The 56683-nt window shown below is 62.0% G+C and carries 52 protein-coding genes (2 of these 52 only partly in view); 37 read left to right on the forward strand and 15 right to left on the reverse strand.

Going from position 1 to position 56683, the window contains the following annotated elements; translation table 11 throughout:
- From R2E40_RS10800 to R2E40_RS10825, 6 genes are all read left to right on the forward strand, one after another.
- A protein-coding gene (locus R2E40_RS10800; protein ID WP_318165457.1) for a methyltransferase crosses the window boundary here: on the forward strand, positions 1-448 show its 3' portion. It extends 782 nt beyond the left edge of the window; the window shows 448 of its 1230 coding nt (coding positions 783-1230); its start codon lies beyond the left edge, outside the window; its stop codon occupies positions 446-448.
- A 316-nt stretch (positions 449-764) separates the two neighbouring features.
- The gene (locus tag R2E40_RS10805; protein WP_318165458.1) at positions 765-2213 is read left to right on the forward strand and encodes a chitinase; all 1449 of its coding nucleotides are present in this window, start codon (positions 765-767) and stop codon (positions 2211-2213) included.
- A 454-nt stretch (positions 2214-2667) separates the two neighbouring features.
- Entirely contained in the window at positions 2668-3048 is a 381-nt protein-coding gene (locus R2E40_RS10810) for a VOC family protein (protein ID WP_318165459.1), read from the forward strand.
- Positions 3049-3106: 58 nt separating this feature from the next.
- The gene (locus tag R2E40_RS10815) at positions 3107-3562 is read left to right on the forward strand and encodes a GNAT family N-acetyltransferase (RefSeq protein ID WP_318165460.1); all 456 of its coding nucleotides are present in this window, start codon (positions 3107-3109) and stop codon (positions 3560-3562) included.
- Positions 3563-3716: 154 nt separating this feature from the next.
- A complete protein-coding gene (locus R2E40_RS10820; RefSeq protein WP_318165461.1) occupies positions 3717-4115 on the forward strand; it encodes a GFA family protein in 399 nt (132 codons plus the stop codon).
- Between the two features lie 43 nt (positions 4116-4158).
- Entirely contained in the window at positions 4159-4788 is a 630-nt protein-coding gene (locus tag R2E40_RS10825) for a histidine phosphatase family protein (RefSeq protein WP_318165462.1), read from the forward strand.
- A 50-nt stretch (positions 4789-4838) separates the two neighbouring features.
- On the opposite strand, the gene R2E40_RS10830 is transcribed toward R2E40_RS10825, so the two are convergent.
- Positions 4839-6134 (reverse strand): diguanylate cyclase, encoded by a 1296-nt coding sequence (locus R2E40_RS10830; RefSeq protein WP_318165463.1) that lies wholly within the window; start codon positions 6132-6134, stop codon positions 4839-4841.
- Between the two features lie 245 nt (positions 6135-6379).
- Here R2E40_RS10830 and R2E40_RS10835 point away from each other — a divergent pair, with 245 nt between their 5' ends.
- Complete coding sequence (locus tag R2E40_RS10835; RefSeq protein ID WP_318165464.1) at positions 6380-6790, forward strand: SRPBCC family protein; 411 nt, start codon at positions 6380-6382, stop codon at positions 6788-6790.
- Between the two features lie 93 nt (positions 6791-6883).
- Here the strand turns inward: R2E40_RS10835 and smrB are convergent, their stop codons facing one another.
- Positions 6884-7408 (reverse strand): endonuclease SmrB, encoded by a 525-nt coding sequence (gene smrB / locus R2E40_RS10840; RefSeq protein ID WP_318165465.1) that lies wholly within the window; start codon positions 7406-7408, stop codon positions 6884-6886.
- 65 nt (positions 7409-7473) lie between these two features.
- Here smrB and prmB point away from each other — a divergent pair, with 65 nt between their 5' ends.
- Positions 7474-8409, forward strand: coding sequence for a 50S ribosomal protein L3 N(5)-glutamine methyltransferase (gene prmB / locus R2E40_RS10845; protein ID WP_024945276.1), 936 nt, complete (start codon positions 7474-7476; stop codon positions 8407-8409).
- 12 nt (positions 8410-8421) lie between these two features.
- Positions 8422-9510 carry a chorismate synthase gene (gene aroC / locus R2E40_RS10850; RefSeq protein WP_016350634.1) on the forward strand — a complete coding sequence of 363 codons (1089 nt, stop codon included), beginning with the start codon at positions 8422-8424 and terminating at the stop codon, positions 9508-9510.
- A gap of 100 nt (positions 9511-9610) precedes the next feature.
- Here aroC and R2E40_RS10855 read toward each other — a convergent pair whose 3' ends face one another.
- A complete protein-coding gene (locus R2E40_RS10855) occupies positions 9611-10426 on the reverse strand; it encodes a substrate-binding periplasmic protein (protein ID WP_318165466.1) in 816 nt (271 codons plus the stop codon).
- Positions 10427-10749: 323 nt separating this feature from the next.
- Between R2E40_RS10855 and R2E40_RS10860 the strand changes: the two genes are divergently transcribed.
- Positions 10750-12150, forward strand: coding sequence for a DEAD/DEAH box helicase (locus tag R2E40_RS10860; RefSeq protein ID WP_318165467.1), 1401 nt, complete (start codon positions 10750-10752; stop codon positions 12148-12150).
- 106 nt (positions 12151-12256) lie between these two features.
- Here R2E40_RS10860 and R2E40_RS10865 read toward each other — a convergent pair whose 3' ends face one another.
- The 4 genes from R2E40_RS10865 to cra all read right to left on the reverse strand — a co-directional run bounded on the left by R2E40_RS10865 (position 12257) and on the right by cra (position 16097).
- Complete coding sequence (locus R2E40_RS10865; RefSeq protein ID WP_318165468.1) at positions 12257-12946, reverse strand: RES family NAD+ phosphorylase; 690 nt, start codon at positions 12944-12946, stop codon at positions 12257-12259.
- Positions 12946-13350, reverse strand: a complete 405-nt coding sequence (locus R2E40_RS10870; RefSeq protein ID WP_103826848.1) for an antitoxin Xre-like helix-turn-helix domain-containing protein — start codon at positions 13348-13350, stop codon at positions 12946-12948. Before R2E40_RS10870 ends, R2E40_RS10865 begins: the two co-directional genes overlap by 1 nt.
- 260 nt (positions 13351-13610) lie before the next feature.
- On the reverse strand, positions 13611-14804 hold the full coding sequence (locus tag R2E40_RS10875; RefSeq protein WP_101616943.1) for an aromatic amino acid transport family protein: 1194 nt from the start codon (positions 14802-14804) through the stop codon (positions 13611-13613).
- Between the two features lie 306 nt (positions 14805-15110).
- Positions 15111-16097 carry a catabolite repressor/activator gene (gene cra, locus R2E40_RS10880; protein ID WP_017410145.1) on the reverse strand — a complete coding sequence of 329 codons (987 nt, stop codon included), beginning with the start codon at positions 16095-16097 and terminating at the stop codon, positions 15111-15113.
- A 305-nt stretch (positions 16098-16402) separates the two neighbouring features.
- Between cra and fruB the strand changes: the two genes are divergently transcribed.
- The 4 genes from fruB to R2E40_RS10900 all read left to right on the forward strand — a co-directional run bounded on the left by fruB (position 16403) and on the right by R2E40_RS10900 (position 20971).
- A complete protein-coding gene (gene fruB / locus R2E40_RS10885) occupies positions 16403-17503 on the forward strand; it encodes a fused PTS fructose transporter subunit IIA/HPr protein (protein WP_318165469.1) in 1101 nt (366 codons plus the stop codon).
- On the forward strand, positions 17503-18492 hold the full coding sequence (gene pfkB, locus R2E40_RS10890; RefSeq protein ID WP_318165470.1) for a 1-phosphofructokinase: 990 nt from the start codon (positions 17503-17505) through the stop codon (positions 18490-18492). The genes fruB and pfkB overlap by 1 nt, the downstream gene beginning before the upstream one ends.
- Positions 18489-20213: a PTS fructose transporter subunit IIBC gene (gene fruA, locus R2E40_RS10895; protein WP_318165471.1), complete on the forward strand. Its 1725-nt coding sequence runs from the start codon at positions 18489-18491 to the stop codon at positions 20211-20213. Before pfkB ends, fruA begins: the two co-directional genes overlap by 4 nt.
- A gap of 197 nt (positions 20214-20410) precedes the next feature.
- Positions 20411-20971: a glucose-6-phosphate isomerase family protein gene (locus R2E40_RS10900; protein WP_318165472.1), complete on the forward strand. Its 561-nt coding sequence runs from the start codon at positions 20411-20413 to the stop codon at positions 20969-20971.
- Positions 20972-20992: 21 nt separating this feature from the next.
- Here R2E40_RS10900 and R2E40_RS10905 read toward each other — a convergent pair whose 3' ends face one another.
- Positions 20993-22000, reverse strand: coding sequence for a LacI family DNA-binding transcriptional regulator (locus R2E40_RS10905; protein ID WP_318165473.1), 1008 nt, complete (start codon positions 21998-22000; stop codon positions 20993-20995).
- Positions 22001-22211: 211 nt separating this feature from the next.
- Between R2E40_RS10905 and R2E40_RS10910 the strand changes: the two genes are divergently transcribed.
- The 6 genes from R2E40_RS10910 (at position 22212) to R2E40_RS10935 (ending at position 27836) form a co-directional block, all read left to right on the forward strand.
- Positions 22212-23978: a class I mannose-6-phosphate isomerase gene (locus tag R2E40_RS10910; protein WP_318165474.1), complete on the forward strand. Its 1767-nt coding sequence runs from the start codon at positions 22212-22214 to the stop codon at positions 23976-23978.
- Between the two features lie 5 nt (positions 23979-23983).
- On the forward strand, positions 23984-24415 hold the full coding sequence (locus R2E40_RS10915) for a PTS fructose transporter subunit IIA (protein ID WP_318165475.1): 432 nt from the start codon (positions 23984-23986) through the stop codon (positions 24413-24415).
- Positions 24416-24424: 9 nt separating this feature from the next.
- Positions 24425-24919 carry a PTS sugar transporter subunit IIB gene (locus R2E40_RS10920; RefSeq protein ID WP_318165476.1) on the forward strand — a complete coding sequence of 165 codons (495 nt, stop codon included), beginning with the start codon at positions 24425-24427 and terminating at the stop codon, positions 24917-24919.
- 12 nt (positions 24920-24931) lie between these two features.
- The gene (locus R2E40_RS10925) at positions 24932-25735 is read left to right on the forward strand and encodes a PTS mannose/fructose/sorbose/N-acetylgalactosamine transporter subunit IIC (RefSeq protein ID WP_011706182.1); all 804 of its coding nucleotides are present in this window, start codon (positions 24932-24934) and stop codon (positions 25733-25735) included.
- The gene (locus R2E40_RS10930) at positions 25735-26583 is read left to right on the forward strand and encodes a PTS system mannose/fructose/sorbose family transporter subunit IID (RefSeq protein WP_318165477.1); all 849 of its coding nucleotides are present in this window, start codon (positions 25735-25737) and stop codon (positions 26581-26583) included. The genes R2E40_RS10925 and R2E40_RS10930 overlap by 1 nt, the downstream gene beginning before the upstream one ends.
- A gap of 86 nt (positions 26584-26669) precedes the next feature.
- Positions 26670-27836: an AGE family epimerase/isomerase gene (locus R2E40_RS10935; RefSeq protein ID WP_318165478.1), complete on the forward strand. Its 1167-nt coding sequence runs from the start codon at positions 26670-26672 to the stop codon at positions 27834-27836.
- Positions 27837-27850: 14 nt separating this feature from the next.
- On the opposite strand, the gene R2E40_RS10940 is transcribed toward R2E40_RS10935, so the two are convergent.
- Positions 27851-28102, reverse strand: a complete 252-nt coding sequence (locus R2E40_RS10940) for a DUF1289 domain-containing protein (RefSeq protein ID WP_318165479.1) — start codon at positions 28100-28102, stop codon at positions 27851-27853.
- Between the two features lie 150 nt (positions 28103-28252).
- Between R2E40_RS10940 and mltA the strand changes: the two genes are divergently transcribed.
- Positions 28253-29404: a murein transglycosylase A gene (gene mltA / locus R2E40_RS10945; protein ID WP_011706178.1), complete on the forward strand. Its 1152-nt coding sequence runs from the start codon at positions 28253-28255 to the stop codon at positions 29402-29404.
- Between the two features lie 120 nt (positions 29405-29524).
- On the opposite strand, the gene yfaE is transcribed toward mltA, so the two are convergent.
- The 5 genes from yfaE to ubiG form a co-directional block, all read right to left on the reverse strand.
- A complete protein-coding gene (yfaE, locus tag R2E40_RS10950; RefSeq protein WP_318165480.1) occupies positions 29525-29845 on the reverse strand; it encodes a class I ribonucleotide reductase maintenance protein YfaE in 321 nt (106 codons plus the stop codon).
- A 67-nt stretch (positions 29846-29912) separates the two neighbouring features.
- Positions 29913-31046: a class Ia ribonucleoside-diphosphate reductase subunit beta gene (nrdB, locus tag R2E40_RS10955; protein WP_318165481.1), complete on the reverse strand. Its 1134-nt coding sequence runs from the start codon at positions 31044-31046 to the stop codon at positions 29913-29915.
- Between the two features lie 66 nt (positions 31047-31112).
- Positions 31113-33380 (reverse strand): class 1a ribonucleoside-diphosphate reductase subunit alpha, encoded by a 2268-nt coding sequence (nrdA, locus tag R2E40_RS10960; RefSeq protein ID WP_029300959.1) that lies wholly within the window; start codon positions 33378-33380, stop codon positions 31113-31115.
- Positions 33381-33958: 578 nt separating this feature from the next.
- Entirely contained in the window at positions 33959-34645 is a 687-nt protein-coding gene (locus tag R2E40_RS10965; protein WP_318165482.1) for an HAD-IA family hydrolase, read from the reverse strand.
- The gene (gene ubiG, locus R2E40_RS10970; RefSeq protein ID WP_016350657.1) at positions 34645-35361 is read right to left on the reverse strand and encodes a bifunctional 2-polyprenyl-6-hydroxyphenol methylase/3-demethylubiquinol 3-O-methyltransferase UbiG; all 717 of its coding nucleotides are present in this window, start codon (positions 35359-35361) and stop codon (positions 34645-34647) included. The genes R2E40_RS10965 and ubiG overlap by 1 nt, the downstream gene beginning before the upstream one ends.
- 201 nt (positions 35362-35562) lie before the next feature.
- On the opposite strand from ubiG, the gene gyrA reads away from it, so the two are divergent.
- Entirely contained in the window at positions 35563-38310 is a 2748-nt protein-coding gene (gene gyrA, locus R2E40_RS10975; protein ID WP_318165483.1) for a DNA topoisomerase (ATP-hydrolyzing) subunit A, read from the forward strand.
- Between the two features lie 298 nt (positions 38311-38608).
- A complete protein-coding gene (locus tag R2E40_RS10980) occupies positions 38609-38779 on the forward strand; it encodes a hypothetical protein (protein WP_168967571.1) in 171 nt (56 codons plus the stop codon).
- A gap of 30 nt (positions 38780-38809) precedes the next feature.
- Here R2E40_RS10980 and R2E40_RS10985 read toward each other — a convergent pair whose 3' ends face one another.
- A complete protein-coding gene (locus R2E40_RS10985) occupies positions 38810-39865 on the reverse strand; it encodes a PA0069 family radical SAM protein (RefSeq protein ID WP_318165484.1) in 1056 nt (351 codons plus the stop codon).
- 174 nt (positions 39866-40039) lie between these two features.
- On the opposite strand from R2E40_RS10985, the gene R2E40_RS10990 reads away from it, so the two are divergent.
- The 14 genes from R2E40_RS10990 to R2E40_RS11055 all read left to right on the forward strand — a co-directional run.
- On the forward strand, positions 40040-40627 hold the full coding sequence (locus R2E40_RS10990; RefSeq protein WP_318165485.1) for a tetratricopeptide repeat protein: 588 nt from the start codon (positions 40040-40042) through the stop codon (positions 40625-40627).
- 236 nt (positions 40628-40863) lie between these two features.
- A complete protein-coding gene (gene thrS / locus R2E40_RS10995; protein ID WP_011706169.1) occupies positions 40864-42792 on the forward strand; it encodes a threonine--tRNA ligase in 1929 nt (642 codons plus the stop codon).
- A gap of 21 nt (positions 42793-42813) precedes the next feature.
- On the forward strand, positions 42814-43344 hold the full coding sequence (infC, locus tag R2E40_RS11000) for a translation initiation factor IF-3 (protein ID WP_208021905.1): 531 nt from the start codon (positions 42814-42816) through the stop codon (positions 43342-43344).
- Between the two features lie 86 nt (positions 43345-43430).
- Complete coding sequence (rpmI, locus tag R2E40_RS11005; protein WP_005300673.1) at positions 43431-43628, forward strand: 50S ribosomal protein L35; 198 nt, start codon at positions 43431-43433, stop codon at positions 43626-43628.
- Positions 43629-43643: 15 nt separating this feature from the next.
- The gene (gene rplT / locus R2E40_RS11010; RefSeq protein ID WP_005300683.1) at positions 43644-44000 is read left to right on the forward strand and encodes a 50S ribosomal protein L20; all 357 of its coding nucleotides are present in this window, start codon (positions 43644-43646) and stop codon (positions 43998-44000) included.
- A gap of 316 nt (positions 44001-44316) precedes the next feature.
- On the forward strand, positions 44317-45300 hold the full coding sequence (gene pheS, locus R2E40_RS11015; protein ID WP_016350663.1) for a phenylalanine--tRNA ligase subunit alpha: 984 nt from the start codon (positions 44317-44319) through the stop codon (positions 45298-45300).
- Between the two features lie 12 nt (positions 45301-45312).
- Positions 45313-47712, forward strand: a complete 2400-nt coding sequence (gene pheT, locus R2E40_RS11020) for a phenylalanine--tRNA ligase subunit beta (protein ID WP_318165486.1) — start codon at positions 45313-45315, stop codon at positions 47710-47712.
- Between the two features lie 3 nt (positions 47713-47715).
- A complete protein-coding gene (ihfA, locus tag R2E40_RS11025; protein ID WP_005300715.1) occupies positions 47716-48012 on the forward strand; it encodes an integration host factor subunit alpha in 297 nt (98 codons plus the stop codon).
- A 54-nt stretch (positions 48013-48066) separates the two neighbouring features.
- Positions 48067-52026 carry an ATP-binding protein gene (locus tag R2E40_RS11030; RefSeq protein ID WP_318165550.1) on the forward strand — a complete coding sequence of 1320 codons (3960 nt, stop codon included), beginning with the start codon at positions 48067-48069 and terminating at the stop codon, positions 52024-52026.
- Position 52027: 1 nt separating this feature from the next.
- Positions 52028-53275: a response regulator gene (locus R2E40_RS11035; RefSeq protein ID WP_011706164.1), complete on the forward strand. Its 1248-nt coding sequence runs from the start codon at positions 52028-52030 to the stop codon at positions 53273-53275.
- Positions 53276-53278: 3 nt separating this feature from the next.
- Positions 53279-53878, forward strand: coding sequence for a GNAT family N-acetyltransferase (locus R2E40_RS11040; protein ID WP_029300930.1), 600 nt, complete (start codon positions 53279-53281; stop codon positions 53876-53878).
- An 84-nt stretch (positions 53879-53962) separates the two neighbouring features.
- On the forward strand, positions 53963-54736 hold the full coding sequence (cobB, locus tag R2E40_RS11045) for a Sir2 family NAD+-dependent deacetylase (RefSeq protein ID WP_011706162.1): 774 nt from the start codon (positions 53963-53965) through the stop codon (positions 54734-54736).
- 89 nt (positions 54737-54825) lie between these two features.
- The gene (locus R2E40_RS11050; protein ID WP_318165487.1) at positions 54826-55302 is read left to right on the forward strand and encodes a hypothetical protein; all 477 of its coding nucleotides are present in this window, start codon (positions 54826-54828) and stop codon (positions 55300-55302) included.
- Positions 55302-56683: the 5' portion of a sensor domain-containing diguanylate cyclase gene (locus R2E40_RS11055; protein WP_318165488.1), read on the forward strand. 268 nt of this gene lie beyond the right edge of the window; the window shows 1382 of its 1650 coding nt (coding positions 1-1382); it begins with the start codon at positions 55302-55304; the stop codon falls past the right edge of the window. Before R2E40_RS11050 ends, R2E40_RS11055 begins: the two co-directional genes overlap by 1 nt.

The following is a 56683-nucleotide window of genomic DNA, read 5'->3' on the forward strand; positions in this document are numbered from 1 at the left end:
GTTGCCGCTGCAGGAGACGGTCACCGGCGGCGCCCGCATCGCCCGCCTGCGTGAGCAGGAGGTGGCCTGGCGGCTGGCCTTTGACTGCCTGCAGCGCCAGGTGCGCGGGGTGGACGAGTATCTGCCGGTGCCCAACATGCAAAAGAGCCTGCTGACTGGCACCTTCGAGGATTTCTGTGGCTGGGCCGCCGAACGAAAGGGGCTGGTGTTGCCGGCCGGCCTCGACTACGCCGGGTTTCTGGCAAAAGGGGAGGCGCGCTATGGCGATGTCGCCCGCATGGAGCTGGTGCGTCACCTGTTTCGTCGTCCGCTGGAACTCTGGCTGGTGCTGGATCGCGCCCTCTTCCTGCAAGAGCAGGGCTACCGGGTGGAGGTGGGCGAGTTTTGCGACAAGCCCATGACCCCCCGCAATATTCTGATCCGCGCGGTGCGAGCACGGCACGGATAAGTGGCGGGCCTCGTCGCGGCGGGGCCTGTTGCAGCGCTGTGCGGTTTGTCCTTTGATGCTTCCCGTTGAGGCGATCGTGTCGTTGAAAGAGCGGTGTGACCGCTCTTTTCTCATTTTTCTTCGGTTTATTTTCATATAGCCGAAAGGCTCGTCATCACATCGCGTCACAATGCATTTTATGCTTGCCAACCGGCAGAGTGAATTGGCTCACAGTTCCGGCAATATTCTTAATTCTCATCGTGAATTTAGTGGCCTGTAGGATTATTATCGAGGCGACTCTTATCCCGACGTTATTCTGACATAAGGACTGTCTGTTATGTTCAAGCCTACACATTGTGCCTGGCTGGTTGCGGCTGCCTGTGCATTGCCAAGTTATGCCATGAATATTCAACCCGACCCGCAAAATGCCGGTGGATATGTCATTGCCGCCCCGGATCTGGCAGCGGTTGAAAAAACCAAGACGGCCAATCCCATGTACGGGATTTGGGCAAAGGCGTTGGTGACACGTTCCAATACCATTGTCGATGCCATCAAGCCAAGGGCGGCCAGCAATCCGGATAACGTCAAACGGGTCGAGCGGGTATTCACCGAATCGGATTGGGATTATTTAACCCAGATGGCGGCGCCGGAATATACCTATGAGCGCTTCTTGCGGGCGGTCGGGAAATTCCCGGCTTTTTGCGGCGAATATACCGATGGCCGCGATGCCGATGCCATCTGCAAAAAATCCATCATCACCGCCTTTGCCCATTTCGCCCAGGAAACCGGCGGTCACATCGCCAAGGAGAATATCTCCGACAACCCGCTGGCGCTGGAGGAGTGGCAGCAGGCGCTGGTGCACGTGCGCGAGATGGGCTGGTCGGAGGGGCAGACCGGCTACACCACCGGCTGTGGCCAGAACGACTGGCAGAACAAGAAGTGGCCCTGCAGCACAGGCCAGGGTTATTTCGGCCGCGGCGCCAAGCAGCTCTCCTATCACTTCAACTACGGCGCCTTCTCCGAGGCGATGTTTGACGGCGATGCGTCCGTGTTGCTGAACAACCCCGGGTTGGTGGCGGACTCCTGGCTCAACCTCGCCTCCGCCATCTGGTTCTTCCTGACCCCGCAGGCACCCAAACCCGCCATGCTGCACGTGATTGATCGCACCTGGGTGCCCTCCCAGCGCGAGATCGCCGCCGGCATCGGCTACGGCTTTGGTACCACCATCAACGTCATCAATGGCGGCATCGAGTGCGGCGAGCAGAACAAGAACAAGGGCCAGCCGGTCAACCGCATCCGCTACTGGGAAGGGCTCGCCGAGCACTATCAGATCCCCGTCAAGGCCGACGAGAAGAACACCTGCTGGCAGCAGACCCCCTATGGCAGCCTCAACCTCAACGGTGCCACCGACGTGCTCTACACCAACTGGGACGGCAACTGGAAATACTATCCGGATCGGCCCGGCGGCTACTCGTTCGAATGTGAACTGGTGGGGTTCCAGACCGCCTACTCGGCACTGGTGCCGGGGGATTACGAGAAGTGCGCGACTAACTTCTACGGCTCCCACGCCAACTGGCCCAAGGTGCGGGTAGTGGCCAAGCTGGATCCCGCGCCGGTTGACCCGACCGAGCCCCCTGTGGGTGATGTGGCTGCTTGGAGTGCCAGCAAGGTCTATACGGCGGGCAACAAGGTGAGCTATAAGGGCGCCATCTATCAGGCCAAGTGGTGGACCCAGGGCAATGAACCGGGCAAGGGTGATCCCTGGGTGCTGGTGCCGGCGCAATAGCATAAAACGGCTGATGTCAATAAATTCGGCAATGGATAACACCTCTCTTGCCAAGTCGGGGGACATATTGTCCCCCTTTTCGATATCCTGCCTTGTTAAATAAAACCAGTGTCTAATTTTGCAGGATAGAGTGCGGTGCTGGATCTCTATCAGCGTATATGCGTACTCGGTGATAAAAATATCTTGCAACAATGGGTGAGGGTGGGCATGGTCAGTCGGTAATATCGAGTTGGCCCTGTTTTTAATCTGGGGAGTGTGCCATCAGACAGTATTTGTGAGGGCCGGAATTGGTGACTGCCAGGAGTTATTTCGCGGCCTCCTTTTTTTCATCAGGCACCCATCGCTAGAATATTCATTTTTATCGAAGCAGGCATATCCAGCGGTTAAAAAGCATTGGCCGTCACCCCGCAATGGGGTATCACTGTGCCGATGAGTGAAAATCAGAGGAGACTTCATGTTCAATATCGCCGTCCATTTTGAAATCCCGGTGACGGATATGGCGCGTGCCACGGCGTTTTACCGCCAGGTGTTTGGCATCGAGTTTGAACTAACGGAGATAGATGGCAACGAGATGGCGCTGTTCCCGCTCACTAAAGGGGGGGAGGGTTGCTCCGGCGCCTTGGCCAAAGGGGAGAGCTATGTGCCGAGTCTTGACGGCACGCGTATCTATCTCGCGATCAGCGAGATTGAGCGGGTGATGGCGACGGCCCTGCAGGCCGGAGCCGGCGAGCTCTATCCGGTGACCCGGGTGGGCGATGGCATCAAGGTAGCCGAATTTCAGGACCTGGAAGGCAACCGGATTGCGCTGCAGGAAACACGGCCACCTCAGGTCTGAAAACCGGCCGGACCGTGAGACCTGGTCACGAGCCGATCAACTATCAACGGGTGTGATGATGATTCGTATTGCGACCCCGGCAGATGTGCCGGGCATGTTTGAGGTTCGCACCAGTGTGCGGGAAAACCACCTTTCCCTGCAGGAACTTGCCGAGTATGGGATCACGCCCATGGCACTGCCCTCCATGCTCAGTGGCAGTGGGCGCGGCTGGGTCGCCTGTGCGGCGCAGAAGGTGGTGGCATTTGCCATGGTCGATGCAGATGAAGCCACGCTGTTTGCCCTGTTTGTGCATCCGGAGTACGAAGGGCTGGGCCTGGGTCGTCGCCTGATGGCGGTGGCGGAGGAGTGGTTGACCAGCCGGGGCTGCTGCGAGATCTGGTTGCTGACCGATGCGGACCCCAAGGTCAGAGCCAACGGTTTTTATCGTTATCTTGGCTGGCAGGCAGTGGGTATAGAGGAAGACGGGCAGATGCGGTTCGTCAAATGCCTGGGGGAGGGGACGCCCACACCCTGACAGGATGTGGTGGATTGCCGGAGAACGAACATATCGAGCCCGCTTTATGTAAGCCGCTCGATGGCAGCCCCGGGGCAAGACGGTGTTCGCCTTATATGAATATGGCTGTGGGGTGCCGTGGTAGGCCATCGACAACAAGACACAAGGAGGCGTGATGAAGGGACATTGTCTGTGCGGCGGGATTGAGGTCTCGGCCGGCGATCATAAGGAGGTGGGGCTGTGTCACTGCAGCACCTGTCGGCGCTGGTCAGGCGGCCCCCTGTTTGCGGTGCACTGTGGCAAGGAGGTGCGCTTTCACGGGCTCACTCCGGTGGCCTATCGCTCCTCGGAGTGGGCGGAGCGAGGATTTTGCCCCACCTGCGGTACCCACCTTTTCTATCACCTGTTGCCGACGGATGAGTACATAGTGCCGGCCGGCCTGTTTCAGAGCGAACCCTTCCAGCTGGCGAGCCAGATCTTCATCGACGAGAAGCCCGATTTCTACGAGCTGAAAAACGAGACACCGACCCTGACCGGTCAGCAGGTGTTCGAGCAGTTTGCCCCCAAGCCGTGAGAACGGGCAGCACGATCATCGGCCGCAATCAAAGGAACAGACAATGCAACTGGTGGTGATGCGCCACGGGCAAACTCCGGCCAATGCCGAGGATCGCTATCAGGGGGCGCTGGATATCGGTCTGAGCGAAACCGGTGTGGCCCAGATCAGAGCCCAGGCAAGGGCACTGGCCTTGGCGCAGGCCCCGTTTCAGCGGTTGCTGAGTTCCCCCTTGCTGCGGGCACGGCAAAGCGCGGCCCTGGTAGCGGACGAGCTGGCGCTGCCGGTGACGCTCGTCCCCGCTTTTCGTGAGCGCCATGTCGGGGTGTTCGAGGGACTGACCCAGCAAGAGGCGAGGGAGCGTTACCCTGCGCTGTGGGCACGCAACATCACCCGGCGCTGGGCCGAGGCCCCACCTAGGGGCGAGTCGCTGGACGAAGTCATTGCCCGGGTGGGGCAGGGACTGGCAGAACTGGCGCAGAGCGGCCGCCAGGAACGGGTCCTGCTGGTGGCGCACGGCGTGGTGGCCAAGGTGATCCGGGCGCTGACCGTGGCGGGATTTGACGACTTCTTCGAGTGGCAGCTGGCCAACGGGGCCGTGCTGGAGGTGTCGCTGGCATGTGGCGACGCTGGCAGGCCACTGGGTTTCTTTGCCCGGCCGGGCAGTGAACATGGCGTCGCAGCCTTGAATTGAGCCAAGCGCCAGGCCTGCTGAGCGTTTTCAGGCCTGACGTGTATTGCCTGTCAGGGGGTATCTGGCAGTGCTTTTCTTGAGCAGTTGCGCCCCTGTTTCTTGGCCAGATAGAGGGCGGTATCGGCCCGGCGCACCATGCGTTCCACCGTATCCTGCGGGCCCAGGCTGGCACTGATACCGAGGCTGATGGTGAGCGGCACCTCGGTGCCTGCGCCGAGTTGATGTAGCTGCGACTCGACGGCGAGGTGGATCCGCTCCGCACTGGCCCAGGCCAGCTCCAGCGAGGTTTCCGGCAGCAGCACGATGAACTCCTCGCCGCCCCAGCGGCCCAGCATGTCCACCTCCCGCAGCTGTTTGGCGACCCGTCTGACCAGGCTGAGAATGGCCTGATCCCCTTGCTGATGGCCATAGGTGTCGTTGATCTGCTTGAAGTGATCGATGTCGATCAACAGCAGGCTCATGGTGTGACCGAAGCGCTGACAGCGCTGCATCTCCAGCTTGACCAGCTCGTCGAAGCGGCGCCGGTTGGCGATCCCGGTGAGGGGATCCGTGGTGGCCGCCACCTTGAGCTCCTCCACCAGCCGGGCCCGCTCCGAGATATCCCGCAGGATGGCGGTCATCTCGGTGGTCTGGCCCAGGTTGATCTTGGCGATGGTCACCTCCAGCGGAAATTCGCTGCCGTCGCGGCGCAGCCCCATCACAGAGGCGCGGGCATGCATGGGGCGCGAGTTGATGGGGGAGTTGCTGAAGGCCTTGAAGTAGCCGTCGTGGTTGGCCCGAAAGCGCTGGGGCAGCAGGGTCTCCAGCCGTTTGCCGAGGTAGCTTTCGTCCACCCCGAACATCTCGCAGGCGGCGGTGTTGATAAGTTCGATGCGCGACTCGCTGCTGACGCTGATGATGCCGTCGTAGGCGGAGTTGACCACCGCCTCAAAGCGCTTGCGGCTCATCTTGAGCGCCTCCTCCAGCTGCTTTTTGGCGGTGATGTCGATGGCGGTGACCATGATGCGGGTGATGCGGGACTGCTCGGGAATGATGGGGGAGATGACAAAGCGCCACCAGCTGGTGCGCGACAGAGTGTCGATGGGCAGCTCGCTCTCGAGCCCCGTCTGCTGGCTCACGCACTCGTGCATCGGCTGCTCGATGCTGCCGGTGATGTAGCGGGGAAACATTTCGTTCAGGCGCTTGCCGATGCTGCCAAGCACGTCCAGCTCGAAGGCCTGGGCAAAGGTGTCGTTGGCGGAGACCAGGGTAAAGCGATCGTCATCGTCGAGGGAAAACACTGCAACGGCGGCACCGATGGCATCGAGAGACGACTTGATGTCGGCATGGGAACCCTGAGTGAACATGCAACCTCCACGGCAAATAACATATTGATATTCAGTATAGTGCGGCCGTTTTTCCCACCTGACATGCCATGCGTCAAGATCCGGCATGGCTGGATAAAGGCGGTGGTGGGGTGACTGGCTCAGGGGATTGTGCTGAGCTTTACTCTGTTGACCCAGCTGCTGCAAGCAGTGCTATTTGTACCCGGATACGACAGTCTCTGGTCGAGACCTGTATCTGGCAAGGGATGTCAATTAAGGAGGGGGTCATGAAGATCAGCATCGAGGCACATATCGAACAGGAGATAGAGGCCGTCTGGTGGGCCTGGAACGATCCGGACTGCATTGCCAGCTGGAATGCGGCCTCCAGCGACTGGCACACCACCGGCAGCCGGGTCGACTTGGTGGTGGGCGGGCGTTTCTGCCATCACATGGCCGCCAAGGATGGCAGCGCCGGTTTTGATTTCACCGGCACCTTTACCCGGGTGGAGGCGCCGACTCGTCTCTCGTTCATGATGGACGACGGGCGCGAGGTGGATGTGCAGTTTGCGAGCGAACCGGGCGGCACCTGGGTGCAGGAAACCTTCGATGCCGAGACGAGCCACCCCCCGGCCCAGCAGCAGGCGGGTTGGCAGGGGATCCTCGACAACTTCAAGCGTTATGTGGAAGCGGCAGGCTAGGGAGGCGCCTGCACCCATAAAAAAACCACTGCCAGGTCGCGGTGGTTTTTTTATGCTGCTCTGCTCGTCAGAGCATGTCAGAAGGCGGGAGCGTTACTCCTCGATATCCAGCAGCACCAGGATGGCGCTGTCGCCGCCCCACTCGCGGGGGGCTTGATGGAACGCCTGCACGTTGGGGTGCTGGGCCAGCCAGCTTGGAATGCGCTGCTTGAGGATGTGTTTGCCGATGCCATGCATCACGGAGGCGACGTGAATGTTCTCTTTTTGGCAGAGGGTCAGCAGGGCCGCCAGCTCCTGTTTGGCCTGCTGCTGGTTCATGCCGTGCAGGTCCAGGTAGATCTCCGGCGGATAGCTGCCGCGCTTGAGCTTTTTCAGCTCGAATTTTGACACATCTTCGCGCACGTAACGGGTCGGTCCATCGGCCTCGAGATGGGGCTGATACTCATCGCTGAAATAGTGGTCAACCCCAAGCTTTTCGCGGCTCTCACGCAGTTCGCGTTTCTGCTTGACCGGGCGCAGGTCGGCCCTTATGGTATCTTGCTTGATTTTCCGGGTACCTTTTATCGCATCGCGGAACAGCTTGGTTTCCTCGTCTGTCGGTGAGGGCGTTTTTTTCATCAGGTACTCGTCTTGCTCGCTGTATAGAATTCTCGGGCCGGATATTACTCGACTTGGAGGTGGATTTGGACAAGATATTTATCGATGAGGTGGTTGCCGAGATGCACACCATCCAGGACATGTTGCGCTGGGCCATGAGTCGTTTCAACGACGCCGGGATCTTCTACGGACATGGTACCGACAACGCCTGGGATGAAGCCGTGCAGCTGGTACTGCCCGCGCTACATCTGCCGCCGGACGTGGATCCGGGCATGCGCCACTCCCGTCTGACCACCAGCGAACGGCACCGCATCGCCGAGCTCATCATCCGCCGCGTGCAGGAGCGGGTTCCGGCCGCCTACCTGACCAACAAGGCCTGGTATGCCGGTTGGGAGTTTTACGTGGACGAACGGGTGCTCATTCCCCGTTCCCCCATCGCCGAGATGGTGGCCAACCGCTTCGCTCCCTTCCTCAAGCATGAACCGACCCGGATCATGGACTTGTGCACCGGCTCCGGCTGCATCGCCATCATCATGGCCCACGAGTTCCCACAAGCCGAAGTGGATGCCATCGACATCAGCGTCGATGCCCTCAACGTGGCTGAGCGCAACATCAACGATCACGGGCTGGAGCAGCAGGTCATTCCGATCCGCTCCGATCTGTTCCGCGATCTGCCGGTTGGCGACAAGTACGATCTTATCGTCTCCAACCCGCCTTACGTGGATTCCGAAGACATGTCGGATCTGCCGGACGAGTTTCGTCACGAACCCGAGCTGGCGCTGGCCTCCGGCTCCGATGGTCTCAAGCTCACCAAGCGCCTGCTGGCCAATGCCGCCGACTTCCTCAAAGAGGATGGCGTGCTGGTGGTCGAGGTGGGCAACAGCATGATCCATCTGGAAGCCCAGTTCCCGGACGTGCCCTTTACCTGGGTCGAGTTCGAGAATGGCGGTCACGGCGTGTTCGTGATGAGCCGTGCCGATCTGGTGCAATACCAGGACTATTTCGCGATTTACAAGAGCTAAGCAGGAGCACTCATGGCAGGGAACAGTTTCGGCCAACTCTTTCGTGTGACGACCTTCGGCGAGAGCCACGGCCTGGCGCTGGGCGCCGTGGTTGACGGCTGCCCGCCGGGACTGGAGATCAGCGAAGCGGATCTGCAGGGGGATCTGGACCGGCGCAAGCCCGGCACCTCCCGCTACACCACGCCGCGCCGCGAGCCGGACGAGGTGAAGATCCTCTCCGGGGTGTTCGAGGGCAAGACCACCGGCACCTCCATCGGGCTCTTGATCGAGAACACCGATCAGCGCTCCAAGGACTACTCCGACATCAAGGACTTGTTCCGTCCGGGCCACGCCGATTACACCTATCACCAGAAGTACGGCCAGCGCGACTATCGCGGCGGCGGTCGCTCCTCCGCCCGTGAAACCGCGATGCGGGTGGCGGCGGGGGCCATTGCCAAGAAGTACCTGAAACAGGTGCACGGCATCGAGATCACCGGCTTTCTCTCCCAGCTCGGCCCCATCAAGGCAGAAGCCTTCGATGCGGCGCAGATCGAGCAGAATCCCTTCTTCTTCCCCGATGCGGGCAAACTGGAAGCGCTCGATCAATACATGCGCGACCTGAAAAAAGAGGGCAACAGCATCGGTGCCAAGGTGCAGGTCATCGCCAGCAATGTGCCGGTGGGCCTCGGTGAGCCGGTGTTCGATCGCCTCGACGCCGACATCGCCCACGCCATGATGGGCATCAATGCGGTGAAAGGGGTGGAGATCGGCGATGGGTTCGCGGTGGTGGAGCAAAAAGGCTCCGAGCACCGCGACGAGATGACCCCGGCCGGGTTTGCCAGCAACCATGCGGGCGGCATTCTGGGCGGTATTTCATCCGGTCAGGATATCGTGGTGAGCTTAGGCTTAAAGCCCACCTCCAGCATCACGGTACCGGGCAAGACCATCACCACCGAGGGTGAGGCCACCGAGATGATCACCAAGGGGCGCCACGATCCTTGCGTCGGCATTCGTGCCGTGCCCATCGCCGAAGCGATGCTGGCCCTGGTGCTGATGGACCACCTGCTGCGCCACCGTGCCCAGAACCAGGGCGTGTTGACGCATACTCCGCAGCTGCGCTGATCGGCCTGTTCACTGCTCGGCTGATCGAGTGGTGCAGCCACAGTCACAGTCAAAAGGCGACCTCAGGGTCGCCTTTTTCATGGGCCTTCATCGCGCTGGATCACTGGTCGGGAGCCACCTGCTCAGCCGCCGGGTTGTCGAGCCGGCAGGGGGGGGGGGCCACGTCACGGCCGGGTGGGGGCAGGCCGGCAATCACCTCATTGACCCGGCTGAGCTGTGCATCGGTGACGGCCGAGTTGGCAAACATCAGGCTGACCGGTTGGTGATGAAGCAGCAACTGGCAGCGGATAAAGCCGTCGGCCCCCAGCTGTTGCAGCCGGTAACGGGCGTATTGCCACTCCATGATGACGCCGTCCAGCCGACGGGCCAGCAGTAGCTCGACCAGCCGGTCATCCGCGTTGTATTCGCTCGCATTCTTGAGGGCGGGGCACGCTTCCATCAGCTGGATGGGGCGGGTGCCGCGCAGCTTGCCAAGGTGCAGCTGGCTTTGCTGGCAAAGCTGCGGCAGGTCTGACACCGCCAGCCAGGGATCACGCTGGCCCGGGATGGGGTTGTTGCTCAGCAGCACGAAGGTACTGCGCCGATAGGGCACCGAGAAGCGGGCAAAGACGCGCCGCTCCGGCGTATCGAGCGCCCCCATGGCCACGTCCAGCTGTTGCTGCTCGAGCAGATGGATGGCCCTGGCCCAGGGCAGGTTGCGAAAGTGGGAGTCCAGCCCCGCCTGGTTCAGGATCTGGCGGGTCAGGGTGACATCCAACCCATCCAGCGTCCCCTGGGGATTGATGTAACTGAACGGGGGCCAGTGGCTCCAGGCCACCGACAGCCTGGGCTTGGCCTGCAGCGGCAGAGAGAGCCCAATCGCCAGCAGGGCGAGCAAGAGCCAGCCCGTGGCAGCCGACAGAAGATGAACACGCATGAACCTGAACCTCCTTGTACAGGACGGATGCGGCGGTATCGCCGCTATCTGGCATCAAGCATAGTCTGATTCGAATGAGTTCTTGAACGGCTTTTCCGGGCGGGAAGGTGACCTGCTTTTGGCAAACATGCTGGGAGGAACGTCACATTTTTCTCGTTTCTCCTCAATAACTCCGATAGACTGCGCCCCTATTCTTTCCCCTTTGCTCTGCTCCCCGGGGAAATCGTTGTGTTCTCAACAGGCCCGAGTCTGGCGAGATGGCATCGGCTCAGCAGAGGAGCCCCATCCCGGATTGTCGGCGCCCCTATCCCTAGCAGGTAACTATGAGTTTTACTTCCCTCGGTCTGGCCGAACCCTTGTTGCGTGCCGTTGCCGAGCAAGGCTATGACACCCCGTCTCCCATTCAGCAACAAGCGATCCCGGCGGTACTGGCTGGCCGTGATCTGATGGCCGCCGCCCAGACCGGGACCGGCAAGACCGCAGGTTTTACCCTGCCGATGCTGCAGCGTCTGACTGAAAGCAAGCGCAAGGTCTCCCCGAATCGCATCCGTGCCCTGGTGCTGACCCCGACTCGCGAGCTGGCCGCCCAGGTGGGCGAGAGCGTACGCAACTACGGAAAACACCTGCCGATCCGCAGCCACGTGGTATTTGGCGGCGTGAGCATCAACCCGCAGATGATGGCCACCCGCCGTGGTCTGGACGTGCTGGTGGCCTGCCCGGGCCGCCTGATGGATCTGTACAACCAGAACGCCGTCAAGTTCGACGAAGTGGAAATCCTAGTGCTGGACGAAGCGGATCGCATGCTCGACATGGGCTTTATCCGCGACATCCGCCGCATCCTGGCTCTGCTGCCGAAGAAGCGCCAGAACCTGCTGTTCTCCGCCACCTTCGCGGACGAGATCCGCGAGCTGGCCACCGGTCTGCTGGACAACCCGGCGGTGATCGAAGTGACCCCGCGCAACAGCACCGCCGAGCGTATCGAGCAGCTGGTACACCCCTGTGACAAGGCCAACAAGATTGCCCTGCTGAGCCACCTGGTCACCAGCAACAACTGGCAGCAGGTGCTGGTGTTCACCCGCACCAAGCACATGGCCAACCGCGTTGCCGAGACCCTCGACAAGAACGGCGTCAGCGCTGCCGCCATCCACGGCAACAAGAGCCAGGGTGCCCGTACCCGCGCCCTGGCCGGTTTTAAGGATGGCAGCGTCAAGGTGCTGGTGGCGACCGACATCGCCGCCCGTGGTCTGGACATCGGCAAGTTGCCGCAGGTAGTCAACTTCGAGCTGCCGAACGTGGCGGAAGATTACGTGCACCGTATCGGCCGTACCGGCCGTGCTGGCGCCGCCGGTCACGCCATCTCCCTGGTTGCGGCCGATGAAGGCAAGCTCATCAAGGCCATCGAGCGGCTGACCAAGCAGAACATTCCCTGCGAGCAGGTGGCTGGTTTTGAAGCCTCCCGCGAGACCCTCGACAACATCGCCCGTGGCATCGGCGCGCCGCTTCGCAAAGAGCCGCGCGATCCGAGCGAGCAGCGCCGTGCGCCGCGTCCGCAAGGTCAAGGCCAGCGTCAGGGTGCCGGTCGCTCTGCCAACGGTGGCAATGGCGGCGGTAACCGCTCCGGCAACGGTGGCAAGCCCAAGCCCCAGGGCGGCCAGCGCCCGGAAGGTGGCGCCGGCAAACCGGCTCAGGCTCGTCGTCCCCGTCGCGCTACCCACAACCAGTAAGCGGCCAGGGAGCCTGCTCCCTCGCTCGGTTGATGTAAAAAGCCCCGCCAGTCTGGCGGGGCTTTTCTATATCCGGGAGTTGGCCGAATGAGGCGGGCAGTGCCGGTCACTCGCCATAGAGGGTGATTTGCAGCACGTTGGCGATGGCGCTGCCGTTCCAGTGGTACTCCAGATGGCGGGGCTGATGGACGCGGCTGACCAGGCGCGGGCGATAGAGCAGGTAGCAGGCGTGGCCGCTGTGGCGCACCGAACGGTAACAGATGCCGTCGACATCCAGGGCTTTCTGCTTGCGAGCGAAGGCCTGGGAATATCCATAGTCGGTAGCATGGTAAAGCGGTGTGGCGAGAAAGGCTTCGCCGGTAATGTCGACCAGGCTGGCGCTGAACTCGGCATGGATCACCCGCATCTGCACCTTCTGGGCGGGTTCACGGGTGTAGCCGAAGACGCGCTCCTGGTGGTAGACCGTCTCCTTGATGGCGGTGTCGAGGCTGGGGGCGCAGTAATAACCGCCAAAATCACCGGTGGTGAAGCGGGCTCCCTCCGGATTGAGGTGGGTGAAGGCGGCCATCACATGGCTGCCGCCAGCCAAGCCCACCAGCCAGTCCGCTTTCGATACCCGCGTCAGCTCGCCGGCCTCTTCCCTCAGCCTGTCGTTGGTCAGCGCTTCGATGGCCCAGACCGCCTCCAGTTCGTCGGCGTTGGCCACATCCTCATAGAGGCAGATGGTGGGGTAGCGGCTCGGGATGATCCGGTAGGCTGACTCGTCCTTGAATACGCGCTGCGGGGGCGTCTGCATCAGGCCATGCCTCCGCGCCAGGCGTGCAGGCGGGTAGCGACCTCATAGAGATCGGCCACCCTGCCACCCTGCATCACTTCCATGGCGCTGCGGCCGGCGAAGAAGGGGTGGCTGTTGGACTTGCGCACCCAGCCATAGATGCTCTCGTCCGCGCTGAATAGCACCCGCAGGCTCTTGTGAATGTTGAGCAGGTAGCTCATTCGCTCCTGCAGATCCGCACTCAGTCTGATCCCGCCGTGGGACTCTTTGTATTTGTTCAAGGTTGAACGCGAAGAGATGCCGAGCAGTCGCAACTGTTCATCTGTGTTGCACTGCCATTTGTCCAGGATGCGAAACACCACCGGCAGCGCCTTGCTGGGATCAACGGCGCCATCTTGCCGTTGAAGGTGTGCGGTTGCGACCATGTCAGGCTCCTTGCTGGATTGAGCGTGTGTTCTGTTGCCAAAAAGGCGATCTGCTATCAGTGTACAAGAACTGTTCACATATATACAGAGCGTCGATGCATGGTGCATATATGAACGTTTGATGCATCAGGAGATGATCACCGTGCCGGCGGACCCCTTTATATCGATGGCATCTACCGATGACATAGAAAAAGCCCCGCCAACTGGGTTGGCGGGGCTTTTGTGCTTTCGCTATTGGGGCATGCAATACCGGCGCTGGCTTAGAGCGCGGGCAGCAGTCCCATGCTGACGCTTATCTGCACCCCGACGATCAGCACACCCATGGCGCCGGCAAGGCCCAGGGCCAGCACGCCGCCCGGGGCGCGGTAGTGGTGCGCCTCGGCCCGCTTGCGGCTCTGCCACACCAGGGTCACCGGCAGCAGCACCGCCAACACTGCCAGCGCGATGGCGGCGTAGCCGAGCGCCATGATGAAACCCTGCGGGAAGTAGAGGGCAAACAGCAGGGGCGGCACGAAGGTGATGAGGCCGGTCTGGGTGCGGCCCTGCCAGTTGTCCTTGCGACGGGTCACCTTGGCCATGAAGTCAAACAGTCCTAGCGTCACCCCGAGGAAGGAGGTGGCCAGCGCCAGATCGGCGAACAGATGCATCGCCTGGTTGAAGGCGGGCCAGCTCACCAGATTGCCGACGTTGGCCAGCAGGCTGTCCAGCGCCCCGCCGGTCTGGATCAGGGATTGCTGACCGAGCAGCCCCAGGATGGCGATTTGCCAAAGCACGTAGAGGATGAGCGGCAGGGCGGAGCCCCACACGAACACCCGGCGCAGCTGCTTGGGGCAGTCACCCAGGTAGAGCATCACGCTCGGGATGGAGCCGTGAAAACCGAACGAGGTGAAGATGACCGGCAGGCCCGCCAGCAACAAGCCCTGACCGAGCGGCATGGAGAGCAGGTGTTGCCCCTCGGCACGCGGCAGCAGCAGCCCGAGAACGGCCACCATGATCACCAGCTTGACGGTAAACATCAGTCGGTTGAGGTAATCCACCTGTTTGGTGCCGACACAGACCATGCCGCCAAACAGCAGGGTAAAGGCCCAGGCCGCCTGCTCCTGGCTGAGGGGCAGGCCGGCATCGGCCAGCGCCTGGGCCAGCAGGCTGCTGCCGCCGCTGATGTAGGCGGAGGCCAGCGAGTAGAACAGCATCAGGATGCAGAAGGAGGCAATGCGCTTGCCCCAGGGGCCGAGCAGGTGATCCGCCAGCTGGTGCAGGTACCACTTGCCGGTGTTGAGGCTGGCTTCCACCTGCAGCATGGCGGTAAAGGCCATCAGGCCCCAGAGGCCGATCATCAGCAGCAGGGTGGCGGGTCCGCCAAGGGAGGAGGAAGCCAGCGGCAGGGCCAGCATGCCGGCGCCTATGGTGGTGCCGGCAATCAACAGGGTACATCCCAGGGTTTTGGTATTCATGGTGTCCATCCGAATTGAGAAACTGCGCCGTGCGCAGCAGGCATATGAGGTGTTGGCAAGGTGCCTCCGGGGTCGAGACCGGAGGCTAGCAATATCGGAGTGAACCCATCGTTACGAAAAATCCGCTGGTTGTAAAAGATGGTTGCCAACTTAGCGAATTAAAATGTTGGATACAAGCGTGTAAAGGCGGATTTTGTACTGTGTGGGCAGAATAAGTGGAAATAAAAGATGACAGTAGTGCTCTATGGCTGGTGAAAAAACGCGCCGCTGCGAACTGGGTCGCAGCGGCGCGCGATGCAGAGAGGATTAGCGGCGGCGCTTGAGGGTACGGCTCACATAGTGCAACCCGCACTGGTATTCACCGCCAATCGCCTTGAGGGCCAGCTCCAGCGCCTGGCTGGCGAGGGCATCGTGCTGCTGGGGCAGGGAGTTGATGCCGAAGGGGAGAAAATCGAGCAGGCGGTCGTCGCCGAAGGTGGCCATGGCCAGCCGGCTCATGTCGGTCTCCTGTTCCAGCAGATAGTCGAGCACCCCCTCCATCAGGATGTAGGAGGTGGCCACCAGTGCCTGGGGCAGCTGGCCGAGCTGCTGATGCAGCGTCTTGATCAGGCGGTAGCCCTCGGCGCGGGAGAAGTGGGCCCCTTCACACAGATGACAAGCCGTGCTGTGGCTGGCGACGGCCTGCTCGAAGCCTGCCTTACGTTCACGACTGATCGTGAGTGCCGGCAGCGCGGTGATCAGGGCGATGTGCTTGATTGCCGGCGAGAGCAGGGAGGCGGTGAGATCGCAACTTGCTTTCTGGTTTTCGCTGGCCACGGTGACGAACTTGTCGGCCGCCATGGCCCGGTCGATGGCGAGCACCTGGATGCCGCGCGTCTGCAGGCCGAGGTAGAAGGGATCTTCGGGCGGCAGGCAACTGGCCACCAGCAAGGCATCCACGTGGCGGCTGGCCAGCATCTCGGCCAGCTCCTTCTCGGTGGCGGGGTCATCTTCCGAGCAGACGATCAGCAGCTGATAACCCTGAACCCGCGCCCCTTGCTCCAGCCGTTTGGCGAGCTTGGCGTAACTGGCGTTCTCCAGGTCGGGCAGGATGAAGCCCAGGGTCTTGGTCTGGCCACCGCGCAGGGAGGCGGCTCGGCTGTCCGGCTGGTAGTTGTGGGCGGTGACCACCGCCATCACCTTGTCGCGGGTGGCCTGGCTGATACGGTATTGGTCGGCCTTGCCATTGATCACATAGCTGGCCGTGGTGCGCGAGACACCGGCGAGGGCGGCGATTTCATCCAGTTTCATCATGTTGGCTCTGTTTGAGTTGCAAGGCCCACGGGCACTGCCTGGTGAGGGCACCGAAAAGTGTGCGCGGGATCATATCATTGAAAAGCACTCTTTGTGGGTACTTGATCAATTCGCTGAAACGATTCAGTCTGAGTGTAAGTGAAACGATTCAGCTTGTCAGCAGACAATCGATGGCCGGGCATAAAAACCGGGTATGACCCGCGAAGGGATGCAATCCGGTCTATTGTCAGCAGGCGAGTGGTACGAATGGTTATGTTTGATGAGCCGGTACGGTCAGGCCGCCCGGCACCTGATGGAGAATCTCTATGTTGAAGTTGGCGCGACAGCAGATCCTGCTGGGGCAGTCGGTGGCGACCAAGGCCGAAGCCATTGCCCTGTTGGCAGGCAAACTGACCGAAGCCGGTCTGGTGGAAGCGGGATATGTAGATGGCATGCTGGCGCGTGAAGCGCAGCACGCCACCTATCTTGGCAGCGGCATCGCCATTCCCCACGGCACCACCGACACCCGGCATCTGGTGAAGAACACCGGCGTCATGGTGGCCCAGTTCCCGCAGGGGATCGAGTGGGACGAGGGGCAGATCGCCTACGTCGCCATTGGCATCGCCGCCAAGTCCGACGAGCATCTGGGCATTCTGCGCCAGCTCACCCACGTGCTGGGTGACGAGCAGGCGGCGGCGCAATTGAAAGAGGCCACCGATGCCGACACCATCATCAATATCCTGACCGGTGCGACGGCGCCCAAAGAGGTGCAGTTCCTGGCACTGGCCGACTTCCCGGCGGACGATCGCGACCAGCTGCTGTTGGGCGCCGCCGCCCGCGCCAAATCCGCCGGCTGGGGCGATGCCGCCATGGTGAGCACCCTGTTGGCAAGTGAACCCGCCTACCTGGGCGAGGGCGTCTGGTTGGCGCGGGCACAAGCAGCCCAGACCGGCTGGGTGCTGGCAACGCCTAGCACTGCACTGAACGCAGGGGAACAACCGGTCAGCGCCCTGCTGCTGCTGTGCGCCGCAGATAGCGGCCATCTGCCGCAGCTCGACAACCTGGCCAAACTGGCCGCTGCCGGTCAGCTGGTTACGCTGGCAGGGGGCGAGGGGCTGGCCATGCTGCAAGCCGGGCCCGCCAGCGGTCTGTCCGACACCTTCACCATCATCAACCCCCACGGCCTGCACGCCCGCCCCGGCGCCATGCTGGTCAAGGTGGCCAAAGAGTATGAATCCGACATCCGTGTAGCGAATCTGGATGGCAGCGGCGAGGCGGTCTCCGCCAAGAGCCTGATGAAGGTCATCGGCCTTGGCGTCAAGTGCGGGCACCGTCTGGCGTTTCGCGTCGAAGGCCCGGATGCCGAAGCGGCGCTCAAGGGCATAGGCGCCGCCATTGCGGCCGGGCTGGGCGAGGGGGCGCACTGATGGACATAGTGACCATCACCCTCAATCCGGCGCTCGATCTCACCACCCGTCTCGCGGCGATGAGCCTGGGCGAGGTGAACCTGGTGAGCGAGGCCAACCTGCGTGCGGCGGGCAAGGGGATCAACGTCGCCATGGTGCTCAAGGACTTGGGCCGCGAGGTGGGCGTCACCGGCTGGCTTGGCGCCGATAACCAGCAGAGCTTCGTCTCCCTGTTTGCAGAGCGTGCGCTGAATGATCACTTCGTGCGCGTCGCGGGCAGCACCCGCATCAACGTCAAGATCTCCGAGCAATCCGGTCGGGTGACCGATCTCAATCTGCCGGGGCTCACCATCCACCAAGAGGAAGTGAGCGCCCTGGAGCAGGCCATCGACCAACTGGCAGCGCGCGCCGACTGGTTCGTGCTGGCGGGCAGCCTGCCCAAAGGGGTGGCCTCCGATTACTGCGCCCATCTGATCCGCCTGCTCAAGGCCAGAGGCAAGCAGGTGATCTTCGATTGCAGCGGCGCGGCCCTAAGCGAAGGGTTCAAGGCGGCGCCGACCCTGGTCAAACCCAATCTGGAAGAGCTGAGCCAGTGGGCGGGTCGCCCCATCAAGACCCTGAGCGAGCAGGCCGAATGTGCCCGCGCGCTGCAGGCAAGCGGGATCCCCAACGTGGTGATCTCCAATGGCGCCGATGGCCTCATCTGGTTTGCACCGGATGCCGTCTGGCAGGCGATTCCGCCGCGCATGCAGGTGGTCAGCACGGTCGGTGCCGGCGATTCCCTGGTGGCCGGTCTCGCCCATGGGCTCAGCCTTGGCTGGGCGCCGGAGCAGACCCTGCGGCTGGCCACTGCCGTCTCGGCGCTGGCGGTCAGCCAGGTGGCGGTCGGCTTTAGCAATATCAGTGTGCTCAACCCCTTGCTTGAACAGGTGCGCGTACAGCGTCTGGATACGCTGGCACCGGTTCAATGCCATACCCCCTCAATGGAAAACTCAGGAGATGCCCAATGAAAGCAATCTTGGTTACGGCTTGCCCGGCGGGCATTGCCACCAGCTTTCTCGCTGCAAAACGGATAGAACAGCAGGCCAAACTGGCTGGCTGGGAGCTCACCCTAGACGTCGGCTCCAGCGTGCAGCCTCGCCAGGTACCGAGCAAGGAGCAGATTGCCGCGGCCGACCTGGTGCTGGTTGTCGCCAGTGCCCCGGTGGATCTCGCCGCCTATGACGGCAAGCGGGTCTATCAGGGCAGCATGGATCTCGCCCTGCAGGATCCGGCCGCCTTGCTGGACGCCGCCGCCAGCGGCGCCAGCCTCTATCGTCACCAAGCCGCGCCTGCAGCTGCCAAACCGGCCGCCGCTGGCAAGCGCATCGTGGCAGTGACCGCCTGCCCGACCGGGGTGGCCCACACCTTTATGTCGGCAGAAGCGCTGGAGACCATGGCCAAACAGCTGGGTCATCAGATCCGCGTCGAGACTCAAGGCTCGGTCGGTGCCCAGAACGCCCTGACCGCCGAGGAGATTGCATCCGCCGATCTGGTGTTCCTCGCCACCGACATCGAGGTGGACATGGCCCGTTTCGACGGCAAGCCGGTCTATCGCACCAGCACGGGCGCGGCGCTCAAGAAAACCCGTGCCGAGCTCGACAAGGCCTGGACCGAGGCGAAAACCTATCGCCACAGCGGCGCCAGCCAACCCAAGAAAGAAGAGAAGGCAGGCCCCTACAAGCACCTGCTGACCGGGGTATCCTTCATGCTGCCCATGGTGGTGGCAGGCGGCCTCATCATCGCGCTCTCGTTCGTGTTCGGGATCGAGGCGTTCAAGGTGGAAGGCACCCTGGCTGCGGCCCTGATGAAGATCGGTGGCGGCTCCGCCTTTGCCCTGATGATCCCGGTGCTGGCCGGTTACATTGCCTACTCCATCGCTGACCGTCCGGGCCTCGCTCCCGGCATGATCGGCGGCATGCTGGCAAGCTCGCTGGGCGCCGGTTTCCTTGGCGGCATCGTGGCCGGTTTCCTGGCCGGTTACAGCGCCAAGTACCTGAGCGACAAGGTGCGCCTGCCGGTGACCCTGGAAGCGCTCAAGCCGATCCTGATCATTCCGCTGTTTGCCAGCCTGTTTACCGGCCTGGTGATGATCTACGTGGTGGGTGGCCCGGTGGCCGGCATCATGAATGCCATGACCACCTTCCTCAACAACATGGGCTCCGCCAACGCCGTGCTGCTGGGTGTCATCATCGGCGCCATGATGTGCTTCGACATGGGCGGCCCGGTCAACAAGGCAGCCTACGCTTTCGGTGTCGGCCTGCTGGCCTCCAAAACCTACGCCCCCATGGCCGCCGTGATGGCCGCCGGCATGGTGCCGGCACTGGGGATGGGGATCGCCACCTTCCTGGCCCGCACCAAGTTCATCAAGGCGGAGCAGGAAGCAGGCAAGGCCTCCTTCGTGCTGGGTCTGTGCTTCATCTCCGAGGGTGCCATTCCGTTTGCCGCCAAGGATCCGATGCGGGTCATCCCGGCCTGCATGGTGGGTGGCGCCCTGACCGGTGCGCTCTCCATGCTGTTCGGTTGCGAGCTGATGGCGCCCCACGGCGGTCTGTTCGTGCTGTTTATCCCGCACGCCATCAGCAACGTCATGATGTATATCGTGGCGATTGCGGCAGGCTCGCTGCTGACCGGTGTCTCCTACGCTATGCTCAAGCGCGGTGAAGAGCAGGCCAAGCTGGCCACGGCATAAGCCGCTAACCAGCAATACGCTATACAAGAGAGCGGCCTTTGGGCCGCTTTTTTATTGCCCACATTTATTGTTCAAAAAAGTGACGAGGGTAGGGCAACCTGGCTTGTGGTTAATGGATTAACCCTCTAGCGTGGGACCCCGAAGGGCGCCGCCGCGCCTGCCGATAACCCGATATTCAGGAGCAGATGATGACGCCCATGAGCCCCCCCATTCTCGATTTTGCGACCGGCAAGCTAGGTGGTGCCGAGCTGGTGGAAAAGAGCACCACCCTGGCCGACCTGCAGGGCCTGTTTGCTGATCCGCACGCCGCGGCGGCGCTTTCGCCTGATACCCGGCTCTATCGGGTCGCCATGTTGCCCGGCCATGGAGGCGAGGGGGATCTCAACATGGGGGTCACCTATCTGGAGGCGGGCCGGGTTGGCCGGGAATTCTTCATGACCCGCGGTCATCTCCATGCGCGGGCCGAACAGGCGGAATACTACTTCGGGTTGTGCGGGCAGGGGTTGTTGCTGCTGCAAGATATGGCCGGTGTCTGCCGGCTGGAGCAGGTCTTTGCCGGCAGCGTTCATCATATCCCTGGCCATGTGGCCCATCGACTCATCAACACCGGCGCGACGCAGCTCTCGGCGCTGGCGGTCTGGCCCGCCGTCGCCGGTCACGATTACGGTGCGCTGAGAGCGCACGGCTTTGGCCTGCGGGTGCTGGCCGGGGAGGATGGCATGCCCCGGATTGTCACTTCTGCTGGGCAAGCCACTTGAAACAGCGCGTGCGGCGGCCTGCTAGGGGCTGCCGCAGGATTGGCGCACCACCAGGGTGGGGGGCAGAATGATGCTCTTGGCCGGTTCGTCGTTGCCGGCCATCCGCTCGAGCAGCAGCTCGCCGGCTTTTCGGCCGATCTCCCGCGACGCCACCGAGACGGTGGTGAGGGGTGGGTCCACCAGCGCCGTCTCCGGCAGATCGTCAAAGCCCACCAGTGCAAAATCCTGACCGATGACTCGCCCCAGCTTGCGCAGCGCCAAAATGGCGCCGAGCGCCACCACGTCCTGATAGCAGACCGCCGCCGTCACCTCGGGGTGCTGTTCCAGCAGCGCCGTGATGGCGCGGGTGCCTTCCACCCGGCTGGCGCCGCAGCCGATGATCCACTCCGGCCTGGGAGAGATGCCGTGTTCGAGCAACTTGCTCATGTAGCCGCCGAGGCGCTGGGAGCGACTGATGGAGGCGGGGTTGCCCCCGACAAAGGCGATGCGGCGGTGGCCCAGCTTCAGCAGGTGTTCGGTCGCCAGCTGGCAGCCCAGGAAGTTGTCGGTGCCGACGAAGTCGATCGCCACGTCCGGCACCGGCCGCACGATCAGAATGGTGGGCATGCGGCGGCGCTGCAGGCTCTCGAAGAAGCTGCGGGGAGTGGTCTGGGTGGCGCAGATCACCATGCCGGCGGCGTTGTTGCGCTGCAGCGAGTCGGTGAACTGCTGCTGCCGGGTGGCCGACTCCTCGCTGTTGGCCAGAAACAGCATCAGATCGTGATGCTCCATCTCCCGGCTGAGGCCCGCCGTCATCTCCGCATAGAAGGGGTTGGTGATGTCGTGCAGCAACAGACCGACCTGGTTGCTGCTCTTGTTGCGCAGGTTGGCGGCGGTCTGGTTGTAGACATAGCCGAGCTCGTCGATGGCCCTGAGTACCCGCTGGCGGGTGTGCTCGGAGATGCGCCCCTTGTTGCGCAGGGTCATGGAGACGGTGGCAGTCGACACCCCCAGATGGCGGGCGATGTCGGCAACGGTCACATTGCTCATGGGATGGATCCTGTCAGGGAGTAGGTCTCAAAGGTATATCGATTAACCTTTAGTTGTTAACTTGCCATGATGAAATTGCCGTCATGATCACATATTTCGCCCATATTGGCGATCAAATACACCATTTTATGAGGTTAATCTTGTTTATCAGGTTGTGGTTAACAGGTTAATCGATTTATCTCTCTCCCGGGTGTCAACGAGAGAGCAAGCCATGATTCATTCGAGTTACGTCTCCAACTACGACAAATTCCCGGAAGTGGTGGTCGCCGGCCATGAGGGCGCCGCCTGCGCCGGCTGGCACGAGATAGCCCGGCGACTGCAGGCCGCGGCAGACGGGCAAGGTGGGGCAAGGGTGGTGCTGGTGATCGACTGCTATCACGGCGTGGATCAGGGCGAGCTCCATAGCCAGCTGCTGGCGAGGCTTGGGCCCCACACGCTCATCGAGGTGGAGCAGGCCCGTCTGCCCGAATCAAAAGTGTTGGCGATGCTGGAGCGCTTCATTACCGAGGACCGGGTGTTTGGCGTGCTGGCCCCCCACAAGATGGTGGAGTTTTTTGACCCGGCCGCGTTGGCGCGCCTGCAGCAGCAGGTCGCAGAGATAACTCGTGGCCTGGTGGTGGTGATAGGCAGCGGCGCCTCGCTGGTGGCGAGGGGGGATGTGCGGGTCTATGCCGATCTCGCCCGCTGGGAGATCCAGCAGCGACTGCGGTGCAAGGAGCTGGGCAACTGGGGGGCCGTCAACGAGGAGGAGGACATACTGCGCCGCTACAAGCGCGCCTTCTTCATCGAGTGGCGGGTGTTTGACCGCCATAAACTGGCCCAACTGCCCACCATCGATTTCCTGCTCGACACCAACACCCGAGGCAAGCCGACCCTGGTGACGGGGCCGGCGCTGCTGGCGGGGTTGCATCAGGCGGCGCACCAGCCGTTTCGGGTGGTGCCCTTCTTCGACCCGGGAGTCTGGGGCGGGCAGTGGATGAAGCAGGTGTGTGATCTGGACCCGGCCCAACCCAACTATGCCTGGTGCTTTGATTGCGTACCGGAAGAGAACAGCCTCTACCTGCGCATTGGCGAGGTGCGGGTGGAGATCCCGTCGCAAAACCTGGTGCTGTGCCAGCCCAGCGCCCTGCTTGGGGAGCGGGTACACGCTCGCTTTGGCGCCGAGTTCCCGATCCGGTTCGATTTTCTCGACACGGTGGGGGGGCAGCCGCTCAGCCTGCAGGTGCATCCGCTGACCGAATACATCCAGCAGGAGTTCGGCATGCACTACACCCAGGACGAGAGCTACTACTTGCTCGATGCCAAGCCGGACTCTTGCGTCTACCTCGGCACCCGCACCGGCATCGACCCGCGGGCGATGCTGGCGGATCTGGCCGCCGCCCAGCGCGGCGAGAAGCCCTTCGATGACGAGCGCTTCATCAACCGTTTTCCGGCCCGTAAACACGATCACTTCCTGATCCCGGCCGGAACCGTCCACTGCTCGGGAGAGGGGGCCATGGTGCTCGAGATCAGCGCCACCCCCTACATCTTCACCTTCAAGCTGTGGGACTGGGGCCGGGTCGGGCTCGACGGCATCCCGCGCCCCATCCATCTGGCGCATGGCAGCAAGGTGATCCAGTGGGAGCGCGACAGCGACTGGACCCGCAAGCACCTGGTCAATCGTATCAAGCCCATTGCCGAGGGGCCGGGCTGGCGCGAGGAGCGCACCGGGTTGCACGAGCGGGAATTCATCGAGACCCGTCGCCACTGGTTCAGCGTGCCGGTGGAGCACGACACCGGCGGTACCGTGCAGGTACTCAATCTGATCGAGGGACGGGAGGCGACGGTGGAGAGCCCCGACCATGCGTTCGCACCGTTTGTGGTGCACTACGCCGAGACCTTCATCGTCCCGGCCTCGGTGGGGCGCTATCGCATCCGCCCGAGCGGCGAGAGTGAAGGGGCGACCATCGCCACCATCAAGGCCTATGTGAGGGGGTAACCAAGATGCTGAGGATCCTTATCGCAACCCATGGTTCACTGGCGCCGGCCCTGCTGGCCAGCGCCAGCATGGTTTACGGCGAGCTGCCGGCGGTGGCGACCGTCTCCCTCACCGAAGAGGGGGGAATCGAGGCCTTTCGCACCGAGTTTGAACAGACCCTGCGCCGCCATGGCGCGGGGGCTGACGGGGTGCTGGTGCTGTGCGACATGGAGTGCGGCACCCCCTACAACGTGGCGTGCCGCTGTGCGTTTGACCCCGAATGGCCACAGCCTCTGGCGGTGGTGACCGGGGTCAACTTCCCCATGCTGCTGATGAGCGCCGAGCTGCTGGATGCCGTGGATGTGCACGAGGCGGCCCGCCAGTTGCTGGCCCAGGCGCTGGAATCCATGGTGATCGCGGCCCCGGCGGTTGCGCACCAGCAAGACGACAACTTCTAGGAGAGCGAGATGGCCATTTCATTTGTACGCATTGACGATCGGGTGATCCACGGTCAGCTGGTGACGTGCTGGGCCAGGGAGCTGCCTTGCGACGGCATCGTCGCGATCGATGACGAGGTGGCGGCCGATCCGCTGCTCTCCCAGGTGATGATCGGTGCCGTACCGGACACCCGGGTATGGCTGTTCGACGTGGCGACGGCGATTGCCAAGCTGCCCAAGGTGATCGCGAGCGACAAGCGCTACTTCGTGATCGGCAAGTCGCCGGTCACCCTGCAGCGGCTCTGCGCCGCCGGCATCTCCCTTGAGAACCACAACGGCAAGATCAACGTCGGGCCCATGAGTGCCCGCGAGCAGACCACCACCATAGGCCCCAACCAGTCGGTCACGGCGCAGGAGATCGCCGCCTTCCACTACCTGGCCGGTCTTGGCCACGACATTGACTTTCGGCTGGTGCCGGACGCCAGCCACTACAGCTGGGCGGATGCCCAGAAAAAGCTGAAATAGGGAGCAGACATCATGTTTCTGGAAGCAACTCTCATCGGGATACTCTGTTATCTCGGTGCCCTCAGCAGCCCTTGGCTGTTGGGATTGACCGGGGGCTGGTACACCATCACCCGTCCGCTGGTCTCGGGCATGCTGGTGGGGGCCATCCTCGGTGATATCCAGACCGGGATCCTCATCGGGGTGGCGGTGCAGGCGGTCTATATCGCCATGGTGACGCCGGGCGGTTCCATGCCGGCGGATCTCAACTTTGTCGCCTTTCCGGCCATTGCGCTGGGCATCCTGTCGGGCAAGGAGCCGTCGGTGGCGGTGGCCATTGCCGCCACCATCGGCATCGCCGGCACCATCCTCTTCAACTTCATGATGGTACTCAATTCCTACTGGAACCACAGGGCCGATGTGGCACTGGAGCAGGGGGATGAGCAGGGGGTCTACCTCAACAGCGCCATCTTCCCGCAGGCCAGCAACTTCGTGCTGCGCTTCGTGCCCACCTTCATCGCCGTCTATTTTGGCAACCAGTACATCGAAGGCTTCATGAACAGCCTGCCGGAGCTGGTGATCCGCACCATGACGGTGGTAGGCGGCATACTGCCGGCGGTCGGCATCGCGATTCTTCTCAAGCAGATCATCAAGCAGAGCAGCATGCTGATCTATTTTCTGGTGGGGTTTGTCGGCATCGTCTTTCTCAAGCTCAACATGGTGGGGCTGGTGATGATCGGTGCCCTGCTTGCGCTCATCCACTACAACTACAAGCCGGAGCCGCGCCCTGCACCGGCTGCCCGCGCAGCCACCCAAACCGACGATGAGGATGAATTCTGATGGACGCACAGCTGCAAGCGGGTCAGCCGGTGAACAAGGCGCCGGTGGCCCTCACTCTCAAGGATCTGCGTGCCTGCTGGCGCGCCTGGATGATGTACAACCTCTCCTCCATGAGCTTTGAGCGGCTCGAATCCTTCGGCTTCTGCCTTGGCATGATGCCGGCGCTGAAAAAACTCTATCCCGGCAAGGCGGAGCGGACGGAGGCGATGAAGCGCCATGCCTCCTTCTACAACACCGAGCCTCAGCTTGGCGCCATCATCAACGGGTTGGCGGTGGGGCTGGAGGAGAAGCGGGCCAACGGCGAGCGGATCGATGGCGAGACCATCAACACCCTGAAAGTGGGGTTGATGGGGCCCATCGCCGGGATCGGGGACTCCATGATCCCGGGCATGCTGGTGCCCATTCTGCTCAGCATCGGCATGGCGCTGGCCGCCGGCGGCAGCGTGTTGGGGCCGCTCTTTTACATCATCAGCTTCAACGCCATCGTCATCACCGGCTCCTACATGCTGTTCATGAAGGGCTACCGGATGGGAACCGGCTCGGTGGAGGCGCTGGTGAGCTCGGAGTCGGTCAAGCTGCGCGAGGCGCTCTCCCTGCTCGGGGTCTTCGTGATGGGCGGGGTGGCGGCCAGTTACGTCAATCTCTCCACCGGGCTCGATTTCGTCACCTCCGACGGGGTCAACATCCAGTTGCAGGCCATGCTGGACGGCATTTTTCCCAAGCTGATGCCGCTGCTGGTGGTGCTGGGCACATGGTATCTGATGGCCAGACGCAACGTCTCGCCGGTCAAGGCCATGCTGGGGCTGCTGGTCGTGGCCTTTGTCGGGGTCGCCGTCGGGCTCTTCTAGGCAGGTTGAGGGTGAGCACAGACAGGGGAGAGCAGGGCTCTCCCTTTTTATGGGCTGGATGATGGGTTGGCTGGAGAGGTGATGAGATGCATGACGAGATAAGAGAGGCCGCGCAGCGTTGCCGACGCTGGCTGGTGGAGGAGGCGCTGCCCCGCTGGGGAGCAAGCGGATTTGATTGGGAGCGGGGGCTGTTTGCCGAAGGGCTGGATGGCGCAGGCGAGCCCCTCTGGCAACCCACCCGATTTCGGGTGCAGAGCCGGCAGATCTATGTGTTCAGCCACGCAGCCCTGCTCGGCTGGTATGAGGGGGGCGAGCTGGCAGAGCGCTGCGCCAGGTTCGGCATGAGGCATTTTGATGATGGTGCCGGCAACCAGCTGTTTTCCCTTAATGCCGATGGTTCTCCAGCCGACAGTTCGGTGTGCTGCTACGAATACGCTTTTGCCCTGCTGGCCGAATGCTGGCTCTACCGTTTGAGCGGCGAGCCGTGCTGGCAGCAACAGGCCGAGTCGCGCTATCAGGCCATCGAACTGCTCTTTGCCGACTCCCTGTACGGCGGGTTTCACTCTCGCTTTCCAGCAAGCGCGCTGCGCAGTCAAAATCCCCATATGCATTTGTTCGAAGCGCTGCTGGTGGCAGCGGAGAGCTTTGATGAGCCGCGCTGGCAAGAGCGCGCCCATCTGCTCTACCAGCTGTTTCGCCAGCACTTTCTGGAGCCCGCCTTGCTGCGGGAGTTCTTCAATGAACGGCTTCTCCCGACCCATCCCGATTCGCACCTGATCGACCCGGGCCATCACTACGAGTGGTGCTGGCTGCTGGCCCGCTATCGGGCATTGTCACAAGGGTGGGAATATGGGCCGACTGAAAGCGAGATCGACGAGGGGATCGCCATTCTGAGCCGCTTTGCCACCGCTCACGGCCACGGGCCGACCGGGCTGGTGCTGGATGAGCTCACCGATGACGGGCGGCCCCATCGGGCGACCAGCCGGCTTTGGTGCCAGACCGAGCAGCTCAAGGCGCTGCTGGCAGCCTACGAGCGGCGAGGGGAGGCTGAGATTGCCCGCCGGATTGGCGTTGTGGTGGGGCGGATTTTTGACTATTACCTGATGCCGGCGCTGCCGGGTCAGTGGATAGATCAGGTGGATGTGACGGGGGCGCCGTTGGCCGGCCATGCACCGGCCAGCACCTTCTATCACCTGTTCGTGGCGTTCAGCGAGCTGGTGCGGGTGGCGCAAAGGAGGGGTAAAGAGGGATAAAAGAAGGGCTGGGTTTAAAAATCCCAGCCCGGTTGCTCCGGCTGCTCGGGTTGGGTCCCCTCCTGCGCCTTGCGGCGGGCGGCTTCCACCCGCGCCTTGCGACCCCGGCACAGGCGCATCACCTCTTGCTGCTGGGCATGGCTCATGGTGAGCCAGTTGAAACGCTCCTCGCGGCTGCGCAGGCACCCCTTGCAGTAGCCCTTGTTGTTCACTTCGCAGACCCCGATGCAGGGGCTCTGCAGCGGGAAGATTTCGAGCTGTTCCATCCATGGCCTCTCACACCCTGTTACCTTGTTATAACCCAGAAGATCCCCTTTGGAGAAATCCGCCGTCACAGGCCTGAAGGCGTTTGCTTTCCCCTTGCAAATTTGGCATCTTCCCCGCCGAACATAACCCTTGGTGTTATATGAGGACATATGAATAAACACGCTTACTGGCTGACCGCCGCAGTGCTGGGGTTGGCCGGTTGTGCGGGCAATTCTGAGCAAGCCCAGGTGCCCAAAAACAAACCCGATGCCAGATGTTTTCTCAACTGCGAGGTGCCGGAAAATCTGGGCAAGCAGTATCTGGACGGTCCCCTGCCTGATGATCTGGTGCGAGTGGAGCGGGTCAACAGCCGACAGCGCGCCGACTACAGCAAGTTCGGCCCCCAGAGCCGGCTGGTGCTGGAGCGCTCCGGCAAGATGACCCGTCGCTATGGCGAGCTTTACCATCAACTCTCCCGCTGGGTGGCCAATGGCGGCGATCCCGCTCAGATCACCCGTTACGGTATCAGCCTGGCCCAGCTGGGCGGCTCGGATCGGATGGGTAACGTGCTGTTCACCGGTTACTACTCGCCGGTGCTGGAGGTGCGTCACCGCCCGGATGCCAAGTACAAGTACCCCATCTATGCCATGCCCAAATGCGGCGGACGCTGCCCGAGCCGGGCCCAGATCCACCAGGGGGCTCTGGCCAACCGCGGGCTGGAGCTGGGCTACAGCAAGTCCCTCATCGACAACTTCCTGATGGACGTGCAGGGCTCGGGCTTCGTTCACTATGGCGACGACGATCGGCTGCAATATCTGGGTTACAGCGGCAAGAACGGTCACGGTTACGTCAGCATCGGCCGGGTGCTGATCGATCGCGGCGAAGTGCCCAAGGAGCAGATGTCCATGAAGGCCATCAAGGAGTGGGCCAACCGTCAGCCGGAGGAGAGCGTCAAGGAGCTGGTGGAGCAGAACCCTTCCTATGTCTTCTTCGAGCGTCGCCCCACCAACGACGTGATCGGGGCCGCCGGCATTCCGCTGCTGCCGATGGCGGCGGTGGCCGCCGACAAGACCCTGCTGCCGATGGGCACGCCGATCCTGGCGGAAGTACCGCTGCTGGACAAAGAGGGCAACTGGACCGGCAAGCACCAGCTGCGGCTGTTGATTGCGCTGGATGTGGGTGGTGCGGTGAAGAAGGGCCACCTCGACCTCTACCACGGCATGGGCGAGAAGGCCGGTGTCGCGGCCGGTCACTACAAGCACTTCGGCCGGGTCTGGAAGCTGGGTCTGCACCATGGGCCGACCGCCGCGCCCTGGCTGTAAGGCCCTGTGGGGGCGGGTGGTGTATCAGCCGCCCGCCCACCAGGCATAGAGATGGGTGTAAAAAAGCCGCCGGAGCAATCCGGCGGCTTTTTGTTTGCTGACGCGAACCTGAGGGTGGTCTCAGCGCTTCTTGATGTCCAGCCGGATGGCGCCCACCGGTTTGCAGCAGCAGGGCAGGCACTCACCCTGCGAGACAAAGGCGAGCGGCACGGCGGCATAGTGCACCTTGCCTGCCAGCAGCGGGGTACGGCAGGCGCCGCAATAGCCGCTGCGGCACTGGAACTCCACGTGATGACCGTGGCGCTCCAGGGTTTCCAGCACGCTCTCGCCGGGATGGGCGTGCAGCACGCCATCCTGAGTATGCACCCGTGGCGAGCCTGCGTCGCTCTGGGCGGGGGCCGCGTGCGGGGCAGGGGTCAGCGTGTCGGTGGCGTCACTCACAGCTCGAAATCACCCAACTCATTGGTATTCACTTCACTGTCGATCTGGCCGACATCAGGTAGCTGACTCACAGCTCGAAGTCACCCAAATCGTCGGCATTCACTTCGCTGTCGATCTGACCCACCAGATAGGAACTCACTTCCACTTCCTGCGGGGCGACCTGCACGTTGTCGGACGACAGCCAGGTGTTGATCCAGGGGATCGGGTTCTGCTTGGCCCCGGCAAAGGCTGGCTGCAGGCCCACCGCATTCATGCGCAGGTTGGTGATGTATTCCACGTACTGGCAGAGGATGTCCTTGTTCAGGCCGATCATGGAGCCGTCCTGGAACAGGTACTCGGCCCACTCTTTCTCCTGAATGGCCGCTTCCTTGAACAGCTCGAAGCAGGCCTGTTCGCAATCGGCGGCAATCTCGGCCATCTCGGGGTCGTCCTGGCCGCTGCGCATCAGGTTCAGCATGTGCTGGGTCCCGGTCAGGTGCAGCGCTTCGTCACGGGCGATCATCTTGATGATCTTGGCGTTGCCCTCCATTAGCTCGCGCTCGGCGAAGGCGAAGGAGCAGGCGAAGCTGACGTAGAAGCGGATCGCTTCCAGCGCGTTGACGCTCATCAGGCACAGATAGAGTTTCTTTTTCAGCTCGCGCAAGGTGATGGTCACGTCACGACCGGCCACCCGGTGGGTGCCTTCACCGTGCAGGTTGTAGAGCGCGGTCGCCTCGATCAGATCGTCGTAGAAGTGGCTGATGGAGCCGGCGCGTTTCAGGATCTGCTCGTTGGTGACGATGTCGTCGAACACCTGGGCGGGGGTGTTGACGATGTTGCGGATGATGTGGGTGTAGGAGCGAGAGTGGATGGTCTCCGAGAAGGCCCAGGTCTCGATCCAGGTTTCCAGCTCCGGAATGGAGACCAGCGGCAGCAGCGCCACGTTGGGGCTGCGACCCTGGATAGAATCCAGCAGGGTCTGGTACTTCAGGTTGGAGATGAAGATGTGCTGCTCGTGGGGCGGCAGGGCCTGGAAGTCGATGCGGTCGTGGGAGACGTCCACCTCTTCCGGGCGCCAGAAGAAGGAGAGCTGCTTTTCGATCAGCCGTTCGAACACTTCGTGTTTTTGCTGGTCATAACGGGCCACGTTGACCGATTGGCCGAAAAACATCGGCTCCTTGAGCTGGTCGTTTTGGGTCTGGCAGAACGTTGAATAGGCCATGGTGATTTGAATGTCTTGAATAAGGGGAAACAGGAGGGCGGGAGCTTCATGCTCCCGCCCGGTTCATCAGATCTTGCAGGCGCCGCCGGCACAACCGTCATCTTGCAGATCGGTCTGGGCATCGTCCGCACCATCACGGGTGTTGTGATAGTAGAGGGTCTTGAGGCCGTATTTGTAGGCGGTCAGCAAGTCCTTCAGCAGCTGCTTCATCGGTACCTTGTTGCCTTCGAAACGGGCGGGGTCATAGTTGGTGTTGGCGGAGATCGCCTGATCCACAAACTTCTGCATGATACCGACCAGCTGCAGGTAACCATCGACGCTCGGTTGCTTCCAGAGCAGTTCGTATTGATCCTTCAGGCGGTCATACTCGGGCACTACCTGCTTGAGGATGCCGTCCTTGGAGGCCTTGACCGACACCAGGCCGCGCGGCGGCTCGATGCCGTTGGTGGCGTTGGAGATCTGGCTGGAGGTCTCGCTCGGCATCAGAGCGGTCAGGGTGGAGTTGCGCAGACCCACGGTGCGGATCTCCTCGCGCAGCGCTTCCCAGTCCAGGTGCAGCGGCTCGTTGCACAGGTTGTCCAGATCCTTTTTATAGGTGTCGATGGGCAGGATCCCCTGGGCATAGGTGGTCTCGTTGAAGGCCGGGCAGGGGCCGAACTCGCGGGCCAGCTGCACGGAAGCTTTCAACAGATAGTACTGGATCGCCTCGAAGGTGCGGTGGGTCAGCGCCAGACCGGAACCGTCGGAGTAGCGGGCACCGTTCTTCGCCAGGTAGTAGGCGTAGTTGATGACACCAATGCCCAGGGTACGGCGGTTCATGCTGCCTTTCATCGCGGCCTTGAGCGGGTAGTCCTGATAGTCGAGCAGGGCATCCAGGGCGCGCACGGCGAGATCCGCCATCTCTTCCAGATCTTCCAGCTTCTCGATGGCACCCAGGTTGAAGGCGGACAGGGTACAGAGCGCGATCTCGCCCTCTTCGTCATCCACGTTGTTGAGCGGCTTGGTGGGCAGTGCAATCTCGAGGCAGAGGTTGGACTGGCGCACCGGCGCCACGCTCGGATCGAACGGGCTGTGGGTGTTGCAGTGGTCCACGTTCTGGATGTAGATGCGACCGGTACCGGCGCGCTCCTGCATCATCAGGGAGAAGAGATCGACCGCCTTGAGGGTCTTCTTGCGAATGCTCGGATCCTGCTCGTACTTGACGTAGAGCTCTTCAAACTTGTCCTGATCCGCGAAGAAGGCATCGTACAGGCCAGGTGCATCTGACGGGGAGAACAGGGTGATGTCGCCGCCCTTGATCAGGCGCTGGTACATCAGCTTGTTGATCTGCACGCCGTAGTCCATGTGACGGACCCGGTTCTCTTCCACGCCGCGGTTGTTCTTCAGTACCAGCAGGCTCTCCACTTCGGTGTGCCACAACGGGTAGAACAGGGTGGCCGCACCGCCGCGCACGCCGCCCTGGGAGCAGCACTTCACGGCAGTCTGGAAGTACTTGTAGAAGGGGATGCAGCCGGTGTGGAACGCTTCGCCGCCACGGATGGGGCTGCCCAGACCACGGATGCGGCCGGCGTTGATGCCGATGCCAGCGCGCTGGGACACGTAACGCACGATGGCGCTGGCGGTGGCATTGATGGAATCCAGGCTGTCGTCGCACTCGATCAGCACGCAGGAGCTGAACTGACGGGTCGGGGTGCGCACGCCGCTCATGATCGGGGTCGGCAGCGAGATCTTGAAGGTCGAGACCGCATCATAGAAGCGCTTGATGTAGTCCAGACGGGTATCTTTCGGATACTTGGAGAAGAGGCAGGCCGCTACCAGGATGTAGAGGAACTGCGGGCTCTCGTAAATTTCGCCGGTGACGCGGTTCTGGACCAGGTACTTGCCTTCCAGCTGCTTGACCGCCGCGTAGGAGAAGTCCATGTCACGCCAGTGATCCAGGTGCTGGTTCAGCTCCTCGAATTCGGCCTGGCTGTAGTCTTCCAGCAGGTGTTTGTCGTACTTGCCCATGTCCACCAGCTTGGCGACGTGCTGATAGAGGTGGGGCGGCTCGAACTGGCCGTAGGCCTTCTTGCGCAGGTGGAAGATGGCCAGGCGGGCGGCCATGTACTGGTAGTCCGGGCTTTGCTCGGAGATCAGGTCAGCAGCGGCCTTGATGACGGTTTCGTGGATATCGGCGGTACGGATGCCGTCATAGAACTGGATGTGGGACTTGAGTTCCACCTGGGAGACCGACACGTTGTCGAGACCCTCGGCAGCCCAGTCGAGCACGCGGTGAATTTTATCCAGATCGATGGGTTCTTTGTGGCCGTTACGCTTCGTCACAAACAAGTTCATTGGCTGATGACCTTTAGTTGATTCCCGAAAAACCATCGCACGGCATTCGCCTCCAGGCCTGTGAGAGGCGTGGGAGGTGGGGACCTATTGTGCGATGAATCACAAGATATAGTGTTATTTTGATTTCGAGCTACAAGATAGTGAGGTCGGCCCGGCTTTGCAATCTGTGGATAAGGGATTAGCTGTGGATAAATTGTGGGTGTTCCGCTCTGTGTTAGTGGACGCTCACAGCGAGTGGGTTTTCATCCGTCCGATCCGGTAAATGCAAGTCTGATGATCGAACATGGAAAATTTAAATAACTTTTTTTGCTTGCGAAAAGGGGGTGTTTTTACTAGCAAATTCAGCCTGATTATCCCTTGTGCAGCAAGGGTCAAAAGGTGTCCGATCTCGCCGCTTGCCTGCTTGTCAAACCGCCAAAACGGGGGATCGCCAGCGATCCCCCGTGGTCACTGCCAAGGCTCTGCCGCGATCAGTCAACAGTGCTCATCTGGCCACCCTTTGACGGCAAAGCTGCCTTTGTTATCCATCTCTGTTGTCTGCGTCCTGTACCAGAGTTGCCCGGCACGGGCTGGCAATCTCAGCCCAGCTCGTAGCGCAGCCAGTGGTGCAGGGCCTGCACGGTGTCAAAGTGCAGATCGGCGCCCCACTGGGCCGGATCCTCGTCGTCATTGAGATAACCCCAGCCGGCAACGGCAGTGCGCATGCCGGCGTTGCGGCCAGCCTCGATGTCGCGCACGTGATCCCCCACATATAGGCAGTGGCTCGCCTCGACGCCAAGCTGGTCGCAGGCAAAGTACATGGGAGCGGGGTCGGGCTTGCGTACCGGCAGGGTGTCGGCGCTGACGGTGACGCCGCAACTGGCGAGCTCGGGCAGGGCCGCCAGCAGCGGCTCGGTGAGAAAGCCTGGCTTGTTGGTGACGATGCCCCAGGGCAGCTGCTTCTCGTCGAGCCACTCGATGAGATCCACCATCCCTTCATAGGGACGGGTGCCAACGCAGAGGTTGGCGGCGTAGTAATCGAGCAGGGCGGTGCGAAGGCGGGTGGCGCCCAGCTCTTCCAGCAGTTCATCACCAAGACCGGCCCTGAGCAGTCCGAGCGCCCCGTGGGAGGTGGTCTGACGGATGATGTCGTCAGAGAGGGGGGCAAAGCCTTCGCTCACCAGCACATGGTTGACGGCGGCCCCCAGATCGGGCGCGGTGTCGAGCAGGGTGCCGTCCAGATCGAACAGCACGCAGCCAAGGGGCGCAGCGGAGTGAGTCGTCATCAGCCTTGCTCCGGGCGCTCGAACGCCACCATGTAGTTGACGTCGACGTTGCGACCGAGCTTGAAGCTGTTGGAGAGCGGCGCGTAGTGCACCCCGCTCATGTCCCGTACCAGCAGGCCTGCGGCCTCACCCATGCGACACAGTTCGGCGGGGGTGATGAACTTCTTGTGGTCGTGGGTACCCTTGGGCACCATCTTCATCAGGTACTCGGCGCCGAGGATCATCATCAGATAGGCTTTCGGGTTGCGGTTGATGGTGGAGACGAACACCTTGCCGCCCGGGCGTACCAAGGTGGCAATGGCGCGCAGCACGGAGGCGGGATCCGGCACGTGCTCCAGCATCTCCATGCAGGTGACCACATCATACTGGCCGGGGGCCTCATCGGCGTGGGCCTCGGCGGTGATCTGGCGATACTCGAGCTCTACCCCGGCTTCCAGGGCATGGAGGCGGGCGACCCCGAGGGGCTCCTTGCCCATGTCGATGCCGGTGACCTTGGCACCCCGGCGGGCCATGCTCTCGGCGAGAATGCCGCCGCCGCAGCCGATGTCGAGGATGCGCTTGCCGAACAGGCCGCCGCTCTTGTCGGTGATCCAGTCAAGGCGCACCGGGTTTATCTGGTGCAGCGGCTTGAACTCTCCCTCCATGTCCCACCAGCGGGAGGCGATGGCTTCGAATTTGGCAATTTCTGTCAGATCGACATTGGCATCACTGTGCATTTTTTGATGATCCTGTGGCAAGGGCGCGCAGGCTGGGTGGGGCGCGCGCAATCTGTTGTCCTGGCGGGCATTATAACGGACGGACTTTGTCACACCAGCCCGACTTGTTACCGGATTTGTGGCTTAAGGTATTTGGCTCAGTGTGTTACCATGTCGCGCTGTTTAAGCCAAAGAACAACTAATTAGGGATTAAGGCTTTCTATGAGCGATCTGGCCAGAGAGATCACGCCGGTCAACATCGAAGAAGAGCTCAAGAGTTCCTATCTTGATTACGCCATGAGCGTGATCGTAGGACGAGCTCTGCCGGATGTGCGTGATGGCTTGAAACCGGTTCACCGCCGCGTTCTGTATGCAATGAACGAGCTGGGGAACGACTGGAACAAGCCCTATAAAAAATCGGCCCGTGTGGTCGGTGACGTAATCGGTAAATATCACCCGCACGGCGACAGTGCCGTGTATGACACCATCGTTCGCATGGCGCAGGATTTCTCCATGCGTTACATGCTGGTCGATGGTCAGGGCAACTTCGGTTCGGTCGACGGCGACAGCGCCGCCGCCATGCGTTACACCGAAGTGCGGATGGCCCGCATCTCCCACGAGCTGCTGGCCGATCTGGACAAAGAGACCGTGGACTGGGTGCCGAACTATGACGGCACCGAGATGATCCCGGCTGTCATGCCCACCAAGGTTCCCAACCTGCTGGTCAACGGCTCCTCCGGTATTGCGGTGGGCATGGCGACCAACATTCCGCCTCACAACCTCACCGAGATAGTCAACGGCTGTCTGGCGTTGATCGAGAACGGCGACCTCACCATCGACGAGCTGATGACCTACATCACCGGCCCGGATTTCCCCACTGGTGGCATCATCAACGGTCGTTCCGGCATCGTGCAGGCGTACCGTACCGGTCGTGGCTCCGTCTATGTGCGTGCCAAGGCCGAAGTGGAGGTGGACGAGAAGACCAGTCGCGAGACCATCATCGTTCACGAGATCCCCTATCAGGTGAACAAGGCGCGGCTGATCGAGAAGATCGCCGAGCTGGTCAAAGAGAAGAAGATCGAGGGCATCAGTGCCCTGCGCGATGAGTCCGACAAGGACGGCATGCGCATCGTTATCGAGATCAAGCGCGGCGAGTCCGGCGAGATTGTGCTGAACAATCTCTACAAGCACACCCAGATGCAGACCACGTTCGGCATCAACATGGTGGCGCTCGATAACAACCAGCCCAAGGTGATGAACCTCAAAGAGATCCTGGATGCGTTCCTGCTGCACCGCCGTGAAGTGGTGACCCGCCGGACCGTGTTCGAACTGCGCAAGGCGCGGGATCGGGCTCACATCCTGGAAGGTCTGGCGGTGGCGCTGGCCAACATCGACCCGGTCATCGAACTCATTCGCCACAGCGCGACCCCGGCCGACGCGAAAGCGGGCCTGGTTGCCCGTGGCTGGGAGCTCGGCAACGTGGCCTCCATGCTGGAGAAAGCCGGTGACGACGCGGCCCGCCCCGAGTGGCTGGAACCCGAGTTCGGCATCCGCGAAGGTCACTACTACCTGACCGAGCAGCAGGCCCAGGCCATCCTTGACCTGCGTCTGCACAAGCTGACCGGCCTCGAGCACGAGAAGATCCTGGAAGAGTACCAATCTCTGCTGGATCTCATCGCCGAGCTGCTGTTCATCCTGGCGAGCCCGGTGCGGTTGATGGAAGTGATCCGTGATGAACTGCTGGCCGTGCGCGAGCAGTACGGCGACGAGCGTCGTACCGAGATCAGCATGTCCAGTGCCGAGATCAACATCGAAGATCTGATCACCCCGGAAGACGTGGTCGTGACCTTGTCTCACCAGGGTTACGTGAAGTATCAGCCGCTCTCCGACTACGAGGCCCAGCGCCGCGGTGGTCGTGGCAAGTCGGCCACCCGGATCAAGGAAGAGGACTTTGTGGAGCGTCTGCTGGTGGCCAACACCCACGACACCATTCTGTGCTTCTCCACCCGTGGCAAGGTCTACTGGCTCAAGGTGTATCAACTGCCGGAGGCGTCCCGTGGCGCCCGCGGTCGTCCGATCATCAACCTGCTGCCGCTGGATGAGGGTGAGCGCATCACCGCCATCCTGCCGGTCAAGGAATATGACGCCGACAAGTATGTGTTCTTCGCCACCGCCAACGGTACCGTGAAGAAGACCAGCCTGTTCGACTTCAGCCGTCCGCTCTCCTCCGGCATCCGCGCCATCAACCTCAAAGAGGGTGATGAGCTGATCGGGGTGGACATCACCGATGGCAGCAACGAGATCATGCTGTTCTCCGATGCGGGCAAGGTTGTTCGCTTCGCGGAAGGCAGCGGTCGCGCTGATGCCGATGCCACTGACGAAGTTGAAACCGACGACGACGCCGGCAACGACGATGATGGCAGCGACAACGGCGAAGGCACCGAAAGCAAGGGCACCTTCAAGGGCGTACGTCCCATGGGTCGTACCGCTGCCGGTGTGCGCGGCATCAAGCTGGGCGCCGGTGACAAGGTGGTTTCCCTCATCGTGCCGCGTGGCGACGGGGCCATCCTCACCGCTACCGAGAACGGTTACGGCAAGCGTACCGCGCTGGACGAGTACCCGACCAAGAGCCGTGGTACCCAGGGCGTTATCTCCATCAAGGTGGACGAGCGCAACGGCAAGGTGATCGATGCGATCCAGGTCGAGGATACCGACCAGATCATGCTGATCACCAACGGCGGTACCCTGGTACGTACCCGAGTGTCCGAGGTGAGCGTCATCGGCCGCAACACCGGCGGTGTGCGTCTGATCCGTACCGGTGAAGACGAGACCGTGGTCGGTCTACAGCGCGTTGCCGAGAGCGACGAAGACGAAAACGAAGTGCTGGCCGTTGAAGGGGAGGTGTCTGAAGGCACCGATACCGCAGCGGACACCGGTGCTGTCGATGCAGGTGAAGCGGGCGACGAATAATCGCTCCTCTTTACCCGATACCAAAGAGCGGCCTAATGGCCGCTCTTTTCATTGGTTCGCTTGTCGCTGGCGTCCCCCGTTATCCTCCTTCTCTCTCTTACTTTTTCCTCTGTCCAGTCTTGCCTGTCATGGCAGGAAGAACAGGCACTACCCGCGTGCCAGGGTTGCTCCCAAGGGAGCATGGCCTCGATACGGCTCCTTCATGTGAATGTCATCGCTCTGTCATGGCGGCCAGCCATGCTGCTCCCGTTGGAGAGAAACCACCATAGACGCAGGCAACGCCTGCCAGGAGCATGTCATGACCAGCTGGGTAATGTGGGAGATCTGGTGGAGCCGGGTATGGGGCGAGGCAGAGATGGATGCCCGCGCAGGCGAACATGAACCTGAGGTGGCACATGAGCCAGCCCGATTGCCCGCCGAGTTGATTGCCCACCGCAGCAAGGCCAGTGCGTCGCGACCAAGGGGCTGAGGCTTTTCCCGGGGCGGGCTTGACGGGCGCTTAGAACAGCCGCAACTGCTCGCCAGGGCGGATGAAGGCATCCTGGCGCAGTTGAAAATGGCGCTTGCCGAGCCCGAGCCGCTTGGCGATCAACCGAAAGCGCTGGGCCAGCAGATCGGCGAACTGGCCCTCTCCCCGCATCCGGCTGCCGAAGGCGGGACTGTTGAGGGCGCCGTCCCGGCTGGCCCGTAGCTGGTTGAGGATCGCCTCCTTCTGGCCGGGATAGTGTTGCTCCAACCAGTCACTGAACAGCGGTGCCAGCTCGTGGGGCAGTCGCAACAGGATATAGTCGGCGCAGTGGGCTCCGGCCTCGGCAGCGCCTTTGATGATCTGCTCGAGCTCGGGCTCGTTGAGCCGCGGGATCATGGGGGCCGCCAGCACCCCGACCGGCACACCGGCCCTGGCCAGTTTCTCCACCACCTTGAGCCGGCCGGCCCCGGTGCTGGCTCTTGGCTCCAGCTGTCGCCGCAGGGTTTCATTCAAGGTGGTGACCGACACCATCACCTGGCAGAGTCCCTCCCTGGCCAGTTCCGTCAGCAGATCGAGGTCGCGCAATATCATGGCGCTCTTGGTGATGATCCCGACCGGATGGCGGTGGGCCTGCATCACCTCGAGCAGCTGGCGGGTGAGGCGATAGTGATGCTCGATGGGTTGATAGGGGTCGGTATTGGCTCCCAGCACTATGGTCTGCGGCTGATAGGAGGGTCTGGCAAACTCCCGGCGCAGCAGCTCGGCGGCATTGAGCTTGGCGAACAAGCGGGTCTCGAAGTCGAGGCCGGGGGAGAGCTCGAGATAGGCGTGGCTCGGTCTGGCGTAGCAATAGATGCAGCCGTGCTCACAGCCCTGATAAGGATTGATGGAGCGGCTGAAAGGGACGTCGGGAGAGCTGTTGTAACTGATGATGCTGCGGGCGCTGATCTCCGTCACCTCGGTGCGGGGATCGCTGGCGGCAAATACCGCTTCCCACTCGGGTTGGGACCAGCCATCGTCGACCGCATCGACCCGCTGGCCGCTGAAACGGTGATCAACATTGTGGGAACTGCCTCGACCTGCCATCGCATCGCACCAATACTGTTTATATATACAGTTATCATGCTGACCCTCATTGTCGAATGCAAGCCCTGCCGACCCAGCCGGCCATAAAAAGCATGTCAAAGGGATCTCTTGCTTGATCGCGGCGCTACATTTCGTTTACATAGACGAAATGCGAACTGGATCACGGAAATCATCATGGCACCCATCACCTCTCGCTGGCTCTTCATCGCTGTCATTGCGCTGGTTATCTGGCGTCTGATCCCGCTCTCCACCGAGCAGGAGCTGGCCTCGGCCAATCGCGCCTGGCGCACCGGTCACTTCGATGAGGCGACCCGGATCTGGTCGCCGCTGGCCGAGCAGGGCCAGCCACGGGCCCAGGCGCTGATGGGCTGGAGCCATGAAGTGGGGCAGGGGAGCGAGCAGGATATCAGCCGGGCCATCACGCTCTATCGTCAGGCGGCGCAGGCGGGGGATGCCTTCGGCCAATACCGGCTGGGGGAGGTCTACCTGCGGGGGGCCGGGGTGAGGCGGGATCTGCGCGAGGCGTTTCACTGGATGGAGCTGGCGGCCAAGAACGGCGATGTCCCCGCCATGTTGAAGGTGGGCGTGCTGCATCTGATGGGGGTCAGCGGGCGGGTCGATCTGCCCCGTGCCAAGGAGTGGCTCTATCAGGCCGCCAAGCAGGGCAATCAGCTGGCGCTCAAGGTGCTGCAGGAGCTGGAACTGGCGCAGGAGGGGAGCTCCACATTCGATTTCAACTGGCAGTCCCTGCTGGGGGAATAGCTGCCAAGCACTTCATCTGACTGTAGAAAATCTCAGCAAACCCGATACAGCCCCGCCTACTTCTGGTAGCATGGTCCGGTTTTTGGTTTGTCTTGCGACGTTGAACGGGTTGTTTGCGTCGCGGGGCGCCTTCGCAAAGTGCTGTGGAGAGCCAGAACATCACCCATTTTTGAATGAATCTTTCCATCCCGCATGTGCCCTTTGGTAGGGGGCACCACTGTATAAGGAAACACACAATGCCAATCATTACTCTGCCTGATGGCAGCCAACGTCAATTTGCCCACGCCGTTTCCGTCATGGATGTGGCCGCGGACATCGGTCCCGGTCTCGCCAAGGCGTGCATTGCCGGTCGGGTAAACGGTGAACTGGTGGATGCCTGCGAGCTGATCGAAGCCGATGCCTCCTTGGCCATCATCACCGCCAAAGACGAAGAAGGTCTGGACATCCTGCGCCACTCCTGTGCTCACCTGCTGGGTCATGCCATCAAGCAACTCTGGCCCCAGACCAAGATGGCCATCGGTCCCGTCATCGACAACGGTTTCTACTACGACATCGATCTCGATCGCACCCTGACCGACGAAGATCTGGCGGCGCTGGAAGAGCGCATGCTGGCGCTGGCCGCCAAGGATTACGACGTCATCAAGAAGAAGGTCTCCTGGCAGGAAGCACGCGACGTGTTCGAAGCCCGTGGCGAGACCTACAAGGTCGAGATCCTGGATCAGAACATTGCCCGTGATGACCAGCCCGGTCTGTATCATCACGAAGAGTACATCGACATGTGTCGCGGCCCGCACGTGCCCAACATGCGTCACTGCCACCATTTCAAGTTGCAGAAGATGTCCGGCGCCTACTGGCGTGGCGACTCCAACAACAAGATGCTGCAGCGTATCTACGGCACTGCCTGGGCCGACAAGAAGCAGCTCAAATCTTACCTGCAGCGCCTCGAAGAGGCCGCCAAGCGTGACCACCGCAAGATCGGCAAGCAGCTCGATCTGTACCACATGCAGGAAGAAGCGCCCGGCATGGTGTTCTGGCACAACGATGGCTGGACCATCTTCCGTGAGCTGGAAACCTTCATCCGCGGCAAGCTCAAAGAGTACGACTATCAGGAGGTGAAAGGCCCCTTCATGATGGATCGCGTGCTGTGGGAGCGTTCGGGTCACTGGGAGAAATACGCCCAGGCCATGTTCACCACCCAGTCCGAGAACCGTGAGTACGCCATCAAGCCGATGAACTGCCCGGGTCACGTGCAGATCTTCAACCAGGGTCTGAAATCCTACCGCGATCTGCCGCTGCGCATGGCCGAGTTTGGCTCCTGCCACCGCAACGAGCCGTCAGGCTCCCTGCACGGTCTGATGCGGGTACGTGGCTTCACCCAGGATGATGCGCACATCTTCTGTACCGAAGAGCAGATCATGGAAGAGGTGTCGGCCTGTATCCGCATGGTCTACGACGTCTATGGCACCTTCGGCTTCGAGAACATCGTGGTCAAGCTCTCCACTCGTCCGGAACAGCGTATCGGCTCCGATGAAGCCTGGGATCGTGCCGAGGCCGCGCTGGCCGAAGCCCTGGTGCTGAACGGCCTGAAGTACGATCTGCAGCCGGGTGAGGGGGCCTTCTACGGTCCCAAGATCGAATTTACCCTGCACGATTGCCTTGATCGTGCGTGGCAATGTGGTACCGTGCAGCTCGATTTTGCCCTGCCGGGCCGTCTGGGCGCCACCTACGTGGGTGAAGACAACGAACGTCATGTTCCCGTGATGATCCACCGCGCCATTCTGGGCTCGCTGGAGCGTTTCATCGGGATCCTGACCGAAGAGTACGCCGGACTGTTCCCGACCTGGCTGGCACCGACTCAAGCCGTGGTCATGAATATCACCGACAATCAGGCCGATTATGCAGTGAAAGTAGCCAAAGCATTGAATGATGCGGGCCTTCGCGCAAAAGCGGACTTGAGAAATGAGAAGATTGGCTTTAAAATCCGCGAGCATACTTTGAAGCGAGTACCCTTCATGCTGGTCTGCGGCGATAAAGAAGTAGAAGCCGGCAAGATTGCAGTGCGTACTCGTAAAGGGGCTGACCTGGGCACTTATCCTGTTGAAGAGCTGATTGCTCTGTTGACCCAGGAAGTTCAGACCCGCGGACAAAAGAAAGTGGAGGAATAAGCTATAAAAGGCGGAAAAAAACTGGGCAAGCAACCGCAAGCCCGCGCTCACCGGATCAACGAAGAGATCCGTCTGAAAGAAGTTCGTCTGACTGGTTTGGATGGTGAAGCCATTGGCATCACCTCCATCCAGGATGCCCTGAACTTGGCCCTTGAGGCCGGAGTGGATCTGGTCGAGATCAGTCCGAACGCTGAGCCGCCCGTTTGCCGGATCATGGATTACGGCAAATTCCTCTACGAAAAGAGCAAAACCACCAAAGAACAGAAGAAAAAGCAGAAAGTCGTCCAGGTCAAGGAAATCAAATTCCGTCCTGGCACCGACGAAGGCGACTATCAGGTAAAACTACGCAACCTGGTTCGCTTTCTGGAAGACGGGGACAAGGCAAAGGTCACCCTGCGCTTCCGTGGTCGTGAAATGGCTCACCAAGAACTTGGTATCAAGGTTCTGGAGCGCGTCAAGAACGACTTGGAAGAGCTGGCCGTAGTCGAATCGTTCCCGAAAGTCGAAGGCCGTCAAGCTGTGATGGTCCTCGCACCTAAGAAGAAATCTTAAGGCCCACAAGAAATTGACTCATGGGGCCAGCCCCATGAGTCGGTTCGCCTTGCGATTTTGTTGTCACTCACAATGCGGAGTATGAAATGCCGAAGATGAAAACCAACCGGGGCGCCGCAAAGCGCTTCAAGAAGACTGGCTCAGGTCGCTTCAAGTGCAAGCACAACCACCTGCGTCACATCCTGACCAAGAAGAGCAGTAAGCGTAAGCGTCAGCTGGGACCGAAGTTCTTTGTTTCCGCTGCCGACCACAAACGTGTTGTCGCTTGTCTGCCGTACGCATAAGGGGGGATGTGAAAAATGCCAAGAGTTAAACGTGGTGTGACCGCTCGCGCTCGTCACAAGAAAGTAATGAAAGCCGCCAAGGGTTACTACGGCGCCCGTTCCCGTGTCTACCGCGTAGCGGTACAAGCGGTAACCAAAGCTGGTCAGTATGCCTACCGTGACCGTCGCCAGAAAAAGCGTCAGTTCCGTCAACTGTGGATTGCTCGTATCAACGCAGCAGCCCGTCAGAACGGTCTGTCCTACAGCCGTCTGATCAACGGTCTGAAGAAGGCTTCCATCGAGATCGATCGCAAGATCCTGTCCGATATCGCCGTTCACGACAAGCTGGCTTTCACCGCCCTGGTTGAAAAGGCCAAAGCAGCTCTGGTCTAATCCGGTTCTGTTATAAATGTTAAAAGGAGGCTCAGGCCTCCTTTTTTGTTATCTGTCATTTACCGTCTGCAGGCAGTGATGACTCGACCATCATGATAGCTAGGCGTATGGCTTCATATGCCATCAAACTAAAATTGTGTAGCCAATCGCAAAGAAAAAGCCGGTCCGGCTCGAAGCCCTACTTGATAACAAAATGATTTCTAGGGAGAAAAGGGCACCTTAACTATGGTCAGTGAAGGGGCTTTTTTTGTATTATTCCCCTCTTGACCTTATTTAGCCTAAAGGCTCCTGTACCGGGAGTGGTGACGAGGAAGACATGCAACAGCTTGAAGAAGTAGTCGGCCAAGCCAGGGCCGAAATTGAGGGCGTAAGCGACATCGCCGCCCTTGACGAAATCCGGGTCAAATATCTGGGTAAAAAGGGCTTTTTTACCGAGCAGATGAAGGGCCTGGGCGCCCTGTCCGCTGAAGAGCGTCCCGCCGCGGGCGCCGTGATCAACCAGGCCAAACAGCAGGTTCAGGATGCCCTGAACGAGCGTCGTGAAGCCCTCGAAGTCGCCGTGCTGAATCAGAAGCTGGCCGCCGAGACCATCGACGTCAGCCTGCCGGGCCGCCGTATCGAGAATGGCGGTCTGCACCCGGTGACCCGCACCATCGAGCGCATCGAACGCCTGTTTGGCGAGATGGGCTTCAAGGTTGCCCGTGGTCCCGAGATTGAAGATGGCTTCCACAACTTCGATGCGTTGAACATCCCGGCTCACCACCCGGCGCGTACCGATCACGATACCTTCTACTTCAATCCTGATTTGATGTTGCGTACCCACACCTCCGGTGTGCAGATCCGCACCATGGAACATCAGCAGCCGCCGATCCGCATCATCGCGCCGGGCCGCGTCTATCGTAACGACTATGACATGACCCACACCCCGATGTTCCACCAGGTCGAAGGCCTGCTGGTCGACGAGCATGCCAGCTTCACCGAGCTGAAAGGGATCCTGCACGACTTCCTGCGCAACTACTTCGAGGAAGACTTGACCATTCGCTTCCGTCCTTCCTACTTCCCGTTCACCGAGCCGAGCGCCGAAGTGGACGTGATGGGCAAGAACGGCAAGTGGTTGGAAGTGCTGGGCTGCGGCATGGTGCACCCGAACGTGCTGCGTTCGGTCGGCATCGATCCGGAGAAATACTCCGGCTTTGCCTTCGGCATGGGCGTTGAGCGCCTGACCATGCTGCGTTACGGGGTCAACGACCTGCGTGCCTTCTTCGAAAACGACCTGCGTTTCCTCAAGCAGTTCAAGTAAGGGCGAGAGAACATGAAATTCAGTAAATCCTGGGTGATGGAGTGGGTCCGCACCGAGTTGAGTGACAACGCACTGGCCGAGCAGATCACCATGGCCGGTCTGGAAGTGGACGCCGTGGAAGCGGTGGCCGGCCAGTTCAACAACGTGGTGGTGGGCGAAGTGGTCGAGTGCGCCCAGCATCCGGATGCCGACAAGCTGCGGGTGACCAAGGTCAACGTGGGCGAAGCCGAGCTGCTGGACATCGTCTGCGGCGCGCCGAACTGCCGCGCCGGCCTGAAAGTGTGCGTGGCCAAAGTAGGGGCGACCCTGCCGGGTGATTTCACCATCAAGAAAGCCAAGCTGCGCGGTCAGCCGTCTCACGGCATGCTCTGCTCCTTCAGCGAGCTGGGTATCGACGTCGACGCCGATGGCATCATCGAGCTGCCGCTGGATGCGCCCATCGGCACCGATATCCGCGAATACCTCGCGCTCAACGACGTCAGCATCGACGTGGATCTGACCCCGAACCGTGCCGATTGCCTCGGCATCGCGGGTCTGGCCCGTGAAATCGGCGTGCTCAACAGCGTCGACGTGGTCGAGCCGACCTGGGTGCCGGCTGTTGCCACCATCGACGCTAGCTTCCCGATCCGGGTTGAAGCGCCGGCCGATTGCCCCCGTTATCTGGGCCGCGTCATCAAGGGGCTGAACCTGCAGGCCCAGAGCCCGCTCTGGATGCAAGAGAAGCTGCGCCGTGGCGGTATCCGTTCCATCGACGCCATCGTCGACATCACCAACTACCTGCTGCTGGAATACGGTCAGCCGATGCACGCCTTCGATCTGGCGACGCTTGAAGGGGAACTGGTGGTGCGCCGCGCTCGTAGCGATGAGCCCATGACCCTGCTCGATGGCAATGAGGTGAAGCTCAAAGAGACGACTCTGGTGATTGCCGATGCCAAAGGTCCTGCCTGCATGGCCGGCATCTTCGGCGGCGATCGCACCGGTGTCTCCGAGACCACTACCGATATTCTGCTGGAGTGCGCCTTCTTCGCGCCGCTCTCCATCACCGGCCGTGCCCGTGCCTACGGTCTGCACACCGACTCCTCCCACCGCTTCGAGCGCGGGGTGGATCCGCAGCTGCAAGCCAAGGTGATGGACAGAGCCACCCGTCTGCTGCTGGACATTTGTGGCGGAGAGTGCGGCGGTGAAGCGGGTCCGGTCATCGAGGTCAAATCCGATGCCCATCTGCCCAAGGCCGCCCCGATCAAGCTGCGCCGCGCCAAGCTCGACAAGGTGATCGGCATCAGCGTGGCGGATGCGCAGGTGGTCGAGATCCTGACCCGTCTGGGTATGCAGGTAACCGTTGAAGCTGACGGTTGGACCGCGCTGGCCCCCTCCTGGCGTTTCGATATCGCCATCGAGGAAGACCTTATCGAGGAAGTGGCCCGTATCTACGGCTACAACAACATCCCGAACCTCAAACCCGCCGCCTCTCTGGCGATGGTGGAGCAGGCAGAAGGGCAGGTGACCTTGAAGCGCGTGCGCGACCTGCTGGTTGATCGCGGCTTCCAGGAAGCGATCACCTACAGCTTCGTCGATCCCAAGGCTCAGCAGACCCTGTTCCCGCAGAGCGATGCCATCGTGCTGCCGAACCCGATCTCGGTCGAGATGTCCGCCATGCGCGTCTCTCTGTTCCCGGGTCTGGTGCAGGCCGTGGTTTACAACCAGAACCGTCAGCAGCCGCGGGTGCGCCTGTTTGAGCAGGGCCTGCGCTTCATCAAGGACAAGGACGCCGAGAACGGCATCCGTCAGGAGCCCATGCTGGCCGGCATCATCACCGGCAACCAGAGCGATGAGCACTGGGATATCAAGAGCCGCGCTGCCGACTTCTTTGATTTGAAAGGGGATCTGGAAGCGGTGCTGGACCTGACTGCCGAAGGGGCCACCTTCACCTTCGAGCGTGCCGAGCACAGTGCCCTGCACCCGGGCCAGAGCGCGGTCATCCTGCGCAATGGCGTGGTCATCGGCCACATCGGCGTGATCCATCCGAGCCTCGAGAAGAAGCTGGGTCTGAAGAGCCGCGCCGTCATGTTCGAACTGGAGCTGGACAAGCTGACCCCGGCCAAGGTGCCGGTTGCTGCCGAGGTTTCCAAGTTCCCTGCCAACCGTCGTGACATCGCCGTGGTGGTTGATCGTCAAGTCCTGGCCGGTGATGTCCTGGCAGTAATTAAAAAAGTTGGCGGAAATCAGGTAGTTGGAATAAACTTGTTTGACGTATACCAGGGGGCTGGCATGGCAGAGGACAAGAAGAGCCTGGCCATCAGTCTTGTTCTGCAAGACACCCAGCGCACTCTGGAGGAGAAAGAGATTGCCGAGACCGTAGACAATGTCGTGCGGGCCCTTGGTGAAGAGTTGAATGCATCCTTGAGGGATTGATCTATGGCGCTTACCAAAGCCGACATTGCAGAGCACCTGTTCACCCAGCTCGGGATGAGCAAGCGTGAAGCCAAAGATATGGTGGAAGCCTTCTTTGAAGAGATCAGACAAGCGCTTGAGCGTGGTGAACAAGTCAAGATTTCAGGCTTCGGTAACTTTGATCTTCGTGAGAAGAACCAGCGTCCTGGACGTAACCCGAAAACCGGCGAAGATATTCCTATCAGCGCCCGGCGGGTGGTCACCTTCCGCCCTGGTCAGAAGCTCAAGGCCAGGGTCGAAAATGTTGAGCCCAACGAGTGACACAAAGCCAGGCAGCCGCCTGGCTTTTATTTTTTCATGAGAAAAACCAGCCTATTGCTAGGCCTGCTGCTGGTCACTCCGGTACAGGCGATGAGTCTACCCCTCTCCACGGCAGCCAAGGCGTATGCCGATGCCACCAAGTCGCTGACCATCTGTTATCCGGCGCTGATCCGGCCGCCTTATCTCGAGGAGTCGGGAGGCTTGCTGATCGATCAGATGGAGCGGTTGGCAGAGCAGCTCCCTTTTCCGCTCCTGCATGAAAAGCTGCCCAACTGGTCGGCAGTGCAGCGTGGCTTGCAGGAGGGGCGCTGCGATCTCATTCCCAATGTTGGTCCTTCATTGCAGGCCCTGCCGGGTATGGCGCTCAGTCGTGCCATGCTGGAGGCCGAATCCGCCATCCTCTATCGCGGCGATCTGGAGCGGGCGACCTTCCTGGTCTCCCCCATCTGGCAGGCGAACGAGGTGTTGCGGGCACTTTATCCCCGCTCAACCCAGTTGCCCCTGACCGAGGCGGACAACTGGTATGCGGCGCTGGCGGCGGGTAAGGGGACCGCCTATCTCGGTGACTATCTGCAACTGCGCTACCTGATGCGCGAATACCCGGATCAGGGGCTGCGGCTGCGCCGGCTGCGCAGCGATGAACTGGTGGTGAGCTACCGGCTGATGATGCGCGACCAGCCGGAACTGCGCGAGCTGATCGATACCGCCATCCGTTATCTGCCGCCCGGTGCCCTCTACAAGGATCTGGACCGTTATCTGGCACAGGGGGAGCAGGACATCAACCCGCTTCACTTCACCGACAAGGAGCAGGCCTGGCTGGTCGGCACCTCCCGTGCCATCAAGCTGGTCGTCAACCCGGATTTCATGCCCTACAGCGGTCTCGACGAGCAGGGGGAGCTCAAGGGGTGGAGCGCCGACGTACTGAGGCAGGTGAGCCAGCAGACCGGGCTCAACTTCCACGTGATCCCGACCGCCAGCAAGGAAGAGGCGCTGGCCAAGCTGCGCAGTGGTGAGGCGGACATGATGGCCGGCCTGCTGGAGACGCCGGCGCTGACCGCTGCCTTCGACTTCACCCGCATCATGGCGCTCAATCGCTATGCCCTGGTCAGTCGCAAGGTGGAGTCGCTCGACACGCTGGCGGCGGTGAAGGGCGACATAGTGGTGCCCGCCACCCTCTATGACGAAGCGATGCTGGCCAGGCTGGATGGCGAACATCATTGGCGCAAAAGCGACACCCTGGCACAAGGGCTTGCGGCGGTGCAAAGCGGTGAGGCCGACGCCATGCTGGCCGAGCTCTACCAGCTGCAATACCCGCTTCGCAACAACCAGCTGGACGGGCTGGATATCAGGGAGCTACCTCAACGCTTCGGACTGGGGTTTGCCATCAGCCATCACAGCCCGCGACTCGCCGGGGTGATGGAACAGAGCCTGATGGCCTTTACCAGCAGGCAGAACGACGATCTCAATCAGCGCTGGCGCCGGCTGGTGCTGACCCAGCAAGCCGGGGTTAGCTACGGGATCTGGCTGGGGTCGGTGTCGCTGGCGCTGTTGATCAGTGCTGGTGTCATCTGGCTGATCTGGCGCTCCCGCCAGCAGCTGGCCCGGGAAGTGAGCCAGCGCCAGGAGATGGAGCAGACCCTGGCGCTGGAGAGCCAATTCAGGGAGTCCCTGTTCCAGGCGCTGCCGGTGCCGGTGTTTCTGCGGGACAACCAGGGTGAGATCATCAAGCGCAACAAGCAGGCCAAACGGCTGGAGGCGCGCTATCTGACCGAGCTGCACCTGCCAGAGGCCCAGCTGCAGGGGGGCGAGGGCGAGATGGCCCTGGGCGATCAGGTCTACTCCTATGCCCAGATCCCGCTTCAGCTTGGCAAGCAGTCGCCGGCGGGGGATCTCATCGCGCTCTCCAACATCAGCGCCCTGCGCGAGCGCACCCGCTTGCTGCGCCAGGCCGAGCGCCGCCTGCGGGCATTGACCAATACGGTGCCCGGGGTGGTGATCCAGTTCCTGCTGCAGCGGGAAGGCATCGCCCAGGTAGAGTTCATCAGCCGTGGCAGCTACGAGCTGCTGGGGCTGGCCAGCCAGCAGATCCGCCGCAATCCCGGTCAGGCGCTGGGCCGACTGGATCAACATGACAGGCGCAAGATGAAGGCCCCCATGCTGGAGATGCTGCAGGCCGGTCAGCCTTTTTCCTACGCGCTGCGCTATGAGCACCCGGGCAAGGGCACCCGCTGGCTGCAGTTCTACGGCCGGGGGCGCAGCCAGTCCGAGCAGGGCTGGCGGGTGTACGGGGTGGTGCAGGATGTGACGACCCGGGTCGAGCAGGAGCAGGCGCTGCAGGCTTCCCACGAGCGGGCCGAGCAGGCGGTGCTGGCCAAGGGGCGTTTCCTCGCGGCGGTGAGCCACGAAATTCGCACCCCCATGAACGCCATTCTGGGGTTGCTGGAGTGGCTCAGCCACACCTCCCTCAATGCCGAGCAGCGCTCGGCACTGGCCCACGTCCGCCAGGCGGGGGACGAGCTGCTGGGCCTGCTCAACGACGTGCTGGACTTCAGCCGCAACGAGAACCGGCAGCTGGCGCTCTCGCTGCAGCCCACCGATCTGGTGGATTTGTGCGAGCACGTGGCGGCCGTGCACTGGTCCAAGGCCCGCTCCAAGCGGTTGCAACTGCGGCTGGATCTCGATCATCGACTGCCCGCCCAGGTGGAGCTGGATCCGCACCGGGTGCAGCAGGTGCTGCACAACCTGCTGGCCAATGCCATCAAGTTCAGCTCCCGTGGCGAGGTGGTGCTGTGGGCCCGCCGCGCTGGCTCTCAGCTGTTGTGCGGTGTGGACGACGAGGGGCCCGGTATCAGTGCCGAGCTGCTGCCGCGGCTGTTCCTGCCCTTTGAGCAGGGCGGGGAAGCGGGTCAGCCGCGGGCCCAGGGCACCGGGCTTGGACTTGCCATCTGTCGCCAGCTGATGGAGCAGATGGGGGGGGAGATCCGGGTCGAACCGCGGCCGACCGGCGGCAGCCGCTTCCTCTGTGCGCTGCCACTGGTGTTGCTGCAGGAGATGCCGCGCTGGCGGCCAAGGGTGGCCAGCGTGCATGTGCAACTCGGCGGGGCGGAGCGGGACTATCTGCTGCCCTGGCTGGGAGAACTGGATTTGCAAGACGATCCGGCCGGCCCGGTATTGAGCGTCCGGCTGGATGAGCAGGGGCTGCGCTACTGGGACTGGCAGGGGGAACCCTGGGTGCCGGGCTCGGTGGTCAGCCTGATGCAGCCAAGGCTGGTGCCCTCTAGTCAGGGCATGATCACGCTGCCGGGGCAGGGGATGCGGGTGCTGCTGGTCGAAGATCACGAGGTGAACCGTGTATTGATCAGCATGCAGCTGACCCAGCTGGGGGCCCGGGTGATCAGCGCGGCCAACGGCCAGCTGGCGCTCGACATCCTGCTGCATGAGACGGTCGATCTGGTGTTGACCGACCTGCAGATGCCGGTGATGGACGGGGCCGAGCTCTGCCGCCAGCTGCGTGACTCGCCGCGCTGGCAGCATCTGCCCACCTATGTCATCACCGCCGATCTCAGCGAGCAGGCGGCGGCGCAGCTGGCCAGCTGTGGTTGTCGCGGGCATCTGGACAAGCCGCTGCTGCTCAAAGACCTGGCCAATCTGCTGCGCAGCTTGGGCGAGCCCGATCAGGTGCCCGCACCCGAGCCGCCCCCTCAAAGCGACGTGTCGGCAGAAGGGGAGGTCTGGGCAGCGCGGGAAGTGTCGCTGCTGGCGCCGGAGCTTATTCCGCTCTATCTGGACGCGACCGGGCAGGATCTGGCCGACATTGAGCGCTGCGTCACACAAGGGGACGAGATGGCGCTTGAAGCCGCTTTACACAAGATGAAGGGGGCCGCCAAAATGGTGGGAGCCACCCCGCTTGTTCAGGTGATCGAGCAGTGGAAACGGGATCCACGGCAACCCCTGCTCCCCCCGCTGCGGCAAGCTCTGGATGAGGTGTGCCGGCGACTACGTGAGAGGCTCTGACATGATCATCACAGATGAAGAGTTACTGGCGTTGCTGAACTCGGAAGAGACGGACGAGCGCCTGTTCCACCCGGTGACCATCTACGCCCTGGATGGGGTCGCCTATCGGACGGCAAAGGCCGTCGAGCTGCCCGAGTTCGCCACCTTGCGCCGTACCCGCCCCGATGCCTGCTGGCAGTGGGAAGGGCTGTTTGCCGCCGGTGCCATCGCCCTGTTCGATCCCGACTCCCATGTGGGGGCTGATTATCTGCCGCAGCTGACGGCGCAGGCCGAGGGCGTCTATCGCCTCACCGACGACTGGCTGGCGGGGGTCAATGGCCGCTACCTGGCGTGGCAGGAGTGGCTGGCCCAGACCCAGGTGCTGCTGCTGGAGGATCACCCGTTTCAGGGGGCCCACATCCAGCAGGAGATCAAGGGTCTGGGGGTGCCCTGTCAGTGGGTGCAGGATGGCAACGCCTGCATCAAGGCGCTGGCCGGCGGCGAGGTCAAGCTGCTGGTGAGCGATCTCAGTCTGGTGGAGCAGGATGCCATCAGCCTGCTGATGAGCCAGCCCCAATACCAGCACAGTGGCTTGCCCATCGTGCTGCTCTCCGCCCACGATCAGACCCTGATCGACGGCGCCCGCCGCCTGCTGCACGACGCCGGCTTCAACGTGCTGGCCGCCCTGGCCAAGCCGCTGCTGGCCGACGATCTGCTGCGGCTGCTCAAGACGCTCTATCTGGGACCGCAGCGTCAGCGCCGCTTGAGTGGTCTGCGCCGCACCATCCGCACCTGGCAGGGGGAAGAGAAAGGGCTGCTCGGACTCTTGTCCGATCCCCCGTCGCCCTTGCCCATCTGGCTGGCGGTGACCGGCTTGCCTCCGCGCTGGGAGCGGGTACGCGAGTGGCTGGTCCAGCAGGGCCGGGAGCCTGGCGAGCTCACCCTGCTCATCCACCGGCGCGACCACCTGCTGAGCCAGGCGGAGCGTTTTGCCCTGGTGCTGCAGGCCAGTCTGGCGGGGGCCAAGCTGGCACTGCTGCTGGACAACGATCAGCACATTCCGTTCGACTTGCTGGAGCGGATGCCGCTACAGCACCTGCTGCTGGGACAGAGCCTGCTGCCCGGGCTGGAAGCCATGACCCCGGACTCCCTGCTGGGGCGCTTCATCAACCGGGCCAGGGAGCTCGGGATCGCCCTCTATCTGGACGATCCCTTTAACCTGTTGGACAGCAATCTGTGGCGCGATCAGGGCGTGGCGGGGCGCTGGTAGACGGTGGCCCGCTATCTCTGCTGGCCACCGGACGAGGCCCGCTTGCGACGCGCCCTGGCCGGCTGGCTGCATCCTCATTCGCGGGCAGCCCTGCCGCTGATGATGGAGGTGGGGGGCATTCCCTGCCGCTTGCAGGAGCTGGCGGGAGCCGATCCCGAGCGGATCAGGGCCGCCTATGGCGAGCTCAGTGAACAGAGTGTCTACCTGCGTTTCATGCGCGCCAAGCAGATCCCGAGTGACGAGCAGCTCGCCTTCTTCCTCGATTACCCCAAGGAGCAGCAGATTGGGCTGCTGCTGACCGACGGTCAGGGGCGACCGCTGGCCCAGGCCCAGTCCATCCGGCGGCGGCTGCACCCGGATCGGGCCGAGTTCTCCTGCATCGTCGCCGATCACTTCCAGCACCGGGGGGCGGGACGGCGCATCCTGCTGGCGCTGGCCCTGCTGGCGCGCTCTGAAGGCATTCGCGAGTGGACGGCGGAGGTGCTGCCCCAGAATCGCCCCATGCTGGCGCTGCTGCGCGGGCTGGGCTTGCCGCTCACCCTGGTGACGGGGCGGGAGCTGGTGTTTGTGCGACTCGATCTGAGCGTGCTCGACACCCTGTAACCGCGTCATAAGACCAAGGGCGAATAGGCCGGTTTTTCACCCTGTGCTAAGGTCAGCCAGAGAGGTCGTCAGAGGGAGTCAGTCATGGTGCAGTCAGCGAAACACATCGTCATTCTTACCGGTGCCGGGATATCTGCCGAGTCGGGCATCAAGACCTTTCGCGCCTGTGACGGTCTGTGGGAAGAGCACAGGGTCGAAGACGTGGCGACGCCGGAGGGCTACGCACGGGATCCCGCCCTGGTACAGGGTTTTTACAACTCCCGCCGCCACCAGCTGCAGCAACCCCATATCCACCCCAATCCGGCCCACTATGCGCTGGCCAGGCTCGAGCGCCTGCTGCCGGGCTGCGTCACCCTGGTGACCCAGAACATCGACAACCTGCACGAGAGCGCCGGCAGCAAGAACCTCATTCACATGCACGGGGAGCTGCTCAAGGCGCGCTGCCCGGGCTCGGGCCAGGTGATCGAGTGGCGCGGTGATCTGCAGCAGGAGGAGCTGTGCACCTGCTGCCAGTTCCCCCAGCCGCTGCGCCCGCACGTGGTCTGGTTCGGCGAGATGCCGCTCGGGCTGGATCGCATCTACAGCGCGCTGGCCCAGTGCGATCTGTTCATCTCCATCGGCACCTCGGGCGCCGTCTATCCGGCGGCCGGTTTCGTGCACGAGGCGGGATTGAACGGGGCCCACACCATCGAACTCAATCTCGAGCCGAGCGAAGTGGGCAGCCAGTTTGACGAGAAGCGCTACGGCCCGGCCTCGTTGCTGGTGCCGGCCTACGTGGATGAGCTGCTGCAAAGCTGCGGCGTGCACCAGCCGGCGCAGATCGAGGGCCACAACTGGATGGAGATGCGCGGTCCCTGAGCTATTGTGCGACTGGACAGTTGCAATGAACCGGTGAAATCGCCACACTGGCAGCCACAAAAAATGGGACGCAGTTGGCGCAAATTACCATGACCGCAGTAAAGCAATGGATCGCTTTTTTCCTCCTGATGCTGGCCAGTGCCGGCGCATCGGCCTCGATCCCCCTGATGACCCTGGTGCTGCCAAGCGGCCAGCCAGTGACTCTCGATGAGGCGGCCCTGTCCGCCCTGCCGCAGACCGAATTCACTACCACCACTCCCTGGACCCAGGGCGCCCACCACTATCGCGGGCCGACCCTGGCGGCCGTGCTGGCGGCGCACGGGATCCTGAATGCCCGCAAGATCGCCGTCTCGGCCCTCAACGGCTATCAGCAGGTGGTGGATCTGGCCCTGTTCGACGGCGTGCCGCTGACCCTGGTGCGCCAGGAGGACGGCAAACCGCTGACCCGGCGCAACAAGGGCCCGCTCTGGCTGCTCATTCCGTTCACCACCTATCCCAAGCTGGACGTGCCCGCCATCCACAACTGCATGGTGTGGCAGGTAACCCGCATCGAGATCCTTGATTGATGGGGCTATCCCGCCACAAACTGCTGTTGGTTGCGGTGTCGCTGCTGTTTCTGCTCTCCTCCGGCAGCAGCCTCTATCTGCAGCATCGCCAGGAGCAGCTGGTTGATACCTTCTACCGCAATATCCACTGGAACATCAGCCAGGTGATGCTGGAATCCCAGCGTTTCCTCTACGATCTGCAGCTCTACCGGGCCGGCCGGCTGGGGATGGAGACCCTGAGCCTGGATTACGATCTGCTGTGGAACCGGCTCGATATCTTTCTCATCAGCAGCGAAACTGCCGAGGCGCGCCAGCGGCACGGGCTCGGCAAGGCGCTGGCCGGACTGTTCGAGCAGATCAAGCAGCTCGAACCCCAGATGGAGGCCGGTGCGCTGCGCGAGGGGGCCGAGCTTGCCCGCTTGCAGGAGGCGATCGCCAGCCAGACCCGCCTCATCGAGCAGATTGGGGATCAGATCCTCTCTGGTCAGGAGCGGGAGCGTTCGGTCAGCCAGATCCGCAGCAGCCTGTTCTGGCTGCAGATCTGGCAACTGATCCTGCTGCTGACCGGCGGCGCCCTGGTGGCCGCCCTCATTCGCGCCAACCTGGCGAATCGCCGGCTCGCCCTGCTCGATCCCCTGACCCGGCTTGGCAACCGCCGCGCCCTGCAGGAGCAGCTCTCCCGCGCCCTGCATGCCAGCGAGGCGAGCGCCCTGGTGGTGCTCGATCTCAAGCGCTTCAAGCAGGTCAATGATCTGCTCGGTTATCAGGTCGGTGATCGGCTGTTGCAGACGGTGGCCGACAAGCTGCAGCAGGCCCACAATGGCCATGCCTACCGGCTCGGCGGCGACGAGTTCGCTGTGATGTTGACCAGCGCGGATGGCGCGCTGGAAACCCGCATTCATGAGCTGGTGAACCTGCTCAATTTCGAGTTCGTGACCCGGGAGTGCAGCTTCGAGCTGGCCTGTCGGCTCGGGGTGGCCAAGGCACAGCAGCAAGATGCCGGCCGGCTGCTGGATCAGGCCATCCTGGCCCTCAACCAGGCCAAACGCAGCCAGGAGGGGGACATCTGCTGGTTCGAACCGGCCATGCTGCAGCAGTTGCAGTTGAGCCAGCATCAGCTTCACCAGCTGCGCGACTGGCTGGCCGGGCGCGAGCCTGCGCCGCTGCGAGTGGCGTTGCAGGGATTGACGGATGGGCAGGGCAACGACCTGTGGCAAATGACGCTTTACTGGCGTGAGCAGGGGGCGCCCTGCCAGATGCGCTGGCTGCAGGAGTGCGGCGTGCTGGGGCCCGTGCTGGCCCGGTTGCTGCAAGCGCACGAGGCGCAGCATGCCGATGGGCGGGCGTTGTTGCTTCCGCTCGACAACCAGGCCCAGCTGGCCCATGCCGTGGCCTATCTGCC

The organism is Aeromonas sp. CD (genome assembly GCF_033349375.1).
Classification (GTDB): Bacteria; Pseudomonadota; Gammaproteobacteria; order Enterobacterales; family Aeromonadaceae; genus Aeromonas; species Aeromonas hydrophila.

Bases quoted from the DNA above. Each gene is read 5' to 3' on its own strand.
- R2E40_RS10805 (WP_318165458.1), top strand. From the start codon at position 765: ATGTTCAAGCCTACACATTGTGCCTGGCTGGTTGCGGCTGCCTGTGCA.
- R2E40_RS10810 (WP_318165459.1), top strand. From the start codon at position 2,668: ATGTTCAATATCGCCGTCCATTTTGAAATCCCGGTGACGGATATGGCG.
- R2E40_RS10815 (WP_318165460.1), top strand. From the start codon at position 3,107: ATGATTCGTATTGCGACCCCGGCAGATGTGCCGGGCATGTTTGAGGTT.
- R2E40_RS10820 (WP_318165461.1), top strand. From the start codon at position 3,717: ATGAAGGGACATTGTCTGTGCGGCGGGATTGAGGTCTCGGCCGGCGAT.
- R2E40_RS10825 (WP_318165462.1), top strand. From the start codon at position 4,159: ATGCAACTGGTGGTGATGCGCCACGGGCAAACTCCGGCCAATGCCGAG.
- R2E40_RS10830 (WP_318165463.1), bottom strand. From the start codon at position 6,134: ATGTTCACTCAGGGTTCCCATGCCGACATCAAGTCGTCTCTCGATGCC.
- R2E40_RS10835 (WP_318165464.1), top strand. From the start codon at position 6,380: ATGAAGATCAGCATCGAGGCACATATCGAACAGGAGATAGAGGCCGTC.
- smrB (WP_318165465.1), bottom strand. From the start codon at position 7,408: ATGAAAAAAACGCCCTCACCGACAGACGAGGAAACCAAGCTGTTCCGC.
- aroC (WP_016350634.1), top strand. From the start codon at position 8,422: ATGGCAGGGAACAGTTTCGGCCAACTCTTTCGTGTGACGACCTTCGGC.
- R2E40_RS10855 (WP_318165466.1), bottom strand. From the start codon at position 10,426: ATGCGTGTTCATCTTCTGTCGGCTGCCACGGGCTGGCTCTTGCTCGCC.
- R2E40_RS10860 (WP_318165467.1), top strand. From the start codon at position 10,750: ATGAGTTTTACTTCCCTCGGTCTGGCCGAACCCTTGTTGCGTGCCGTT.
- R2E40_RS10865 (WP_318165468.1), bottom strand. From the start codon at position 12,946: ATGCAGACGCCCCCGCAGCGCGTATTCAAGGACGAGTCAGCCTACCGG.
- R2E40_RS10870 (WP_103826848.1), bottom strand. From the start codon at position 13,350: ATGGTCGCAACCGCACACCTTCAACGGCAAGATGGCGCCGTTGATCCC.
- R2E40_RS10875 (WP_101616943.1), bottom strand. From the start codon at position 14,804: ATGAATACCAAAACCCTGGGATGTACCCTGTTGATTGCCGGCACCACC.
- cra (WP_017410145.1), bottom strand. From the start codon at position 16,097: ATGATGAAACTGGATGAAATCGCCGCCCTCGCCGGTGTCTCGCGCACC.
- fruB (WP_318165469.1), top strand. From the start codon at position 16,403: ATGTTGAAGTTGGCGCGACAGCAGATCCTGCTGGGGCAGTCGGTGGCG.
- pfkB (WP_318165470.1), top strand. From the start codon at position 17,503: ATGGACATAGTGACCATCACCCTCAATCCGGCGCTCGATCTCACCACC.
- fruA (WP_318165471.1), top strand. From the start codon at position 18,489: ATGAAAGCAATCTTGGTTACGGCTTGCCCGGCGGGCATTGCCACCAGC.
- R2E40_RS10900 (WP_318165472.1), top strand. From the start codon at position 20,411: ATGAGCCCCCCCATTCTCGATTTTGCGACCGGCAAGCTAGGTGGTGCC.
- R2E40_RS10905 (WP_318165473.1), bottom strand. From the start codon at position 22,000: ATGAGCAATGTGACCGTTGCCGACATCGCCCGCCATCTGGGGGTGTCG.
- R2E40_RS10910 (WP_318165474.1), top strand. From the start codon at position 22,212: ATGATTCATTCGAGTTACGTCTCCAACTACGACAAATTCCCGGAAGTG.
- R2E40_RS10915 (WP_318165475.1), top strand. From the start codon at position 23,984: ATGCTGAGGATCCTTATCGCAACCCATGGTTCACTGGCGCCGGCCCTG.
- R2E40_RS10920 (WP_318165476.1), top strand. From the start codon at position 24,425: ATGGCCATTTCATTTGTACGCATTGACGATCGGGTGATCCACGGTCAG.
- R2E40_RS10925 (WP_011706182.1), top strand. From the start codon at position 24,932: ATGTTTCTGGAAGCAACTCTCATCGGGATACTCTGTTATCTCGGTGCC.
- R2E40_RS10930 (WP_318165477.1), top strand. From the start codon at position 25,735: ATGGACGCACAGCTGCAAGCGGGTCAGCCGGTGAACAAGGCGCCGGTG.
- R2E40_RS10935 (WP_318165478.1), top strand. From the start codon at position 26,670: ATGCATGACGAGATAAGAGAGGCCGCGCAGCGTTGCCGACGCTGGCTG.
- R2E40_RS10940 (WP_318165479.1), bottom strand. From the start codon at position 28,102: ATGGAACAGCTCGAAATCTTCCCGCTGCAGAGCCCCTGCATCGGGGTC.
- mltA (WP_011706178.1), top strand. From the start codon at position 28,253: ATGAATAAACACGCTTACTGGCTGACCGCCGCAGTGCTGGGGTTGGCC.
- nrdB (WP_318165481.1), bottom strand. From the start codon at position 31,046: ATGGCCTATTCAACGTTCTGCCAGACCCAAAACGACCAGCTCAAGGAG.
- nrdA (WP_029300959.1), bottom strand. From the start codon at position 33,380: ATGAACTTGTTTGTGACGAAGCGTAACGGCCACAAAGAACCCATCGAT.
- R2E40_RS10965 (WP_318165482.1), bottom strand. From the start codon at position 34,645: ATGACGACTCACTCCGCTGCGCCCCTTGGCTGCGTGCTGTTCGATCTG.
- ubiG (WP_016350657.1), bottom strand. From the start codon at position 35,361: ATGCACAGTGATGCCAATGTCGATCTGACAGAAATTGCCAAATTCGAA.
- gyrA (WP_318165483.1), top strand. From the start codon at position 35,563: ATGAGCGATCTGGCCAGAGAGATCACGCCGGTCAACATCGAAGAAGAG.
- R2E40_RS10980 (WP_168967571.1), top strand. From the start codon at position 38,609: ATGACCAGCTGGGTAATGTGGGAGATCTGGTGGAGCCGGGTATGGGGC.
- R2E40_RS10985 (WP_318165484.1), bottom strand. From the start codon at position 39,865: ATGGCAGGTCGAGGCAGTTCCCACAATGTTGATCACCGTTTCAGCGGC.
- R2E40_RS10990 (WP_318165485.1), top strand. From the start codon at position 40,040: ATGGCACCCATCACCTCTCGCTGGCTCTTCATCGCTGTCATTGCGCTG.
- thrS (WP_011706169.1), top strand. From the start codon at position 40,864: ATGCCAATCATTACTCTGCCTGATGGCAGCCAACGTCAATTTGCCCAC.
- rpmI (WP_005300673.1), top strand. From the start codon at position 43,431: ATGCCGAAGATGAAAACCAACCGGGGCGCCGCAAAGCGCTTCAAGAAG.
- rplT (WP_005300683.1), top strand. From the start codon at position 43,644: ATGCCAAGAGTTAAACGTGGTGTGACCGCTCGCGCTCGTCACAAGAAA.
- pheS (WP_016350663.1), top strand. From the start codon at position 44,317: ATGCAACAGCTTGAAGAAGTAGTCGGCCAAGCCAGGGCCGAAATTGAG.
- pheT (WP_318165486.1), top strand. From the start codon at position 45,313: ATGAAATTCAGTAAATCCTGGGTGATGGAGTGGGTCCGCACCGAGTTG.
- ihfA (WP_005300715.1), top strand. From the start codon at position 47,716: ATGGCGCTTACCAAAGCCGACATTGCAGAGCACCTGTTCACCCAGCTC.
- R2E40_RS11035 (WP_011706164.1), top strand. From the start codon at position 52,028: ATGATCATCACAGATGAAGAGTTACTGGCGTTGCTGAACTCGGAAGAG.
- cobB (WP_011706162.1), top strand. From the start codon at position 53,963: ATGGTGCAGTCAGCGAAACACATCGTCATTCTTACCGGTGCCGGGATA.
- R2E40_RS11050 (WP_318165487.1), top strand. From the start codon at position 54,826: ATGACCGCAGTAAAGCAATGGATCGCTTTTTTCCTCCTGATGCTGGCC.